The following is a 54184-nucleotide window of genomic DNA, read 5'->3' as shown; positions in this document are numbered from 1 at the left end:
CGGCCACGATGGGGTCGGCCGCGCGGTGCGGCATGGCGCCGTGGCCGCCCACGCCGGTGAGGGTGATGGTGGCGTAGTCGGACGAGGCCATGGCCGGGCCTTCGCGCATCGCCAGCCGGCCCTGCGCCATGCCGGGCATGTTGTGCATCGCGAAGATGGCATCACAGGGGTAGCGTTCGAACAGGCCGTCGTCGATCATGCGCACCGCGCCGCCGCCGCCTTCTTCGGCGGGCTGGAAGATCAGGTTCAGCGTGCCGTCGAAGCGCCCGCGTTCGGCCAGGTGCTGGGCAGCAGCCAGCAGCATCGCCGTGTGGCCGTCGTGGCCGCAGGCGTGCATCACCCCCGTGTGTTCGCTGGCGTAGGCCAGGCCCGTGGCCTCGTCGATGGGCAGGGCGTCCATGTCGGCGCGCAGGCCGAGGCGGCGCGTGCCGTTGCCGCGCACCAGCCGGCCGACCACGCCGGTGCCGCCGATGTGGCGCTCGACGGTGTAGCCCCAGGCTTCGAGCTTCTCGGCCACCAGCGCCGAGGTGCGGTGCTCGTCGAAGCCCAGTTCGGGGTGCTGGTGGATGTCGCGGCGGATGCCGATGAAGGTGTCGGCGCTGGCGTGCAGGTCGTTCAGGAGGGCGGTGGTGCTCATTGGGGTTCCAGTCGGATGGACTTGGCGATGTCGCGGTAGCGCGCGGTCTCGGCTTCGTAGAACTTCGCCGATTCGGCCAGCGTCGTCTGCGGCGAGGCCAGCTGCGTCTGGGCCGCGAGCTGCTCGCGCACGCTCGTTTCCTTCAGCGCCGCGCCGACGGCCTGGTGCAGCTTCTGCACCACGTCCTCGGGCGTGTTCTTGCGCACGAAGAAGCCGCTCCAGGTCTTGTAGTTGACGTTCTTCAGCTCCTTGCCTTCGCTGGCGGTGGGCACGTTCTTCAGCAGTTCCGAGCGCTGCCCGCCGAGCTGGCCGAGGATCTTCAGCCGGCCCTGGTCGGCCAGCGCGCCCATGGCGGCGCTGTAGACCAGCACGGCAAAGTCGACCTGGCCGCCGCCGATGTCCTGCAGCAGCGGCGCATTGCCCTTGTAGGGCGCGTGCATGAGCTTCACGCCGGTGTCCAGCTGCACCTTCTCGAGGATCAGGTGGTACAGCGAGCCGATGCCCACGCTGCCGTACGACAGCGGCTTGTCGGGCGACTTGCGCGCCAGCGCGATGAGCTCGTCGACGCTGTTGGCCGGCAGGTCCTTGCGGGCGACGAAGACCATCACCGCCTCGGCCACCGGGTGCACCATGCGGAAGTCTTCGGCCTTGAGCTTCACGGCCGCATTGGCCAGCGGCGCCAGGATGATCTCGTTGGGCGAACCCTGGAAGAGGTAGTAGCCGTCGGCCGGCGCGGCCAGCACCTTCTGCGCGGCCATGGCGCCGCTCACGCCGCCCAGGTTCTCCACGACCACCTGCTGGCCCAGCGCCTTGCCCAGCGGCACGGTGAAGATGCGCGCGGTGGCGTCCGAGGGGCCGCCGGCCGGGTAGGGAACCATCAGGTTCACGGGCTTGGCGGGAAAGCCGTCGGCACGGGCAGGGCCCGCGGCCGCCAGCATCAGCCCGCAGCCGAGCAGCAGCGCGGATCGGAAGAGCGAAGTCGTCGTCAAAGTCATGTCTCCTGGGGTGGTGCCGGCTCGTGGGGCCGGATGCAGGGGAATGCTAGGAGCGGCTCGACGCAACGTCCAATGCATTGTTGGCTGCATTAGCATGAGTCCAATGCATTCATGAAAACGAGGTTTTCGCCATGACGCTGGTTCAACTGAGGCACCTGATTTCGCTGGCCCACACGGGCTCGTTCAGCCAGTCGGCGCAGGCGCTGCACCTGACGCAGCCCGCGCTCAGCCGCAGCGTGCGCGCGCTCGAGGACGAGCTGGGCATGCCGCTGTTCGACCGCATCGGCCGGCGCAACGAGCTCACGGTCTTCGGGCGCGAGGTGCTGGAGCGCGCGCGGCTTTTGGTGTCGGAGGCCGAGGCGCTGCGCGACCGCGGCCGGCAGATGCGCGAAGGCGAGGGCGGCACGGTGCGCATCGGGCTGGGCTCGGGGCCGGGCGCGCTCCTGATGACGCCCTTCTTGCTGCACATGGCGACGCACCATCCGGCCGTGCGCACCGTGATCGCGCGCGGCAGCACCGACCTGCTGGCCCAGGCGCTGCGCGAGCGCAGCCTGGACGCGCTGGTGGTCGATGCGCGCGCGCTCAAGCCCGCGCCCGACCTGGTGCTGACCCACGTGTACGAGCTGCGCGGCGCTTTCCTGTGCCGCCGCGGCCATCCGCTCACGCGACTGCGCAAGGGCGTGAGTTTCGAGGCGGTGCAGCGCTACCCGATCGCCTCGACGCCGCTGAGCGACGAAGTGGCCCGCGGGCTGGTCGAGACCTACGGCCCGCAGGCACATCCTGCCAACTGCGTGACCCTGCAGTGCGAGGAGCTGCCCAGCATCGCCGACGTGGTGCGCCAGAGCGACACGGTGCTGCTCGCGGTGCACGAGTCGGCACCCGACCTGGTCGAGCTGCGGATGGAGCCGCCGATGCGCGGCACGGCGCGCTTCGGGCTGGTGACCTTGCGCCAGCGCACCGAGGCGCCGGCGCTGGCGATTCTTCGCCGGCTGATGAAGGAACGGATGGCGGGGGCGTAGGGCGCCGTCTGCTCAGGACGCCGCCTGCGCCGACAGCGCAAGCTGGAGTTCGTCCAGCAGGTCCGCCACGCGCATGTGATCCGAAGCGGTTTCGCCGCGAGCGATTTCTTCCAACGCATCGGCGGGCGCTGCCACGGCCGCAGCGTCGACCATCAGGGCCGCGCCCCTGATCCGGTGCGCATGGTGCGCCGCACTCGCGGTGTCGCCCGCGGCAAACGCCCGGCGCAACGCCGCAAGGTCTTCCGCCATGGCCTCGTGAAACTGCGGCGGCAAGGCCGTGCCGGGGCGTTGCGGTGACGACGGCGCTCCACCCAGCCAGAGCTGCAGCATGCTCGACAGTTCGTCCAGCCGCAGCGGCTTCTTGAGCACGCCGTCCATCCCGCTTTCCATGCATTCGTCGAGGTGCGCCGAGTCGGTCGCGGCCGAGATCGCGATCACGGGCAGATGGCCGGCGCCTGCCTCGCGCTCGCGAATACGGATGCGGCGCGTTGCTTCGTAGCCGCTCATCCCGGGCATGTGGCAGTCCATGAGCACCAGCGCAAAAGGATGCGGCGGCGCGAGCGCGGCCAGTGCCGCCGCGCCGTCGGCTTCGATCCGGGCGTCGTAGCCCAGCATGCGCAACTGCTCGGCGATGATGAACTGGTTGCCCGGATGGTCCTCCACGACCAGCACGGTGGCCGCAGGATTGGAAGGCGGCTTGCCATGCGCCGCAGCAGCATCCTTGGACAGTTCTTGTGGGGGCGATACAAGCTTCACCGGCAGGGCGAACTCGACCGAGGTGCCCGCACCAAGACGGCTGGTCAACCGGATCTCGCCACCCATCAACTCGACCAGCTCCTTGCAGATGGTCAGCCCCAGCCCGGTGCCGCCGAAGCGCCGGGTCGTGGAATTGTCGGCCTGCGAATAGGCATCGAAGAGGGTGGCCTGCTGCGAGGGCGCAATGCCGATGCCGGTGTCACTCACCGTGACCGTCAGCAGGCCGTTCATGTCGCCATCGTCCAGAAGCTCCAGCGTCACGTCGATGCGCCCGCGCTCGGTGAACTTCACGGCATTGCCCAGCAGGTTGAGCAGCACCTGCCGCAAGCGCGTGGGGTCGATCAGCACCTGCCGGCCCGACGGGTTGTGCGTGCGCACCGCGATGACCAGCGGCTTGTCCTGCGCGTTCACGCGCGCCACATGCGCCACCTTCTGCGCCAGCGCGTCGACATCGGTGGGCACCAGTTCCAGCGCGAGGCGCCTGGCATCCAGCTTCGAGAGGTCGAGCACATCGTCCAGCAGCGACAGCAGGGCTTCGGCTGCTGCCGAGGCGGTGCGCGTGAAGCGCGTCTGGCGCGCATCCAGCGGCGTGTGCGCCAGCATCTCGATGGAGGCCAACACCGCGTTCATGGGCGTGCGGATCTCGTGGCTCATCACCGCCAGGAAGTTCGACTTGGTGCGCTCGCTCTTCTGTGCGGCGCGCTGCGCCACGCGGGCGCGCCAGGCGAACCAGCCGAGCAGCACGACGCCGCCGAGCAGCAGCAACAGCTGCGGCAGGCGGTAGCGCACGATCGACAGCAGCGAGGGCTCGCCGAAGTCGGTCTGCTCCAGCCACCGGTCGTTCATCTGGCCGGTTTCCGCCGCCGAGAGGCTGGCGAGCGACTTCTCCACGATCGAATGCAGCAGCGGCAGGTCGGCGCGAACGCCCATCTGGGCCACGTACAGGAGATCGCCGATCGTGCCGGAGATGCTCAACTGGCGCGCATGCCTGCGGCGCATCATGGGCAGGAACACCGCGTCGGAGCCGATGGCGGCGTAGGCCTCGCCGGTGATCACCGCATCGAGGCTTTCCATCGGCTCGCTGGTGGGAAGCACGCGCACGCCGGGGTAGCGCTCGGCGAAGACATGGGCGTAGGTGCCTCCGCCGCGCACGGCCGCCACCTTGCCGTCCAGGTCCTTCATGTGCAGGACGAAGGGGGCGTCGGTGCGCGTGACGATGCGCGACTGAGCGAGTCGCTCGTCGACTACGGACGGATGACCCGCGCACAGCTGCTGGAGCGCCAGCCCGACCCCGCCCGGGCCTCGCTGGGCAAGCGCCTCGTGACGCTCACGGCGGTGTGCGCCGAACGCACGGCGGTGGCGCTGTCGTTCCAGGGCGCGACGGCGGACGACTCGGGCTTCCGGTTTGCCGGGAACGGCCGCTTCACCCTGCGGATCGTGCAGGCGCAGCTCGACGGCAAGCCGGTTCGCCTGGCCGGATCGCACGCGGACGCCACGAACTCGGCCCCTTCATCGCTCCTTCGGCCCGGCGACCGGATGTCGCCCATGGACGGCGCGGGCCTGGCCCAGGGCCAGCGCCTGACGGTCCAGCTCGAGATCGAACCCTTCGTGGGAGCCGCCGCCACGCGCGTCGCGGCCGAAAGCACCTGGGAAGGCGCGGGGCGTTTCGAAGTTCTGAGCCGTTAGCCCGTCATCCGGCGCACAGGCCACCCATTCGGTTCGCCCACAAGGCGATTCGACATCCGATCCATCTACCTCTGGAGCGACCCTTGAAGCAGAGCCATTGCACAGCCCCCACCGCCATCCCCTCCACGCTGCGGCTGCCCATCCTGTGGGATGAGCCCGTGTGCGCCACCATTGCAGTGGTCGACCCCGAACTCCGGCCCCGACAGCAGATGGGGCGGGCCATCCGCAGGCTCGGCCATTGGCCGCTGGTCTTCACCAGCGCATTGGAGTTGATGCAGGCGTGCCGTTACCTCCACCTTCGCTTCGACGCCGTGGTCGTGGCCTGCCCGGTGGACGCCGGCGCCGCGGGCGCGCTGATCACCCAGGTGCGGGAGCAAGTGGGCCCAGAGTGCCCCCTGGTCCTGAGCGGCAGCAAGCGCGGTCTGCGCGAGCTGGCGGTCCTGCATGCGCGCGAATCCGACCACGTGGAGGTGACGCCATCTTCGTTCGAAGAGGCGTACCTGCTGATGCGGTGCTTCCTGCAGTGGCACCGGGCACGGGTGGCGGGCCAGTTCGTCGAATGGGGTGCGTTCCGCTTCGACCTGTCCGCGGACAGCGCGCAGGTGGCCGGCGTCCGGGTCGAATTGACGCCCAATGAGTTCGATCTGGCCATCGTGCTGTTCAGGAACGTCGATCAGGTCCTGACCCACCACGCACTGCGCGCGCTGGTCTGGGACAGCGGCCATCGCTGCGGCTCCGGGGTGCTGTCCACGAACGTGTGCGGCCTGCGCCGCAAGCTCGGCCTGGGCGCCGGACGCCATGGGCTGGAGCTGCAGGCCGTTCCGGGGCAGGGCTACCGGCTGAGCACCACGGCCAGCGCGCCGGAAGGGAACAGGCGCCGGCAGCGGGAACCCGTCCGAAGGGCAGGGGAACGCGCGTGGGGGAGCGCAGCCGCTGCGCCGGGTTCGGCCGCCTAGGCGCTTGCCGATGCGGCTTCTGCCGCCGCATCGGCAAGCGCCAGCCCCGATGCCACCGCCGCCAGGATGCCGCGCAGCCAGCGGTGCGCCGGCTCGTGCTGCGAGCGGTCGTGCCACAGCTGGTAGAAGCGCATGCGCGGAAAGCCCTGCGGCGCGGGCACCGCCACCAGCGGCAGCGTGTGCACGAACTGCATCGCGAAATGGCGCGCGGTGGTGAAGACCAGGTCGGTGCCCACCAGCAGGTGCGGCGCCACGGTGAAGTAGGGCACGGCAATGCAGGCCTCGCGCGTCTGGCGCAAGGTGGCCAGGTGCGTCTCGACCACGCCGCGCTGCGAGGCCGCATACGGCGTGGGCACCACGTGGCGCGCCGCGATGTAGCGCTCCATCGTCATGGCGCCCTTGGCGGCCAGCGGGTTGTTCTTGCCCATGAGGCACATCAGGTCGTCCTCGAGCAGCAGCGACAGGTGCAGCCGGTCGGGCGGCTGCGGCCAGTTGCCGATGACGATGTCGAGCTCGCCCTGGGCCAGCGCGCGCTCGTAGTCGTAAGTGACGCTCAGCGGGTGCACCACCAGCCGCGCATGCGGCGCCTCGGCGCGGAACCGCGTGGTCACGTCGGCCAGGAAGCTCATCGCCAGGTAGTCGGGCAGCGCGAGGTGGAAGGTCATCGCGCTGGAGGCGGGCTCGAACTGCTCCGGGCCCGAGAGCATGCGGTCGATCTCGAGCAGCGCGCCGCGTGCGCGGTCGCGCAGCTGCAGCGCCCGCTCGGTGGGCACCATGCCGCTGCGCTCGCGCACCAGGATGGGGTCGGCGAACACCTCGCGCAGCCGGCGCAGGGCGGTGCTGATGGCGGGCTGGGTCTGGTTCATCCGCACTGCCACCCGGGAGACGCTGCGTTCGGCCACCAGGGCGACCAGCACGCGCAGCAGGTAGGTGTCGACGGGGGCGTGGGAGCGTGACATGGCGGCAGGGCGGAGAAAAGAGGCGTTGCCGGCGGCAGCACCATCATGGCAAACCGTTATGTCGCACATTCTAGAGAGCGTGATCCGGGGCCGCGATATCTGCCTACAGTTCGCCACCAGCGGGAACGGCAGCCGCAAGCGGACCCACAGAAGGTCCCAGGCGGTGCGTCCCGTCCACACCTAGAAATGGAGACAACCATGAGCATGGACGCCACGATGGCGCCGGTCCGGGAACACACCGCCACGGCGGAACTGGACGGCATCTACCGCAAGATCATCTTCCGCCTGATTCCCTTCCTGATGCTGCTGTGGGTGCTGGCCTGGATCGACCGGGTCAACATCGGCTTCATCAAGCTGACGATGCTGGACGACCTGAAGTGGAGCGAGGCGGCCTACGGGCTGGGCGCGGGGATCTTCTTCCTGGGCTACTTCTTCTTCGAGGTGCCCAGCAACCTGCTGCTGCAGAAGATCGGCGCCAAGAAGACCATCATGCGCATCACGATCGGCTGGGGCCTGACCTCGATCGCCACGATGTTCGTGAAGAGCACCGAGATGTTCTACCTGCTGCGCTTCCTGCTGGGCGTGTTCGAGGCGGGCTTTTACCCCGGCATCATCCTGTACCTGACCTACTGGTTCCCCGACAGCCGGCGCGCCAAGGCCTTCGGCATGTTCATGTCGGCCTCGGCCTTCGCGGGCGTGATCGGCGGGCCGCTGGCCGGCACCATCATGAACAACATGCATGGCGTGAACGGCTGGGCCGGCTGGCAATGGGTGCTGCTGCTCGAGGGCATTCCCTCGGTGCTGGCCGGCATCGCCACCTACTTCTACCTGACCGACCGGCCCGAGCAGGCCCACTGGCTCACGGCGCGTGAACGCCAGCTGGTGCACGACGACCTGGAACGCGACCGCAAGACCCTGGGCCACCGCGAGCACAGCATGCTGGCCTCGCTGAAGAACGGCAAGTTCTGGCTGCTGATCCTGATCTTCTTCTGCATCATCGCGGCGAACTCGTCGCTCACCTTCTACGGCCCGACGCTGGTGAAAGAGATCGGCTTCACCAACCCGCTGACCGTGGGCTGGATCATGGCCGGCGCCTACCTGTGCGGCGCGGCCGGGATGATCTGGAACGGCTTCCACTCCGACCGCCACCAGGAGTCGCGCTACCACTGCGCGCTGGCCGCGGCGCTGGGTTCGGGGGCCTTGCTGGTGGTGGCGCTGTTCCTGCGCCAGAGTCCGGCTCTGGTGCTGGCCGGCCTCACGCTGGCCATCGTCGGCACCATGAGCGCCATCCCCGTGTTCTGGCAGATGCCCAACCGCTTCCTGGCCGGCACCGCGGCCGCCGGCGGTGTGGCGCTGATCAACTCGATCGCCAACCTCGCGGGCTTCGGCGCGCCGTGGATGCTGGGCCTCATCAAGACCGCCACCGGCAGCCTCGCGCCGGGCCTGTATGTGGTCGCGGCGGTCGAAATCTGCGCCACCGTGCTGATCCTGCTGTTCGTGCCGCGCCTGCACAAGACGCCCGCGCGCTGATTCCTTCCACCCCTTCGTCCGACTGTCTGAATACAAAGGAGATGCTCTCCATGCCTTCCCACGCCCATCGTTTCGATCTCCAGGCGCTCAACGCCATGGACTGCGACGCGTTCGTCGCCGCACTCGGGCCGACTTTCGAGAACTCGCCCTGGGTCGCGCGCTCGGCCTGGTCGCTGCGGCCCTTCGCCACCATCGACGCGCTGCACGAAGCCATGCTCGACGTGGTGCGCCGTGCACCCGACGCCCAGCAGCTGGCCTTCCTGTGCGGCCACCCCGAGCTGGCGGGCCGCGAAGCCCAGGCCGGCACGATGACTGCCGAGTCGGTCGGCGAGCAGGGCAGTGCAGGGCTGAACGCCCTCAGCCGCGAAGAGATGGCCGAGATCCAGCGGCTGAACCGCGTGTACCGCGAGCGGCACGGTTTTCCTTTCATCATCGCGGTGCGGCGCAGCACCAAGGGCCAGATCTTCGAGGCGCTGCGTAGCCGTGCCGCCGAGTCCACCGAAGCCGAGCGCCGCGCGGCGCTGACGCAGATCGGTCTCATCACCCGCGGTCGCATCGACACGCTGCTGGGTGCGTCCACCTTCCAAGGAGCGGTCCATGCCTGAGAAAGAAATTTCCCTGCCCGCACGCCGTCGCTTCGCGCTGTCGGGCCTCGCGCTCGGCGCCGCGGCCCTGGCGCCCCACGGTGCTGTTGCACAAACAACGGCCGCACCCGCCGGCCCGGCCCAGGCCAGCGGCCCGATCGTGCTGCACGGCGTGAGCCCGCGCCTGACCGTGCATGCGCTCGACACCTTCCACGGCGCCGCGGCGACCGGCCTGCGCATCGATTTTTCGGTGCGCGAGGGCGACGGCTTCAAGCTGCTGCGCACCATGACCATGAACGGAAACGGCCGCTCCGACGAGCCGCTCTTGATCGGCGACAGCTACCGCGCCGGCGACTACGAGCTGCTGCTGCACGTGGACGAGTACTTTGCGCGCAAGCAGTCGCGCCTGCCCACGCCGCCGTTCCTGTCGAAGCTGCCGGTGCGCATCCGCGTGGCCAACGTGGCCGAGCGCATCCACCTGCCGATCCAGTTCGGCCCGTGGAGCTACACCTACTCGCGCGGCAGCTGACCCGACGAAGCCCGTTCGTTCCCATCGTCTGCAAGGAGTCTTGTTCTCATGACCGGCATCACCACCCACGTGCTCGACATCACCACCGGCCGCCCGCTCGTCGGGCTGAAGGTCGACCTCTACGACGTGGCGACCACGCCGCCGACGCGCCTGAACAGCACGCGCACCAACGCCGACGGCCGAACCGACGCGCCCATGCTGGCCGCCGCCTCCGCGCGCACCGGACAGTTCGAGCTGCAGTTCCACGTCGGGGACCACTTCAAGGCGGCCGATGCGCTGTCCGACGTGGTGCCCGTGCGCTTCGCCATCGCCGACGCCGCGCAGCACTACCACGTGCCGATGCTGTGCGCCCCCTGGTTTTTTTCCACCTATCGCGGCAGCTGACCGCGGGAGCTTTTGCTGAATGACAACATCCCATGACCCCCACGCAGGCGCGTACCTGCTCGACTCCATCCGCCTCGCCATGGGCAACATCCGCGAGCGCAAGACCTGGCCCTTCGGCGCCGTGATCGCGCGCGACGGCAAGGTCATTGCCACCGCCGTCAACGAGGTGGACGCCCTGTGCGACCCCTCGGCCCACGCCGAGATGCAGGCCGTGCGCGCCGCCGCCAAGGCCCTGAAGAGCACCGACCTGTCGGGCTGCACCGTGTACGCCAGCGGCTACCCGTGCTCGATGTGCCTGACGGCGATGTACCTGTCGGGCGTGAAGGAGGTGTTCTACGCCTACTCGAACGAAGACGGCGAGCCCTTCGACCTGTCGGCCGCACGCGGCTACGTCGAGATCGCCCGGCCGCTGGAGCAGCGCGAGATGAAGCTGCATTCGCTGCCGGTGCGCGATGAGGCCGATGAGGACTTGTACGAGGCGTGGCGCAAGGTGGCGCAGCCGGCGGGTTGACCCACAAGAAAGCCCCGCACCGCCCCCGACGCTAGGGGCGGGCGGGCAGCTTCCCGGCCGGAATCCGCAGCTCGTCGAGGAAGCGGCGCGCGGCAATCGACAGCGTCGACTTCTGCCGCCGGATCACGTGGATGCGGTGCACCGTGGCGCCGATGTCGGCGATAGCGCAGGCCTTGAGCCCCCATTCCTGCGCGATGCGGGCCGCGTAGCCGGGCAGCACGACCACCCCCGCACCCGCACGCACCAGCCCGAGCGCGGCGGTGAGCGTGCCGACCTCGATGGCGCTGGGCAGCGCGATGCCCTGGCGCGCCACGATGTCGTCGATGGTGCGCCGCACCGTGTACACGTTGCGCAGGCTGATGTGCTCCCAGCGCGCCAGCTCCTTCCACGGGACCTTCTTCTTCGTGGCCATCGGGTGGTCCGCGCGCACCACGGCGAACATCGAATCCTCGAACGCGACCTCGGTGTCGGCGCCGGCAATCTCGTGGTCGATCGCGCCCAGGCCGAAGTCGACCCGGCCGGCCAGGACGCTCGCGACGGTCTCGTCGGTCGAGAGTTCGTGCAGGTCGAACTGCACGCCGGGGTAGCGCCTGCGGTAGTCGGCGATCAGCGGGGCCAGCAGGCCGTAGACCATCATCGGTGAGGCAGCGATGCCGACGCGCCCGCGCTGCAGGTCGGCAAGCTCGGCCACGCTGCGCGCCGCCGAGCGCATGGTCGCGATGATCTCCACCGCGAAGGGATGGAACTCCACGGCCTGCGCATTGGGCTGCACGCGCCGCGTGGTGCGGTCGAACAGCGCGAACCCCAGCTGCGTCTCGAGTTCGGCGACCACCTTGCTCACGGCCGACTGCGTCATGTGGCGCTGGGTGGCGGCCGCGGTGAAGCTGCGCGTGTCGAACAGCGCCAGGAAAACCTCGAGCTGCCGGATGGTGATATTCATTCCAAAGAGGACTTGGTTTATTCGAATAATTCCATTGTTGCATCAATGAGGGCTGCCTACGATCAGGCGCAATCCCATCACCGACCCGCCTGCACCATGGAAACCTCCACCGAATCCCGCCCTTGCTGCCATGTCGATGTCGATGCCGAAGGCGTCGCCAGCGTGCAGTTCGACAACGGCCGCCTCAACCTGCTGACCGCCGAGGCCGCCGCCATCTATACCGAGACGCTGCACGAGTTGCAGTGGCGCGACGACATCCGCCTCATGATCCTGCGCGGGCGCCCCACGGCCTTCGTGGGCGGGGCCGACATCAAGTTCCTCAAGGACGCGAAGCACCGCGATATCGATGCCTACATCAAGGGCGTGTTCGCGCTGTGCGAGCAGCTGCGCGCCTTGCCGTTTCCCACCATGTCGGTCGTGTCGGGCTACTGCCTGGGTGCCGGCATGGAGGTCGCGACCGTGTGCGACCTGAAGATCGCCGCGAAGGACGCGCGCTTCGGCATGCCCGAGGTCAAGCTCGGCGTGCCCTCGGTCATTCATGGTGCGCTGCTGCCCGGCCTGATCGGTTGGGGCCGCACGCGCGACCTGCTGCTGTCGGGCCGCATGATCGACGCCGACACGGCCTGCAGCTGGGGCCTCATCACCGCGACGGCGCCCGCCGAATCGCTCGAAGACGAAGTGTCCACCTGGCGCCATGAATTGCTGTCGGGCGCGCCGCAGGCCCTGCGCAACCAGAAGGCGCTGATCCGCAGCTGGGAACGCATGCCCACGCAGGACGCCATCGCCGTCGGTGTCGAAGCGCTGGTGCGCGCCTACGACACGAGCGAACCCAAGGACTACATCGAGGCCTTCCTGCGCGCGAGAAAGCGCGGCTGAAGCAGCCTCTCAAGGAGACACAGACACATGACAACGATCTCGAAATTCGTGCGCGCCGCCTCCCTCGGGCTGGCGCTGGCCTCGGGGCTGTCCGCGGCCGTGGCGTCCACGTACCCCGACCGCCCCGTGACGCTGGTCGTGCCCTTCACGGCCGGCGGCATGACCGACGTGCTGGCCCGCCAGCTGTCGCGCAGGATGCAGGACGAGCTCAAGCAGCCCGCGGTGGTCGAGAACCGCGTAGGCGCGGGCGGCATCATCGGCGCCGAGCGCGTCGCCAAGTCGCGCCCGGACGGCCACACGCTGCTCATCACGACGACGGCGCATGTCGTCAACCCGGCCATCACCAAGCAGCTGCCGTATGACACCGAGAAGGACTTCGTGCCCGTGGCCCTGCTGGCGCGCACGCCGAACGTGCTGGTGGTCCATCCCTCGGTGCCCGCGAAGAACCTGCAGGAGCTGATCGCGTTCGCGAAGAAGAGCGGCGGCGTGTCCTACGGCTCGTCGGGCACCGGCGGCACGACGCACCTGTCGGGCGAACTCCTGGCGGCCCGCACGGGCGCGCCGTTCCTGCATGTTCCGTACAAGGGCACGGCGCTGGCGGTGAACGACGTGCTGGGCGGCCAGATCCACGCGGCCTTCGTCGATGCGCTCACGGCGGTGAAGTACGTCGAGAGCCAGAAGCTGCGCGCGATCGCCGTGTCGACCGCGCAGCGCAACCCCTCGCTGCCCGATGTGCCCACCATCGCCGAGCAGGGCGTGCCCGGCTACGAGACCGAGATCTGGATCGGCTTGTATGCGCCGCGCGGCACGCCACCCGCGATCGTGCAGCAGCTCAACCGCATCGCCATCGGCGCGATGAGCGAGCCGGCATTCAAGGAAACGCTGGCAAGTCAGGGCACGGCGCCAGGCACGATGGATGCCGTGGCCTTCGCGGCCTACGTGAAGCGCGAGATCGCCAAGTGGCAGGCCATCGTGCGCGACGCGCGCATCGAGCCGCAATGAAGGAGGGCGGCGTGACGACGATGGCACTGCCTCTCTCGGGTGTCCGCATCCTCGATCTGACGAGCGTCATCATGGGGCCGTACGCCACGCAGATGCTCGCGGAGTACGGCGCCGACGTCATCAAGGTCGAGCCGCCCGAGGGCGACATCATGCGCGGCATGGGGCCCGTGCGCGAAGAGGGCATGGGGCCGGTCTTTCTCAATCTGAACCGCGGCAAGCGCAGCCTGTGCCTCGACCTGAAGGCGCCCGAAGCGGCCGACACGCTGCTGCGCGCGGTGGCCACGGCCGACGTGTTCATCACCAACATGCGCCAGGGCGCGCTCGCACGCCTCGGGCTGGGCTGGGAGGATCTGAAGCGACACCACCCGAAGCTGATCTACGTCTTCCTGTCGGGCTTCGCGCAGGACGGCCCGTACGCGGGTCGCCCCGCGTACGACGATCTGATCCAGGGCATGGTGGGCCTGCCCGCACTCGTGGCCGCCGCCGGCGACGGCGAGCCGCAGTACCTGCCGCTGAACATCGCCGACAAGACCATGGGCCTCTTCGCCGCGCAGACCGTGCTGGCCGCGCTGCTGCAGCGCAGCCGGGACGAAGCGCACGCGCAGGGACAGTTCATCGAAGTGCCGATGTTCGAGACCATGGCGAACTTCGTGCTGCTCGATCACATGGCCGGCGCGAGCTTCGAGCCGGCGCTGGGCCAGCCCGGCAACCCGAGGCTGCTGTCGCGCTACCGCAAGCCCTACCGCACACAGGACGGATGGCTGAGCACGCTGCTGTACACCGACAAGCACTGGAAAAGCTTCCTGCGGCTGGTGGGGCAGGAGGCGCTGTGGCATGGCGACGCGCGCTTTCGCACCATGGCCAGCCGCACGCAGCACATCGATGCGGTGTATGCCTTCGTGGAGCAGCACATCGCGCAGCATCCGACGGCGCACTGGCTGGACGTCCTGTTGGCGGCCGACATTCCGGTGGCGCGCATTCCCAGCGTCGAGGCCCTCATCCGCGAACTGCGCGACAGCGAAAGCGGCCCGGTGCGGGACTATGCCGACGCGCGCGGCCACACCTACGTCGGCCTGGAGCCGGCAGCGCGCTGGCTGCATGCGCAGCCAGTGGCGGGGAGGGCGGCGCCCCGGCTCGGCGAGCACACGGAGGAGCTGCTGCGGGAGCTGTCGGCAGCGCAGACGGGCTGACACTGCGTGCCATACTGCCCGCGTGTTCACGTGGCGCAGCAGCCATCGAGGAGAAAGACGCACATGGTCCAGCAGGCCAAGCGCAGCGCAACCACCGTCGGGGCCATCCTCGCCTCGGCGCGACAGCTGTTCATCGAGCGGGGGTTCGCGGCCGTCAGCATCGACGACATCGCGGCCGGTGCAGGGATCGCCAAGGGCGGTCTGTATCACCACTTTCGCGCCAAGCACGATGTCTTCGAGGCCGTGCTCGATGCGGTGCAGGCTGAGCTCGCAGCGGAGCTCGGCACGCGCATCCAGCGCATCGAAGGGCACCGCTCGCCCCACACCATCGCGACCAACCTGCGCATCTACCTCGAAGCGGCCACGCAGGAAGGCCTGCGCCAGCTGATCCTGGTCGACGGGCCCGTGGTGCTCGGCTGGGAGCGCTGGCGCGGCATCGACGACCGCCACTTCATGGACTCGATCCGCACCGGGCTGGTGGCCATCATGCCGGCGGGCACGCCGCCCGAAGAGATCGAAGCCGCGACGCGGCTCATCGCCGGCGCGGTGGCCGAAGCGGCGCTGGCCTGCGGGGCGGCGCCAGACCCGTTAGCCGCCGTGCAGCTGCACTGCCGGTTGCTCGAAACCATGCTGTGCGGGCTGCAGCAACACGGGTCGGGTTCGCACCCGGATTGACAAACCGACTGTGAGTCGGTAAATTTTCTCCATCGCATCCGATGGAGACAGACATGGCGTTTCCTGGCAAGACCGATCCCGCCGACCCCGCCCAGGGCACCGAAGCGTTGTTCGCGCGGTACCACGTCGGATGGGAAACACGCGACCCCGACCGCATCGCGTCGCTGCACTCCGAAGACACGACCTACTGGCTGCACGACGGCTCCGCGCCGGTGTGCGGGCGCGAGGCACTGCGCCAGTACTGCGTCGGCGTGTTCGCCCGCTATCCCTTCAGTTTCGAGCTGCGGCGCAGCCTGTTCGGCGCGCGGCACTGGGTGCTGGAGTGGGTGATGGTGCTGCCGCTGAACGACACGGCCGGGCAGCCGTTCACCGCGCGCGTCGAGATGCTCGACGTGGTCGACGTCAACGACGCCGGCGAGGTGACGCGCAAGGACGTCTACATGAACGGCGCCCAGTCGCAGGCCGCCTTTGCACGCGCGGGCATCGCGCCCGGCCAGCCGTAGCCGTCTCGTTCTTGAAGCATCGCTCCCGCCTCCGGCACGCCGGAAGCGGGCAGGGCGCTGCCGCGCCCGATCGACCGACGGTTACCACCTACCAGGAGCACGCCATGCACACTCGCCCGCATCACACGTTCTGGCCTCGGCGCCTGCCGCGCGCCTTGCACGCGGCGCGCACGCCGCTGTGGGACAACCTCGCGGTCAATGCCCGCCGCTTTCCCGACAAGGCGGCGCTCATCTTCATGGGCCGCACGATGAGCTACGCGCAGCTGTGGGCCGCCGTCGAGCGCCTGTCGGCCGGCCTGCATGCGCTGGGCGTGCGCCCCGGCGACCGCGTGCTGCTGGCGGTGCAGAACTGCCCGCAGCTGGTGATCGCGCATTTCGCGATCCTGCGCGCCGATGCCGTGGTGGTGCCGGTCAACCCGATGAACCGCGCCGAGGAGCTCAAGCATTTCATCGTCGATCCCGACGCGCAGGTGGCGATCGCGACGGCAGACCTAGCGGTCGAGCTCGCGAAAGCCAGCGATGCCTTGCCGCAGGCGCAGCAGCTGCGCCACCTCGTCGTGACCCAGTTCACCGATGCCTTCGACCCGGCCGCGCTGTCGGAACAGGACATGCCGGCGGCCTGGACACCATGGCTGCTGCCGCGGCGCGAACTGCCGACGCTGGCCGGTGGCGCGGTGCATGCGTGGTCCGACTGCCTGGCCTGCGAACAAGCGCCGCCCGTGGCCAGCGCCGATGCGGACGCACTGGCCCTGTTGCCCTACACCAGCGGCACGACCGGCCAGCCCAAGGGCTGCATGCTCAGCCACGCGAACGCGATGCACAACGCGATGGCCATCAACGCCTGGGGCAACGTGACGCCGCAGAGCATCCACCTCGTGGCCGTGCCGATGTTCCACATCACCGGCATGGTCGGCGTCATGCACGCGGCGATGCAGGTGGGCGCCACGGCCGTGCTGATGCCGCGCTGGGACCGCGAGCTGGCGGGGCGGCTGATCGCCACGCACCAGGTCACGCACTGGGCCAACATCCCGACCATGGTCATCGACCTCTTGGCCAGCCCGAACGTGGCGCGCTTCGACCTGTCGAGCCTGGTCGCCATCGGCGGCGGCGGGGCGGCGATGCCGCAGGCGGTGGCGCAGCGGCTGTTCGAGCAGTACGGCCTGCGGTATGTCGAGGCCTACGGCCTCACCGAAACCGCGGCACCCTCGCACTACAACCCGCCCGACGCGCCTAAGCTGCAGTGCCTGGGCATCCCGTTCATGAGCACCGACGCGCGCGTGATCGACCCCGACACGGGCCGCGAGGTTACGCCGGGAGCGCAGGGAGAGATCGTGATCCACGGGCCGCAGGTCTTCGCGGGCTACTGGAAGCGGCCGGCGGACACCGAGGCCGCCTTCGTCGAGATCGACGGCAAGCGGTTCTTCCGCTCCGGCGACATGGGGCATGTGGACGGGGAGGGCTACTTCTTCGTCACCGACCGGCTCAAGCGGATGATCAACGCGAGCGGCTTCAAGGTCTGGCCGGCCGAGGTGGAAGCGCTGATGTTCCGCCACCCGGCCATCCAGGAGGCCTGCGTGATCGCGACCCGGGACGCCTACCGCGGCGAATCGGTCAAGGCGCTGGTGGTGCTCAAGCCTGCGCAAGCGCCTGTGAGCGCGCAGGACATCATCGACTGGTGCGCCGCGAACATGGCGGCGTACAAGGCGCCGCGCGTGGTGCAGTTCGTCGACGCGCTGCCCAAGAGCGGCAGCGGCAAGGTGATGTGGCGCGCGTTGCAGGAAGCAGAGGCCACGTCAACGTGAACCCGACGGGCCCGGGCGAACGACGACCGGCGCATGCTGCGCCATGAGCCCGGCGACCCACTCGATGAACGCGCGCAGCTTGGCGCTCACATGCCGGTTTGGCGCGAACGCCACGTACAGCGGCATCGGATCGAGCTGCCAGTCTTCGAACAGCGGCACCAGTTCGCCGCGCGCCCGGTGCGGCGCGGCCATGTAGTCCGGCAGCCAGAGGATGCCCAGGCCCGCCAGCCCCGCTGCGAGGTAGGCATTGCCGTCGTCGACCGAGAGCACGTAGCGGCCCTGCACGTCGACGCGCTCGCCGCCCCGGCGCACGGCGTACGGAAAGGTCTTGCCGTGGCGCGACCACAGGAAGCCGACGATGCGGTGGTGCGTCTCTTCCAGCTCGCGCGGATGTGTTGGCGCGCCGGCCAGCTCGAGATAGCTCGGTGCTGCATAAACCCCGAGCTGCAGGTCGCCCACGCGACGGGCCATGAGCGAGGGGTCGGTGAGCTCGCCGCCGCGCACGACGCAATCGACGTTCTCGCCGATCACATCGACCATGCGGTCGCTCACGCCCATGTCGAGCTGGATGTCGGGGTAGCGCGCATGGAAGGCCGGCAGCGCGGGCACCAGGATCATGCGGGCCAGCGGGCTGGGCACGTCGACCCGCAGACGGCCGCGGGGCAGGGCGGCGGCGCCCGACAGGCTGGTCTCGGCATCGTCCAGGTCGGCCAGCAGCCGCACCGCACGCTCGTAGTACGCCGCGCCATCGGCCGTGACGTTCACCTTGCGCGTCGTGCGATTGAGCAGCTTCACGCGCAGCCGCGCCTCCAACTGCTGCACGAGCTGGGTCACGCTGGTCTTGCTCATGTGCAGCGTGTCGGCGGCTTTGGTGAAGCTGCCGGCTTCCACCACGCGGGTGAAGGCCTGCATTGCATCGAAACGGTCCATGGGAGGGCTCCTGCGCGGCGATTGTTTGGGATCTGCAAACAGTGATTGTTGGCATTGCCCGTTTATCGATGGCGCGTGGCTTTCTAAAGTCCCTGCATCGTCCTCACTCACCGCAGAAAGAAAGCATCCCATGGCCTCACGCGACGTGGTTTTTCCACCCGGGCGCCAAGCGCTCTATGAACGCAACCGCTATTCACCAGCCGTCCGCTCCAACGGCTTCCTGTTCGTGTCGGGGCAGGTCGGCAGCCGCGAAGACGGCTCGCCTGAACCTGAACTGGAGGCGCAGGTGCGGCGCGCGTTCGACAACCTGAACGCCATCCTGAAAGCCGCGGGCTGCACCTTCGACGACGTGGTCGACGTGACGGTCTTCATCGTCGATCCGGAGTCGAACTTCGAAACGATCTGGAAGCTGGTGCCCGAATACTGGGGCGAAGCGCCGCACCCGACGCTGACCGGGATCGGCGTGACGTGGCTCTATGGCTTCCAGTTCGAGATCAAGGTGATTGCGAAGCTGCCGGATGGGAGCATGCTGAGCTGATCCGACTCTGGGCTACTTCGCTCTGGCCTGAAATGAGGGGCTGGGCGAAGTGCGAAGGCCGGAAGGGCATTGGGCTCGGGTCGAGGACTGCCAAGGCTCTCTGGTTCACAGCGGCAAACGGTCCGCACCCAAACAAGTCATTTAACATAATGCACATTGTGTTCAAAATGAGCCACTGCTTCTGCTGGCGATCGAGCAAGGAAGGATCGACCGCTCGTTCTTCCTTTCTGTTGGCAGCCGCGGCCTCTTTGGTGGTACTCGCGTTGGTCGCACCCGTCTATCTTCTCGGGCTTAGTCTGGCGAGCCTTGCCTCGCTCGCGAACGGCGTGAACCCGTTTTCATCCGGTGTGTTCGCAGATCCAGCAATTTGGATCCCGCTGTTCGGAACGAGCGGCCTCGCGGGTCTCATGCTGCTGGTCGCGACCTCCAGAAAAACGGTGATCGCCTTCAGCTTCGATTCGGAAACCAGGCAGCTCAGCTATGTCGAGACGGCGCCACTGCGAAAGCCGCGCACCACCGTGGTCCCGTTTGAGTCCATTCGCTCAGTGACCCCCACGGCGCTCACCAGCTATGCCACGGCGGGCTATCTGAGCGTGATCACGCGCGTGCCAGGACAGGATGAGAAGTCCCTATGGCTGGGCAACGATATTCCGGTGGAGAGCCTTCAGGCGCACTGCGCATGGTTGTCCAGATACCTGGGCGACCGTGTTCAACCTCTGCTGCGTCAGGATTGCTGAGGCCCGCGGGCTCTCACCATTTCCCATCCTTCGGCACCGCCTTCACCCCATTCGCCTTCGCATCCCCAGCCGCCTTGATCAGCTCCGCAGACTCGGCCCGGTTCGCCTTCACCGCGAAATCGACAGCGGTCATGCCAAGCTGGTTCTTCATCGCCGTGTCCGCGCCTTCGGCCAATAGCAGCTTCACGGCATCGTTCGATCCGTACATCGCGGCCATCATCAGCGGCGTCGTGCCGTTGGGCGACTGGGCGTCGATGAAGGCGTGGTTCTCGAGCAGCAGCTTCATGATCGACAGTTGCCCGCTGCTGGCGGCGTAATGCAGCGGTGCCCAGCCGGTCTTGTTGACGGCGGCGTCGCGTTTGAGCAGTTGTACGACCAGGTCTTGCTGGCCCTTGATCGACGCGAGCATCAGCGGCGTCTCGTCCTTGGCGTTGGCCAGGTCGACGTTGAGTTGCGGCGACTCCATCAGCACCTGGATGACCTTCGGCGACGGCTCGCGCAGCGCGAGCATCAAGCCGGTCTGGCCGTGTTCGTCGCGCGTGTTCGGGTCGAAACCGCGGTTCAGCAGGGTGCGCACACCGCTGGCGTTGTCGCCGCGCACGGCACGGAAAAAGTCTTCGAACGAACCGGCATGCGTTGCAAAAGATGCAGCCATGACAACAAGATATATCGACTTCTTAAAGTAATTTTTCATAATTTGACTTCCCTGAACAATGTTTCGAAGTTGTCGCTTGTCGCCTTGGCGATGTCCTCTACGGGCATTTGTCGCAGTTCGGCGATCTGTTGTGCCACGAAGGGCACGTACGACGGGTTGTTGGTCTTACCTCGGTACGGCACGGGCGCCAGGTAGGGGCTGTCGGTCTCGATCAGCATGCGGTCCAGCGGCACGAAGGCCGCCACGTCGCGCAGGTCCTGGGCTTTCTTGAAGGTCAGGATGCCCGAAAAGGAGATGTAGAAACCCAGGTCGAGCGCGGCGCGCGCCACCTCGGCGGTTTCGGTGAAGCAATGGAACACGCCGCCGGCCGCCCTGCCCGTGCCGTCTTCGCCCTCCTCCTTGAGGATGGCCAGCGTGTCGGCCGAGGCGTCACGCGTGTGGATGATCAGCGGCTTGCGGGTCTGCTGCGCGGCGCGGATGTGCACGCGGAAGCGGTCGCGCTGCCACTCCATGTCGGCGATGCTGCGACCGCCCTTGCGTTCTTCCATCTGGTAGTAGTCGAGGCCCGTCTCGCCGATGGCCACGACACGCGGACGCGCCGACAGGCGCACCAGGTCTTCCACGGTGGGCTCGGCGATGTCCTCGTTGTCGGGGTGCACGCCCACGCTGGCCCAGAAGTTGTCGTAGCTGGCGGCCAGGGCCTGCACGTCGTCGAATTCCTCGAGCTTGGTGCAGATGCACAGCGCCCGGTCGACCTTGGCGGCGGCCATGGCGGCGCGGATCTGGGGCATCTGGTCCGCGAATTCGGGGAAGGTCAGGTGGCAGTGGGAGTCGGTGAACATCGGAAAGGATGAAGTGCGGCGCGCCTGTGGGAGATCGCGCCGTGTCCGGAGTTCCGCGTCACGGGGACGGCGGCGGAGAAAGAACTCAGATGGTCTGGGTCGGGCGGTCGGAGGCCATGGAACCACCGAGCGCGGCTTCGATGCGCGCCTTCAGCTGGCGCGACTTCTCATCCGAGGGAAAGCGCACGCCGACGCCCGGCGCCCGGTTGCCGGCAGCGCGGGCCGGCGTGATCCAGGCGACCTTGCCGGCGACTGGGTAGCGCTGCGGATCTTCGGGCAGCGTGAGCAGCACGTAGACGTCGTCGCCCAGCCGGTACTCGCGCGTGGTCGGAATGAAGATGCCGCCCTCGGCAAACAGCGGGATGTAGGCCGCGTAGAGCGCGCCCTTTTCCTTGATGGCGAGCTGGATGACGCTCGGCCGGGCGGGCGTGGCAGACGAAGCGGCGGGAGCGACAGGTTGGTTCATGGGCGGCGAGCGGCAGAGTTTAGGGTGCTTCGCGCCTCGCTCACAAGCGCTTCGAGCATGAGGCCGGCGTTGAACGGGTGCTCGGCGGTCCGCGCGGCGGCGGCGAGCGACTTCGACCAGCGCGCCAGCGCCAGCTTGTGCGGGGCCGGCGGCAGGTCGGCCGCGTCGAAGAATCGGGGTTCGGCGCCGTGGCCCACGGCCATCAGGTCGTGGCAGAGCTTTTGCAGCGAGACGACGGCCTGGGCCGGCGCCTGGTCGGCCAGCGCGCCCACGTCGCCACGCGACACGGCCTTGGGCAGCAGCGACCACGCCTTGGGCGACTGGCCCGAGCGCGCCAGCCGCAGCGCATCGCTGGGCCGTCCGCCCGCGGCACGCAGCAGTTGCGCGGCGTCGGCGGCCGGCACGTCCTGCGCCACCAGCCAGGCCTCGGCCTCGGCGGTTTCGGGCCACGGCAGCGTGAAGCCCAGGCAGCGGCTGCGGATGGTCGGCAGCAGCTGCCACGCAGCTTCGCTGGCAAGCACGAAGCGCACGTCGCCGACGGGTTCCTCGAGCGTCTTGAGCAGCGCGTTGGCGGTGATGGTGTTCATGCGCTCGGCCGGATACACGAGCACGACCTTGCCGCGACCGCGCGCGCTGGTGCGCTGCGCAAAGCCGACCGCATCGCGCATGGCTTCGACGCGGATCTCGCGGCTGGCCTTGCGCTTCTTGTCGTCGATGTCGGACTGCGCCTTTTCGTCAAGCGGCCAGCCCAGTTCCTGCATCGCGACCTCGGGCATCAGCACGCACAGATCGGCGTGGGTGCGGACCTCGATGGCGTGGCAGCTCGCGCAGTGGCCGCAGGCGGCACCGCCCTCCTCCACCGGCTGTTCGCACAACCAGGCGGCGGCGAGCGCCAGCGCGAGTTCGTACTGGCCGATGCCCGACGGGCCTTGCAGCAGCCAGGCATGGCCGCGCTGGCGCAGTAGCTCGGCCAAGGGCTGGCGCAGCCACGGGGTCAGCGTGTTCACCGGCTCGCTCATTGGGCCGCTCCCTGCACCGGCGACAGCACGCCACGCGCCACCAGCGCCGTGTCGATCTGTTGCCAGACCTGGTCGCGGGCCTGGCTCGCGTCGATGCGCACGAAGCGCGACGCATCGGCGGCGGCGCGGTCTGCATAGCCCTGCGCCACGCGGCGGAAGAACTCGACGGGCTGGGCCTCGAACTTGTCGGGCACGCGCGCACCGGCCAGACGCTGGGCGGCGATCTCGGGGGCCAGGTCGAACCACACGGTCACTTGGGGCTGCAGCAGTTGCGACGCCGGCACACCGGCCCGGCCCGCCTGCACCCACTGTTCGAGGGTCGACAGCACGGCGGTGTCGAAGCCGCGTCCCGCGCCCTGGTAGGCAAAGGTGGCGTCGGTGAAACGGTCGCACAGCACGACCTCGCCACGCGCCAGCGCCGGTTCGATGACCTGGGCGATGTGGTCGCAGCGCGCCGCAAACACCAGCAGCGATTCGGTCAGCGGGTTCATCGGCTGTTCGAGCACCAGCCCGCGCAGCGTCTCGGCCAGCGGCGTGCCGCCGGGTTCGCGCGTGCGCACCACGGTGCGGCCCTGTGCCTTGAAGCGGGCTTCCAGCGCGTCGAGGTGGCTCGACTTGCCCGCGCCGTCGATGCCTTCCAGCGTCAGAAACAGACCGGTGTCACTCATTGGGTCGCCTTGGGTTGGGGGCTGCCACCGCCTCGCTGGTAGCGGTTGACCGCGCGGTTGTGGTCGTCGAGCGAGCTGCTGAACTGGCTCGTGCCGTCGCCGCGCGAGACGAAGTACAGCGACTTGCTCTGCGCCGGCTGAACGGCCGCCAGCAGCGCGGCCTTGCCGGGCATGGCGATCGGCGTGGGCGGCAGGCCGCCTCGGGTGTAGGTGTTCCAGGGCGTGTCGGTCTGCAGGTCGCGCTTGCGCAGGTTGCCGTCGAAGGCGGTGCCCATGCCGTAGATCACGGTCGGGTCGGTCTGCAGCGGCATGCCGATGCGCAGCCGGTTGGTGAAGACGGCGGCAATCTCCGCACGGTCGTTGGCCTTGCCTGTCTCCTTTTCGACAATGCTGGCCAGAATAAGCGCCTCATCGGCCGATTTGAGCGGCAAATCGGCCGCGCGCGCTGCCCAGGCAGCCTCGAGCTTCTTGTCCATGGCCCGCATGGCGCGCTGCAGCAGCGCGATGTCGGTCGAGCCCTTCGAATAGGTGTAGGTGTCCGGGAAGAAGCGGCCTTCGGGGTGCAGGCCCGGCTTGCCCAGCGCAGCCATCAGCGCGTCTTCGCTCATGCCCACGCTGTCGGGCTTGAGCTGCTCGGCCTTGGCGAGCGCGGCGCGCACCTGGCGGATGTTCCAGCCTTCGACCAGCACCACGCTGCGCGTGGCTTCCTCGCCGCGCACCAGGATGTTGAGCAGCAGCTTGGGCGTGATACCGCGTTCCAGTTCGTAACTGCCGGCGCGCATCTGGCGGTCTTGCCCCGAGACGCGGAACCACAGGTACAACAGCTGCGGCTGCACGTCGACGCCGGTGTCGGCCACGGCCTGCGCAATGCCGCGCGGCGTGGTGCCGGGCTCCACGGACAGGTCGACGCTGGGCGTCGGCAACTTGAGCGGCTGGTGCACCCACCAGAGACCGGCGCCGCCGAGCGCCAGGACGGCCAGGGCCACGAGCAGGAAGAGCGTGAGGAAGAAGCTGCGCACGAATCCGAGGAAAAGACGGAGGAAGAAAAAGGGCTGGCAAGCAGATGGACACCGACCCGCGGGAACGGCCGGCCCCGTCGCTGCGACGGGGAATCCCTGCCGCCCCGAAGGAACAGGCACGGCCATGATAATTCAGCGATGACCACAGTCGTTCTCAACGGGGTGAGCACCCTGCCCCACCTCGGCGTGATCCGCGCCGAAGGCCCCGATGCCGCCAGCTTTCTGCACGGCCAGCTCACGCAGGATTTTTCTCTGCTCGGCGCCACCGAAGCCCGCCTGGCGGCGCTCTGCACGGCCAAGGGCCGCGTGATCGCCAGCTTCATCGGCATCCGTCCGCAACCCGAACTCATCCTGCTGGTGTGCAGCCGCGACATCCTGGCGGCCACGCTCAAGCGCCTGTCGATGTACGTGCTGCGCGCCAAGGTCAAGCTGACCGACGCCACCGAGCAGTTCGCGCTGCACGGCGTGGCCGGCACGGCCCTGACCGCCAACGGCCTCGACGCGGCCCTGCCGCCCGGTCGCCGCACGGCCATCGGCGAAGACATCAGCGTGGTGTCGCTGTACCCGGCCGACGGCGTGCCGCGCGCGCTGTGGATCGCGCCGGCCGACCAGAAGGCGCCCGTGGGCCCGACGCTCGACGCCGCGCTGTGGCCCTGGAGCGAGGTGCGCAGCGGCATCGTCACGCTGACCACGCCGGTGATCGAGGCCTTCGTGCCGCAGATGATCAACTACGAGTCGGTGGGCGGCGTGAACTTCAAGAAGGGCTGCTACCCCGGCCAGGAAATCGTGGCGCGCAGCCAGTTCCGCGGCACGCTCAAGCGCCGCACCTACCTCGCGCAGACCGACGCCCCGCTGGCCGCGGGCCAGGAGGTGTTCGCCGCCAACGACGCCGAACAGCCCGTGGGCACCGTGGCGCAGGCCGCGCCCGCGCCCGATGGCGGCTGGTCGGCGCTCATCTCGATCCAGATCGCCGCGCTCGAGGCCGGCGGCCTGCACGCGGGGGCGCCCGGTGGACCGGCGCTGTCGGTCGAGCCGCTGCCCTATCCGCTGCTCGAAGACATCTGATTTCCCCTGCGTCCCTGCCTTCTTTCCGGGGGCGCTTGGCGCTGTCTCACCGACAGCGCCATTTTTTTGCGCGACGCTTAACCCCGTTCGCGAGGCCTCGCCGTAGAAGCCTGCATCGATCCACTCCTGGCAAGGAAGCCACCATGATGCAGCGCAGACTTCTCCTCACCACCGTCCTGGCCCTGACCGCGCTGTCGGCGGGGGCGGAAAGCCCGATGCGGCCGTACCCCTCCGGTGCCAGCCGCATCGGCGGCCTGATGAACATCAGCATCGTCGACCGCACGAGCGGCGCCGAGCTGCCGATCTACCGCCACCGCGGCGAGTACTGGGTGGCTGGCCGTCCCGGCGCGCGCTATGCGATCCGCGCACGCAACGCGATGGGCGAACGCATCATGGCCGTGATGTCGGTGGACGGCGTCAACGTCGTCACCGGCGAAACCGCCGGCGTCGGCCAGAACGGCTATGTGTTCGGCCCGCGCGAGCGCAGCGACATCGCGGGCTGGCGCAAGAGCGATTCGCAGATCGCAGCCTTCGAATTCGCCGCCGCAGGCAATTCCTACGCGAGCCGCACGGGCCGCCCCGACGACGTGGGCGTGATCGGCGTCGCGATGTTCCGCGAACGCCGGCCGGAACCGCCGCCGCCGGTCGTGACGCCCTATCCGTCGCGCGACGAGTACAGCGGCGGCAACAGCAGCCGCGAACGGCGCAGCGAGGCACCGCCGGCACCGTCGTCGATGGGCGATGCGCGCGCCAAGGCGGCCCCACCCGCAGGCAGCGCCGGCAACGCCGACATGGCCGCCGAGTCGTCCGCCAGCGCCATGGCCCGCCAGTCGGCGCCCAGCCCGAGCCTGGGCACGGCCCACGGACGGCGCGAGACCTCGTACGTCGGCAAGACGACCTTCGAGCGCGCCAGTTCGCAGCCCGACGAGGTGATCCGCATCCGCTACGACAGCCGCGAGAACCTGGTCGCCGCGGGCGTCATTCCGGTGCCGCAGCGCTGGCCGCGCCCGTCGGGCCCGTCGCCTTTCCCGGGCTCGGACCCCGGCTACGTGCCGGACCCGCCGGCCCGCTATTGATTGAAGGCGCTGCGCTCAGCGCAGCGCGCGCCGCATCTCGATGTGCGCAATGCCGGCTTCCTCGAAAGGCTGGCCGTGCACTGCGTAGCCCAGCCGCGCATAGAAGCGCTCGGCGCTGCGCTGCGCGTTGAGTGCCACCTCGCGGTCGCCGCGCGCGCGGGCCGCCTCTTCGAGCGCCTGCACCACGGCCGCGCCGTGGCCGCCGCTGCGCAAGGTGCGATGCACCGCCATGCGGCCGATGTGCGAGATGCCGTCCTCGGCGGGCAGCAACCGGCCGGTGCCGATGACCTGGCCGAGCCGGTTGCGCGCCACCGCATGCAGCACGACGGCGTCGTGCGCGTCCCACTCCAGCTCCTTGGGAATGTTCTGTTCCTCGATGAACACGGCGCGGCGCAGCGCGCTCGCGCCTTCGCCGAGCGTGGCCCAGTCGCCGGTCTCGACGGTGCGCATCGGCTCGCCGGCCTCGAAGGCCGTCAGCGTCTCGCGCAGGGCCGCGGGCACCGGCTTCGAGGTCTGCGTGGCCGGGTCGGCGAACACGTAGACGAGCTCGCAGCCCACCAGGAACTCGTCCTGGCGGAACAGGCCGCCCTGGAAAATGATCGACGAGTTGCCGATGCGCGCGCACTTCATGCCCACGTCGATCACGTCGTCCATGCGGGCCGAGGCGCGGAAGTCGATGGTCGCCTTGCGCACATACAGGTCGCCGCCCAGCGAATGCATCGCCTCTTCGTAGGGCAGCGCCATCGCGCGCCAGTAGTCGGCGATGGCGGTGTCGAAGTACATCAGGTAGTGGGCGTTGAAGACGATCTTCTGCATGTCCACCTCGGCCCAGCGCACGCGCAGGCGGTGGAAGTAGTGGAAGTCCTCGCGGCGGACCGGGGTGTTGTTGTTCTCGCTCATGGGTTCAATGCCTCTTTCAGTGCGCGGGCCGCGTCGTTCTGCGCCTGCAGCGCTTCGGGAATCGCGCGGCCCATCTTGATGAATTCGTGGATCACGCCACGGTAGATTTCCAGGTCGACCGCCACGCCCGCGGCGCGCAGCTTGTCGGCGTAGGCGATGCCTTCGTCCACCACGGGGTCGGCCTCGGCCAGCCCGATCCAGGCCGGCGCCACGTCGTCGACGTCGTCGGCCAGCAGGGGCGCAAAACGCCAGTCGTCGCGGTCGGCGGGCGTGTTCACGTACTGGCCGAAGAAGAAGTCGATCATGGCCTTGGTCAGCAGCGGGCCATCGACATGGCGTCGGTGCGACTCGGTGTCCTGGTGCGCGGCCATGCCGGGATAGATGAGCAGCTGCAGCGCCACCGGCAGGCCGGCATCCCGCGCCAGGATGGCGCACACGGCCGCCAGCGTGCCGCCCGCGCTGTCGCCGCCCACCGCCAGGCGCGTGCCGTCCAGGCCCAGGCTCGCGCCCTGCGTGGCGATGAACTGGAAGGCGTCCCAGGCGTCGTTCGACGCGGTCGGAAACTTGTGCGCGGGCGCGAGCCGGTAGTCGACCGACACCACCGCGCAACCGCTTTTCTGGCTCAGCACGCGGCACAGCGTGTCGTGCGTGCGGATGTTGCCGACCGTGAAGCCGCCGCCGTGAAAGTACACGAGCACCGGCAGCACCTCGGCCGACGGCGCATACAGCCGCGCGGGAATTGCGTGGCCGTCGCGCGCGGCGATGTGGAAGTCTTCGATGCGCGCCAGTTCGGGCTTGGGCACTTCGAGCACGCCCGCGCCCTTTTCGTACGAGGCCTTGGCTTCGTCGGGCGTGAGCTGGTCGAGCGGCGGATGGCCCGCGCGCGCCATGCGTTCGACCACGCCGGCCATCTTCGGGGTGAGTGCGGGTTGCGCGAGGCGGTTCGCTGTCGTGGTCGTGCTCACTTGAAAGACACCACCACCGGTTGCATGCGCGACAGCCCTTCGTAGCTCACCACCACCGTCTGCCCGGCCTTGGGCGGCAGCAGCGGCGAGAACGAGCCCAGGCTGATCAGGTCGCCCGGCTTCAGCGCGATGCCTTCCTTGGCCAGCGCGCCGGCCAGCCACACCACGGCATTGAGCGGGTGTTCGAGGATGTCCGATCCCTTGCCGGTCGCCAGCTCCTTGCCCTGCCCGTCCTTCATGACCACGCGCATGTCGCGCAGGCTTTCGAGCATCCAGGACTGGCCGTCGGCCGTGGTTGGCACATCGACCGGCAGCCCGCGCACGCCGAGTCGCGCGCCGACGTTGATGGCCGCCACACCCGGGCCGTTGAGCTTCGAGGGGGTCTGCACCGCGAGGTCGGGCAGCTCGATGAAGGGAATGAGCTGGTCGATGTTGGCCAGCACCTCGGCCGGCGTCTTCGCCTTGTGGATGTCGGCGCTCTTCACGCGCACCAGCATGTCGGCTTCGAACAGCGGCCGCGCGCCGAAGGCCGCATCGACCACCGCGCCGCTGTCCAGCAGCATGCGCTGGTAGAGCATGCCCCACACCGGCTGGTCGTAGTTGAAGCGCTTCTGCACCGCGGGGTTGGTCAGGCCCGCCTTGTAGCCGACCACGTCACCGAGGTTGCGCGCATGCAGCACGTTGAGCTTGGCGCGCGTGCAGGCGGCGTCGGCCTCGCTGAGGTTCTCGATGTCGGCGGCGGGCGTGCGTGCCGCCTGCGCGGCGGCGAAGTCGGCCACCTGGGTGTCGCTGAGGCAGGCGGCGTGGACCGAGGCGGCCAGCAGCGCTGAGCCCAGTGCGACAGACGCAAGGGTTTTGTTGGTGGGCAAGAATGTCCCCTCTTGTTAGATTCGAACGGTCAGCAATCGTACTGCCCTCGGGCGTTCCCCCTCATGGCCCTCATCCAATACCTCACCCAGATCCAGTTCGAATTCGGCGCCATCCAGCTCCTGTCGAGCGAGTGCGCGCGCATCGGCATCAACCGCCCCCTGATCGTCACCGACGCCGGCGTGCGCGCGGCCGGCGTGCTGCAGAAGGCGCTCGACGCCATCGCCGATCTCGAGGTCTCGGTGTTCGACCAGACGCCCTCCAACCCGACCGAGGCCGCGGTGCGTGCCGCCGTCGAGCTGTACCGCAGCGGCCGCTGCGACGGCCTCATCGCCGTGGGCGGCGGCTCGGCCATCGACTGCGCCAAGGGCGTGGCCATCGCCGCCACGCACGAGGGCCCGCTCAAGACCTACGCCACCATCGAAGGCGGCTCGCCCAAGATCACCGAGCGCGCGGTGCCGCTCATTGCCGTGCCCACCACCAGCGGCACCGGCAGCGAGGTGGCGCGCGGCGCCATCGTCATCGTCGACGACCACCGCAAGCTGGGCTTCCACAGCTGGTTCCTGATGCCCAAGGCCGCCATCTGCGACCCCGAGCTCACGCGCGGCCTGCCGCCCCGGCTCACGGCCGCCACCGGCATGGACGCCATCGCGCACTGCATGGAAACCTTCATGTCGGCCGCCTTCAACCCGCCGGCCGACGGCATCGGCCTCGACGGCCTGGAGCGCGCCTGGGGCCACATCGAACGCGCCACCAAAGACGGCAGCGACCGCGAGGCGCGCCTGAACCTCATGAGCGCGTCGATGCAGGGCGCCATGGCCTTCCAGAAGGGCCTGGGCTGCGTGCACTCGCTGAGCCACAGCCTGGGCGGCGTCGATCCGCGCCTGCACCACGGCACGCTCAACGCCCTCTTCCTGCCGGCGGTGATCCACTTCAATTCGGGCGCCGAATCGGTGCAGAAGGAACAGCGCCTGCAGCGCATGGCGCAGGCCATGCACCTGGACTCGGCCGGCGACCTCGGCCACGCGATCCGCGACATGAACGCGCGCCTGGGCCTGCCCGCTGGCTTGGCCGAAGTGGGCGTGACGCCCGCGATGTTCGAACAGATCATCGACGGCGCCATGGCCGACCATTGCCACAAGACCAACCCGCGGCTGGCCACGCGCGACGACTACAAGGCGATGCTCGAAGCGTCGATGTAAAACCTTTGCGTCACTCCTGCTGCGCAGGCGTGCATTCGCTTTCACAAAAGGCCGTTTCGACGGCCTTTTGCATGGGACGCGTCATGGATGTGACACGCGGCGTTTTCATACTGGCTTGGCCCCATCTGCAGAGGCTTCGCATCCGTGAAAGCCCGAGGGGTCAGGGAAGTGTCGAATGCCGCGTACCGTCCAAGTCCATACCGTCCTGAGCGCCGAGCAGCTCAAGTTCCGCGCGATGCGGGGGCACGAAGGACTCTCGCAACTCTTCGAGTTCGAGGTCGACATGGTCAGCACCAGCTTCAACCTCGACCTGAAGCGCCTGCTCGGCACCTCGCTCACGCTGGCCATTGCCGACGACGGCACAACGCGCTACCTCAACGGCACCGTCGTGCGCTTCGAGCTGGTTGGCCGCGCCAACGAGACCGGCCGCCACTACATCTACCGCGCGCTCGTGCAGCCCTGGCTGTGGTACCTCACGCGCACCACCGACTGCCGCATCTTCCAGAACCAGAGCGTGCCCGAGGTGCTCGACGCGGTGCTGGGCAAGTACGGTTTCCAGTTCGAGAAGCGCCTCACGGGCAGCTACCGCCCCTGGGAATACTGCGTGCAGTACCAGGAGAGCGACTTCGCCTTCGTGAGCCGCCTCATGGAGCACGAAGGCATCGCCTACCACTTCGAGCACAGCAACGGCTCGCACCTGCTGGTGCTGGCCGATGACGCAGGCGGCTACCGCAAGCTGCCGGGCCATGCCCGCATTCCGTACCGCCCGCGCGACCGCGTGGTGAATGCGCTGGAGCCCTGCATCGACCGCTGGCGCGTGGCCGAGCAGATCACCTCGGGCCGCGTGATGCTCGACGACTTCGACTTCAAGAAGTCGCGCGCCTCGCTGCAGAGCGTGCAGCAGGACCCCAAGGGCCACGACCACGCGACCTACGAAGTCTATGAATGGCTCGGCGGCTACAGCGAGCACCAGCAAGGCGACGCCTACGCGAAGATCCGCCTGCAGGAGTTGCAATGCGCGCACGAGCTGGCCTCGGGCCACACCAACGTGGTGGGCATGGCGCCAGGCCATCTGTTCGAGATGACGCATTGCCCGCGCGAGGCCGACAACCGCGAGTACCTCGTCACCGGAACGCGCTACGACCTGCGCGAGCCCGAATACTCGACCGGCGGCAGCAGCGAATCGGTGTGCGAGTTCGACTTCACCGTGCTGCCCTCGGCCGTGCCTTACCGCCCCGCGCGCACCACGCCGCGCCCGCGCACCAACGGCCCGCAGACCGCCACCGTGGTCGGCCCCGAAGAGATCTGGACCGACCGCTTCGGCCGCGTGAAGCTGCAGTTCCGCTGGGACCGCTACGGCCAGTCGGACGAGAACAGCTCGTGCTGGGTGCGCGTATCGAGCAACTGGGCCGGCGCCAACTACGGCACCATGCACATGCCGCGCGTGGGCCAGGAAGTGATCGTCGATTTCATCGGCGGCCAGCCCGACCGCCCCATCATCACCGGCCGCGTCTACAACAGCGACCAGATGCCGCCGTGGGAACTGCCCGCCAACGCCACGGCCAGCGGCATCCTCACGCGCTCCAGCACCGGCGGCGCAGCCAACCAGGCCAACATGCTGCGCTTCGAGGACCGCACGGGCGCCGAGCAGATCCTGCTGCACGCCGAGCGCAACCTCGACGTGGAAGTGGAAGCCGACGAGACCCACACCACCGACGGCACCCGCACCACCCTCATCAAGGGCCACGAGTCGGCCACCTACCAGGACGGCGAGACGCGCGACATCACCGCGGGCGCGACGGAAACCATCACCGGCGGCGACACGCGCGACGTGACGGGCGGCTTCAGCGAAACCGTGAGCGGCGGCGTGACGCAGCGCATCACGGGCGGCAAGACGCGCACGCTCAGCGGCGGGCTCAACGACACCATCTCCGGCGGCGTGACCCTCGCCATCAGCGGCGGCTTCAACGGCACCATCGACGGCCAGGAAATCCGCTTCGTGAGCGCGGGCCGCAACGACACCATCAACACGTCGAACACCGTGCATGTGAACGGTCCGTCCAACACCACGGTGACCGGCCCCACGGTCCACACCTCGCCGGACGTGACCTTCAACACCACGAACCACATCCACAACACGACGCAGCACGTGATCAACACCAACGTCTACAACACGACGTCCAAGGTCTACAAGAACATCACGAACGACTACACGAACAACTCGAAGACCTACATCAACAACTACGCCAAGAGCAACGACTGGCGCTGGTACCGCGCGGGCGGCGTGGGGGCGCGTTTCTCGGCGGTCGGGCTGGCGCTCGACCTGTGGGGGCTGCGCCAGCAGAACTACATCCTCAACTCGCAGTTCTCGGGCATCCGGCTCGACGTGGCGGTGTTCCGCTCGCAGAACTCGGCCACCGAGATCGAGGGAAAGATGCTCAAGGTCGCGAACATCGGCATGAAGATCGCCAGTGGCGGCCTGGCCTTTGCCGCCAAGGCGATGACCGTCAAGGTCTGAGCCGATCGCCCCATCGATGGCCATCTGGGAACAGGTCCTCTGGAGCGTCTTCGCCGTGATGATGGGCGGGGCGCTGTTGGCCGGCGTCGCGGTGGTCGTCACGGCCACGCGCGAGCAGCGCAAGTACACACAGGAGCGGCGCATCGCCGAACGCCTGGGCGGGGCCGGCGTGGCCACGCATGGCGTGGTGGCGCAGGTGCGGCGCTCTGAACATCAGCTCACCAGCCCGGGCAGCCACGGCCAGTGCATGGTGGCGCTCGAATTCACGCTGCAGATGCCGCCGTCGTCCCCGGTGCCGAGCGTGGTGCTGCGCACGCTGGTCGACGAACTGCTGCTACCCCGCCTCGCGGTGCCGGGCGCGACCCTGCACCTGGTCCAGGACCCGGCGCACCCCGACGTGGTGGCGGTCGACCGGCAGCGCACGCCGCTCGAAGTGGCGCCCGCACGGAGCTGACCCCCTTGAAAACCGTCAAGCCGCTGCGGCTGAGTGTCATCACGCGCCCCTTCCTGCGAGGCCGCCAGCAACGCCTGGGCGTCACGCTGATGGGCATGGTGTCGATGGACGCTGCGCCCGTGCTGCTGCCCGAGCCGGAGTTCTGGAAGATCGCCGCCGAAGAGCTCGGCCCCACGGGCGCCATCGACCTGGGCATTCCCAAACCCCACGCCGAGTTCCTGGCCACCGGCCACGCTTACACGCACCATCAGGCCGACAAGACCGCCTGCGCCGTCGCGATGCGCGTGGGTGAGCTTTCGCGCCAGCTGCTGGTGTTCGGCGATCGCTTCTGGCTCGACGGCCGCGCCACCGCGCCGCAGCCCTTCGAATCGATGCGGCTCGATGCCACGCGCGCCTACGGTGGCCCCGGCTTTGCCGAGAACCCGCAGGGCATCGGCCACGCGCACGAGACGGTCAACGGCCTGCAGGTGCAGCGCCTGCCGAACATTGAAGACCCGCAGCAGCGCATCGACCGCCCCGAGCGCGAGACCGAGCCGGCCGGCTTCGGCCCGATCGACCTGACCCGACCCAGCCGCATGCGCCTGATCGGCCGTCAGTACGACGGCCACTGGCGCGAGCACCTGTTTCCCGGTTTTTCGGAGGACATGGACTGGCGCTTCTTCAACGCCGCACCGCCGCAGCAGCGCTGGCCCGCGCGCAACCACATCCCCGGCGGCACGCCCTACGAGATCTGGCACATGCACCCCACGCAGTCGGTGCAGCGCGGGTGCCTGCCCGACTGGCGTGCGCGCGCCTTCATCGCGCGGCGCAACGGCCCCGGCCGCGAACCCGAGCAGTTCGACGAGGTGCCCATGCGCCTCACCACGGCGTGGTTCTTTCCGCACCGCGGGCAGGTCGCGCTGATCCACCATGGCGAGATCGACATCGTGGAAGACGACGCCGACGACGTGACCCATGTGATGCCGGCCATCGAAGCCGCGGGCGATGCACCGCGCCCGCTGGCGCACTACTTCGCCCTCCTCCAGCGCCGCTGCGATCCCGAGACGGGCGCGCTGCATGCCGCCCGCGACGACGAGCTGCTGCCCGCGCAGGCCATCGGCCCGTGGCTCGACACGCTGGACGACGGCGAGGAGTCCGCGTTGGTCCGCAACATGCGCGAGCGCGGCGACCGGCTGCGCGCGGACCTGATGCAGCAGGCGCGCGAGGCCGGCCACGATCCGCGTCTGCTGCGCGAACGGCCGCTGCCCGAGCCTTTTCGTAAGGCACCGACGCTCGCCGAGCTGCCCGAGTTCGTCGAGCGCACGCGGCGCTTCACGCAGGACCAGCGCAAGGCGCTCGACGACGGGCGGCGCGAGCTGGAACGCGCGGGGCAACTCAATGCGGCCGAGTCACGCCAGGTCGGCTTCGACTCCGCAGAGTTGGTCTCGGGCATCGACCGCACCACGACCAAGGGCCCGCCCGCCTTCGACGCGCAGACCGTGCTGCAGGGCATGTTCGGCATCGCCGCCGCAACGGGCGCGTCCGCACTGCCGCCCGCGCAGCAGCAGGCCTTCGCGGAGGTGGTCGAGAAAGGCCAGCGCGGGCTGATCGACATGTACCGAATGGGCGCGCAGCACCAGTCGCCGGCCGACGTGCTCGAAGGCGAACGCGCCACCGAGGCGCGCCAGCGCGTGCAGGACGCGATGACCACCACGCGCGACCTCTCGGAGATGGACCTCACCGGCGCCGACCTGTCGGGCATGGACCTGCGCGGCGCGCGCCTGCACCGCACGCTGCTCGAACACGCGAACCTCGAAGGCGCCCGGCTCGACGGCGCGGATGCCACCGAAGCCGTGCTCGTGCGTGCGCGCCTTTCGCGGGCCTCGCTCGCGGGCTGCGTGCTGCACCGCGCGAACCTCAGCCTGGCCCGATGTGTCCACACCGTGTTCACCGGCGCGCAGCTGCACCACACCACGCTCGAGCAGACGCACTTCGATCACTGCGACTTCTCGCAAGCCTCGCTGGAGCACCTGACCGTGCTCGGCCTGCAGGTCGACCACTGCCGCTTCGATGCAGCGCATCTTTCCTACGTGACCTTCCTCGAACAGACCCGCCTGCAGGACTGCAGCTTTCGCAGCGCCGTGCTCCACAAGGTCGGGCTGATCTCGTGCATCGCCGAGCGGCTCGACTTCAGCGGCGCCCGGCTCGAAGCTTGCGCCTGGGCCCACACGCCGGGCGACACCGGCATCGTCTTTCGCGGCGCCACCCTGCACACCACCTGCTTCGTTGGCACCAGCAGCCTGCGCACCATGGACTTCGAAGACGCGACATTGGTGCAATGCGGCCTGCGCGAGATGCCGCTGGACGGCGCGCGCTTCGTGCGCGCCGCGCTCGACACCTGCGACCTGTCGGCCTGCAGCCTCACGGGCGCGGACCTCAGCGGCTGCGATGCGCCCGAAAGCCTCTTCATCCGCGCCGACTTCACGCAGGCCTCGCTGCGCGGCGCCAACCTCATGCATGCCAGCCTGCAGAAAGCCCGCTTGGTCCGCACCGACCTGCGCGAGGCCAACCTGTTCCGCGCCGACGTCTCGCAGACGCTGATCGACAGCGTGACCGACACGCACGGCGCGCACCTCGAACAGGCCAAGACCCTCCCGCGCCGCGCCGCGGACCCGGCCCGATGACGCCGGCCGAGCTGGCAGCGAAGATCCGCGGCGGCGACCACCTCCAGGACCAGGACTTCCAGGGCATGAACTTCGACGGCATGGACCTGCGCGGCGGCAGCTTCGGCGCCTGCGATTTCCGCCGCGCGAACCTGCACGGCGCGCAGCTGGGCGAGTCGGTGTTCGACAGCTGCCGCTTCGACGACGCGCTGCTCGACACCGCCGACCTGCAGCACGCCGCCTTCCACCGCTGCGCCCTGCCCCGTGCGCAGTTGCGGTCTGCGGCGATGGCCCACGCCGTCTTCTCCGAGGCCGACCTGAGCGGCGTCGACATGAGCGCGGCGCAGGCGGGCCAGGCCACCTTTCACCAGAGCACGCTCGACGGCGCGGGCTTCGAGCGCGCGGACCTCACGAAGGCGGTGTTCGGCGAATGCCGCCTCGACGGCACGCGCTTCGACGACACGGCGCTGAACACCACCGTCTTCTACCGCGCGGCGTTGCGCGGCACGCACTTCAAGGGCGCAAGCTTCCACAACGTGATCTTCGGCGAGGCCGACCTCGCGGGGCAGGACTTCTCGGCGCAGTCGTTTCATCTGTGCCAGTTCATCGATGCCGATCTCACGGGTTGCAACTTTGCCGGCGCGCGCCTGAGCCAATGCAATTTCAAGGGCGCGAAGCTCGAAGGCGCGGTGCTGTCGGGCGCGCAGGCGGCGCAGTGCCTGTTTCCCGAAGCCGATCTGCGCCGGGTGGATGCGCGCGGCGGGCACTTCGACCAGAGCCTGTGGGTCGGCGCACGGCTCGACGACGCCGACCTCTCGGACGCGCGGCTCGAACAGTGCGTGTTCCACCGCGCGAGCTGCCGCCGCACCACGTTCGCCCGCAGCCACCTCGTGTACGCGGATTTCTCCTACGCCGACCTCGCCGATGCCGACCTGCGCGGCGCCAACTTCCACCGCACCCAGATGCACCGGGCAATCGAGACCGGCGTGCGCTGGAGCGACCGCCTCGGCGTGCTCGACAGCGACCCGGCGCTGTTCGAGGCCGAGCGCTTTTCCGCCGCCCGTGCGAGCCGCCCGCAACGCGCCGGCCGCGACACCTTCGGCCGGCCACTGCCGCCCGATCCACAGGACACCCTGCCATGAACCACCGAGCCCTTCGCGAAGCTGCTTCGCCGCCGTCAGAGACGCCCGAGACCGAGATGCACGCGCTGCTGCGCAAGCCGCTGCCTGCGGTCGCCGCGCCGGCCTGGACCGGCAGTGCGCTCGGCACCGTCGTGCAATCGCTGCCCGACGGCCGCTTCGTCGTCGAACCACAGCCGGGCGGTGCGCCCTGGCACTGCCCGCGCGCCGCGAGCTGCCTGCTGCAGCCCGCCGTGGGCGACGTCGTGCTCGTGGCCGGGCCGCAGCGCGACCAGCTGTTCCTGATCGCCGTCGTCACGCAGGCCGACCCCAGCCAGTCGCAACTCGTGGCCGAGGGCGACCTCACGATCCGCTCGCGGCGCGGCGGCATCGCGCTGCAGGCCTCCGCATTCGCACTTCAGGCCGACAAGGCGACCGTCGACATCACCGACATGGCCTACCGCGGCGCCGAAGTGCGCGTGACCACACTGGTCGCCCGCTTCGTGGGCCGCACGCTCGAGACCGTGCTCGACCGCCTGAGCCTGCTCACGCGCTCGAGCTTTCGCCTCACCGAAGAGGTCGAGCAGGTGCGCGCGGGCCAGATCGACATGCAGGCGGCGCAAAGCCTGCGCCTGCACGCCAGGAACACTTTCGTCACCAGCCAGGCGCTGGTGAAGGTCGACGCCGAACAGATCCACATGGGTTGATACCGACAAGGAGCCAGAACCATGTTCGCCAACGCACAGATGATGGGAATGGACCTCGCGTTTCCCGATGTCTGCAAGACACCGCCCGCGCTGCCCGTGCCCTACCCCAACATCGCGCTCGGGCCCACGGCCCTGCCCAACGCCTGGAACATCCTGTACGGCGGCACGCCCGTGCACAACATGGCGACCACCACGCCGATCACCAACGGCGACAACGCCGGCGTGCTGATGGGCGTGGTGTCGCAGACGGTGATGGGGCCGTCGCGCCACATCACCGGCGCCTTCACGGTGCTGCTCAAAGGAACGCCCTGCACGCGCATGACCAGCCTGGCGGTGCAGAACCGCTGCAACATCGTGGGCATGCGCATCGTGCCCAGCCAGTTCAAGGTGCTGGTGCTGGCGCCCTGAACTTCGGCGCTGCGGCTCAGTTGCCGACGTCGAACCTCGCGATCGACGCCGTGGTGCCGGTCGCGGTTCGCACGCCATCCACCGTGTAGGTCTGCTCGCGGTCGTATTCACCGGGTTTGCGCACCCAGAACGCTGCGCTCAGCCCGCCCTTGGACGAATAGGCACCGAACCAGTCGACCACCCGCCCGATGCGGCACTCCTGCCCGACCCACACCGGAACGTCACCCACGATCTCGAAGGTGTAGTGGCCGGGACCGTAGCTGGTGTAGTTGCCGCGCTCGTCGTCGCTGGTGCCCGCGGGGACCGGGCACAGCGGCGTGTCCACGGGACCGATGTCGCGGGCCTGCCGGGTGTCGATCTTGCGCAGCGCCTGGCTCAGCGCTCGATGCAGGGCGCTGTCCAGCGTAGTCTTGGTTCCCTTCTCGTCGCTCTGCACCTTGGGGACCGAGAGTCGGTAGCGGTAGCGCACGCTGAGCTTGGGCGCCTCGCCGACGATCGTCAGCGGGCGCAGCAGGTAGACGTCGTCCACGCCGTAGAGGCTGTTCTGGTAGGCCGTATAGACGCGCCCGCGCAGGCGAATCCACTCGCCCGACTGGTTCGCGCCGCGCCCGCCGGTCGTGTAGAGGCTCGACGCGCCGCTGTCGTCGTCCGGCGTGGCCTGGCCGGGTGTAGTGAGGCCTTCGAACCGGCCGCCCTTTCGGCGAAGGACGTTGGTTTCGCCGAACAGGCCGGTGCCGCCGACATAGGTGTCGATCACGAGGTCGCGCTGGCCGTCGCCATCGACGTCCAGCAAGGTGTAGGCCCCGGCGCCGTTTTCGCCGCCGCCTTCGATGTCCGATGCCCGAAGGGCGCGCCACTCGTCGGCGGTCACGCCCTTGGGGCGGGTGGTGGGGAACTGCACAACCGAGCCGGCCGAGTGGTCGTCGTTCCTGTTGGCGAACGCAGTGATTCCGGTCTTGATGCGCAACGCGTCGATGACCTTCTCGAGCGGAAACTCCGCATCGGTCTTGCGCATCGTCTCGACGGCTTGGCGCAGTTCCTCGAGGGCCTGCCGGTCCACGTCGTCGGGCCGGTAGGCATGGACGTCGCGCAGCTGAAGCCGGAGTGCCGCCAGCCGTTCTTCATACCGCCCGGCGATGCAGCCCGTGTCGGCAGCACACCGGTCGCGAACCTTCAGCCAGTCGAGTTGCGCGCGCCGCAGCGTGGCGCGCTGCGGTCCTTGGGCGGCGGCCAGCTTGCCGTAGACCGAGGACAGCTGGAAGTCCAGCTTGCGCAGGTTCTCGCTGGCGCAGATGGCTCTCTCGACATCGGCGGCGGCGCGGCTGCAATCGAGCCCCGCCGCAAAAGCTGGCGTGGCGACAGCGCCGAGGACCAAGAGGGTTGCGAGGGACAGGCGGTACGTCATGCTGCGGTGGAGTTTGCCACCGCTGCCCGGTCTCAATTCGCCGCCAGGCACCTCCACGCACCCAGTGTCGAGGCTGCAGGAATTTCACCGGAGGAGTTCCTCACAAGCGATGGCGTGCTGGCGACGGCGTTATCGTCGTGCACCCATTGGTCGAGGTCCGACACGGCATTCCAATTCAATTGCATGGTGCTCAAGCCGATTCTCTTGAGCAGTGAGTTGGTGTTGTAGAAACCGTGGCTGTAATCTTCGACGAAATAGGTGCGCACCGAATTCCTGATATCGCTCGCCGTTTGCCTGCGGGCCAACTCCTTGACGAATTCACCGGCCTGGCTGCAGGGCACGAGGAAGTCCGAAGTCCCCTGGTAGATGATGATTTTTTTGCCCTTCTTGCCGGCCCTCTTCTGACTCGCCGCAGCGTCGAAGAAATTCGAGAGATCGCGCGGCGTGACATTCCAGACCGGCGCCAGCGCATCCAGCAGCCGGTGGTAACCGTCGTAATGGGCGCCCGACTGGATAGCGACATCCGCCAGGCGCCGGGACGTCGCGCCCAGCGCATCGCTCAATGTTTGATCGGACACATCCCGGCCGAACAGGCTGGTCAATATGGCCGCGCTGCTGTTCCAGTTGACCACCCAGTCATTGACCACCGACGGGACTTCCAGCGTCTTCAGTAAATTGGTTTCATCGACCGGAGGCGCACCCGCGACGATGCCGTCATACGCATCGGGCCAATTCGCCACGGCTTTCAATGCCTGCCGGCCACCGGTGGAAATGCCGACGAAATAGGTGTCGGTGGGCGCCGCGCCCGTGAGCTTTCGTGAGAGGTACAGCCCGACGTCGAGCGTCTTCTTGATGGCGTCCTGTCCGAAATTCCTGACCGCCTCCTGCCTGGGCACGTCGCCGAGTTGCCTGCCTGGCTGCACGAACGCCGGATCGAATGCCTTCGACGATTCACCTGCGCCCGCGTCGCCGAGAACGACAGCGTAATTCGACAGCGCCGGTCCTTGCCACGACGGCGAGAACTGCTGGTTGCTTTGCTGGCCTGCTGCAACGACGTCGGTATCCCAGGCAAATCCACCGCCGCCGAGCTGGACGAATTTTCCATTCCATTGCGCCGGGATATAGACCTGGTAATTGATGTCGGGCACCCGGTAATCGGGCGCCTTGACAGCAGGGTCGATGCCACCGGGAGACGTGGGCTGGATGGTCCCTTTGATCAGACAGTAGGCGGGAAATGCAAGCCAGACCTGCTCGACCGACGTGATCTTGAATCCCCCGGTTCGGGGCGAAGGAAACCGGGTGCTGCGGAAATCGTTCAGCACGGCGTCGCCGTACGCCGTGCCGTTCAATTGATTGGAGCAGGTGCGCACGAGGGTGGCGGAAATATCGTTGGCTGCATGCGCCACCGAGAAAACCCCACCGAAAACCATCGCCACGAGAAACGATCGGGGCCGCCGCAAGGACGGCCCGGCTCCCAAAGACCTGCAGTTTTTTGTCTCGGTCAAGATGTGTCTCCAATGGATTGAATTGAATATTCACGAGCGCTCTCTTGCCTGAGGGCGCTGTACCTTCTGATGAGGCTGTGAAATTCTCAATCTCCTGGCGACGGGCCGCAGTATCCCTGCGGCGCCAATCGAATGACCTTCAGCGCGTGCGGACGCTCTATTCCAGCTTGACGCCCGCCGTGCGGATCACCTTGCCCCACTTGGTGGTCTCGGAGGCAATGAAGGCGTCGAACTCCTCGGGCGTGCTGCCCGCCGGGAAGGTGCCCATGGCATCGAGCTTGGCGCGCGTCTCGTCGCTCTTGATGATGCGCGCCACCTCCTCCGACATGCGCTTGACGATCTCGCGCGGCGTGCCCGCCGGCGCCAGCATGCCGGCCCAGGTGCTGCCGGTGAAGCCCGCGAAGCCCTGCTCGATGAAGGTGGGCACGTCGGGCACGGCCGGCAGGCGCTTGTCGCCGGCAACGCCGATCAGCCGCACCTTGCCGGCCTTGCCCTGGTTGATGAGGCCCGTGGGCGCATCGAAGAACAGCTGGATCTGCCCGCCCATCAGGTCGGTCAGCGCAGGCACCGCGCCGCGGTACGGGATGTGGATCATGTAGGTCTGCGTGAGCGACTTCCACAGCTCGCTCGTGAGGTGCGCAGCCGAGCCGTTGCCCGACGAGCCGAAGCTCACCTTGCCGGGATGCTTGCGTGCGTAGTCGATGAGCTCGCGCGCGGTCTTGAACGGTGCGTCGTTGTTGACCGCCGCCAGCAGCGGCGACACGCCCATCAGCGACACGCCCACGAGGTCCTTGCGCGGGTCGTAGGGCAGCTTGGGGTACAGCGTGGTGTTGGCCGTGTAGGCCGCGATGACGACGCCGAAGGTGCTGCCGTCGGGCGCGGCCTTGGCCACGGCATCGACGCCGATCAGGCTGTTGGCGCCGGGCTTGTTGTCGATCACCACCGGCTGGCCCAGGCGCATCTGCAGGCCTGCCTGCACCAGCCGCGCCATCTGGTCGGTGAAGCCGCCCGGCGTGTAGGGCACGACGATGCGGATCGGCTTGCTCGGCCAGGCGCTCTGCGCGAAAGACGGTGCGGCCAGGCTGGCTGCGGCGGCGGCCGTGGCAAGAGAAAAACGGCGGCGGGAGAGCGTGGCGTGCGGCATGGTCGGGAACCCTTCGGATGGCATGGATCGGACCATTCTCGAAGCGCGCTCCTGCGCCGGCGCTCAGGGTTTGTCCCCGACGGGACAAGGTGGGCTCAGAGCGGCAGGATGTCGCGCGAACGCCCGTCGTCGCCGAGCCAGGCCTCGAACTCGTCCGACAGCCGCGTCGCCTCGCGCGTGGCCTGGCCCCAGGCCGCGATGCGGGCCTGCGCGTCGTTCGCGAAGCGGATGAAGTCCTTGCGGTCGGGCAGCTTGCCGTGCGGCAGCGTCTTCACCCATTCGGGATTCGGCGCGAGCACCACCATGCGGTCGAGAAAGCGCGTCGACTTGTGGCGCCAGCGCAGCCCCTTGTCGAGCCAGCCCGGCACCACCGCCTGCTGGAAGTGCGGGTACAGCACGATGCCTTCGTCTGCGGGCTGGTAGTCCAGGTGCAGGTGGTAGTCGGTGATGCCACCGTCCCAGTAGGCGCCGCGCGGCGCGCCCGGAATGTCGTGCACCGCCGCCAGCAGGAACGGAATGGAGCACGAGGCCTGCAGCACGCGATTGAAGTTGGCCTCGCTCAGCGCGTGCTGGCGCGTGCGGAAGTCTTTGGTGCCGAAGGGCAAGGCCGCGCCGGGCGTGGAAAACACGCAGCGCTCCAGCCAGGCGCCCAGGCTCTTGCGGTGCAGGCTGTTGCTCGCAAAGGCGCCCAGGTAGCCGACCGGCGTGCGCGCCCTGCCCTCGCGCCCGAGGATGTGGCGCCCACGCGAGGTCACCACGTGCAGCCGGTAGCGCGCATGGCCCAGCACCTCGCCGATGCGCCCGCCATAGAAGGTGTCGAGGCTTTCCGCGAAGCGTTCGCTGAGCTGGTGCGGGCTGAGCCGCTTCTGGCCCGGCGGCACTTCGAACTGCTGGCGCACGTAGTCGTGCTCGAAGCGCCCGAAGGCCGTCTCCGGGTCCGACAGGCAGGCCGTCGCCAGCCGCCACGCACCGATCGACGCGCCCACCAGGTCCACCGGCTGGCTCGACTGCGTGAGCCAGCGCCCGAAGATGAAGCGATCGAGCGGCCCGAGGATCAGCCCCTTGGGCCCGCCCGCCGCGCCGGGGATGGTGCGCACGTCCTGCGGACGCAGGCCGTGCTGCTCGATGTGCTGGCGGGCCGCGGGGCCGGCGTAGATGCGCAGGGCTTTCATGCCGGCGGTGTTTGCAAGAAGCGTGCAGCAAGGCGTGGATGCGCTGCATCTCTCGCAGGAACGAGAGATTCGGTACGCGCATCGGCTGAGAGCAGCAGATCCTTGAGCGACGGTTTCGCCATCGCCCGCAACTGCTGCCATTCCGTCGCTTTCACCAGCACGGCGACTGCATCGCCACGCCTCGTAAGCACTTGCGGTCCGTCGGCCAAGCTGGCTTCAAGGATTCGCTCGAAGTTCGCTTTCGCGTCTTGCACAGGCCAGGATGTCATTTCGATCGCTCCCTCAGACTGTTTTCGGGCTGGTTAGCGACCGTGCGCCGGCTCGCAGCATCAACCTCCGATGCTGCGAACTGCCGGCTTACTTGCGCAACCCCTGCAACTTGGCAAACGCACTCGCCATCTGCCCCGCCGGCTGCGGCGAGTTGTCGCGCCGGCCTTGTTGCTGCTGGCCGCGTCCTGCCCCTTCGAAGCGGTTGTCGCGCGGGCCGTCGCGGCGTGCGGGCGCTGCGTCGAGCTTCATCGACAGGCCGATGCGCTTGCGGGCCACGTCGACCTCCATCACCTTGACCTTGACGATGTCGCCGGTCTTGACGACTTCGCGGGCGTCGTTGACGAACTTGTGGCTCAGCTGGCTCACGTGGACGAGGCCGTCCTGGTGCACGCCGAGGTCGACAAAGGCGCCGAACTGGGCGACGTTGCTCACGGTGCCCTCGAGGATCATGCCCTCGGTGAGGTCGGAGATGTCGTCCACGCCGTCGTTGAAGCGCGCCACCTTGAAGTCGGGACGCGGGTCGCGGCCGGGCTTCTCGAGTTCGCCCAGGATGTCCTTGACCGTGATGACGCCGAACTTCTCGTTGGCGAACAGCTCGGGCTTCAGCGTCTTGAGCATGTCGGCGCGGCCCATCAGCTCGGCGATCGGCTTGCCGGTCTTGACGATGATCTGCTCGACCAACGGGTACGTTTCGGGGTGCACGCCGGTGATGTCCAGCGGGTCGGCGCCGTCGCGGATGCGCAGGAAGCCGGCGCTCTGCTCGAAGGCCTTGGGGCCGAAGCCGGTCACGTCGAGCAACTGCTTGCGGGTGGAGAACGCACCGTTGGCCTCGCGCCAGCGCACCACGGCCTTGGCCACGCTGGCCGACAGGCCGGACACGCGGCTGAGCAGCGGCACGCTGGCGGTGTTCAGGTCGACGCCCACCGAGTTCACGCAGTCCTCGACCACGGCCTGCAGGGTGCGCGCGAGTTCGCTCTGGTTCACGTCGTGCTGGTACTGGCCCACGCCGATGCTCTTGGGGTCGATCTTCACGAGTTCGGCCAGCGGGTCCTGCAGGCGGCGCGCAATGGAGGCGGCGCCGCGCAGGCTCACGTCGACATCGGGCATTTCCTGCGAGGCGAATTCGCTGGCGGAATACACGGAGGCGCCGGCTTCGCTGACGACGACCTTGTCGACCGTCATTTCGGGCGCACCGGCTTGCGCGGCCATCTTGGCCAGCAGCTTGATGAGGTCGCCGGCCAGCTTGTCGGTTTCGCGGCTGGCGGTGCCGTTGCCGATGGCGATCAGGTTCACGCCGTGCTTGGCGCACAGCTTGCCCAGGGTGTGCAGCGAGCCTTCCCAATCCTTGCGCGGCTCGTGCGGGAACACGGTGGCGGTTTCGACCAGCTTGCCGGTCGAATCGACCACGGCCACCTTCACGCCGGTGCGGATGCCGGGGTCCAGGCCCATCACGACGCGCCGGCCGGCGGGAGCGGCCAGCAGCAGGTCGCGCAGGTTGTCGGCGAACACCTTGATGGCGACCTTTTCGGCGTCTTCGCGCAGGCGGGTGAACAGGTCGCGCTCGGTCGACAGCGCCAGCTTGACGCGCCAGGTCCAGGCCACGCACTTGCGCAGCAGGTCGTCGGCCGGGCGGGCCGCGTGGCTCCAGCCCAGGTGCAGCGCGATCTTGCCTTCGGCGATGCTGGGCTTGCCCGGCTCGGGCTCGACGGGCAGCACGAGCTTGGCGTCGAGCACCTCGAGCGCGCGGCCGCGGAACACGGCCAGGGCGCGGTGCGAAGGCACGCGGCCGATGGGTTCGTCGTAGTCGAAGTAGTCGCGAAACTTGGCGATGTCGGCGTTGTTCTCGTCCTTGCCGGCCATCAGGGTGGACTTGAGCAGGCCTTCGTTCCAGAGCCATTCGCGCAGGCGCTGCACCAGCACGGCGTCTTCGGCCCAGCGCTCGGACAGGATGTCGCGCACGCCGTCGAGCACGAGGGGCACGGTGGAGAAATCGGGGCCCGGTTTGCCGTCGTCCAGCGTGGTGGCGGGCTGCAGAAAGGCCTGGGCTTCCACGGCCGGGTCGAGCGTCGGGTCGGCCAAGAGCTTGTCGGCCAGCGGCTCGATGCCGAATTCGCGGGCGATCTGGCCCTTGGTGCGGCGCTTCTGCTTGAACGGCAGGTACAGGTCTTCGAGCTCCTGCTTGGTGGGCGCGAATTCGATCGCGGCGCGCAGCTCGGGGGTCAGCTTGCCCTGCTCGTCGATGGCCTTGAGCACCGCCACGCGGCGGTCTTCGAGTTCGCGCAGGTAAGACAGCCGGGCCTCCAGTTCGCGCAGCTGGATGTCGTCGAGGCCGCCCGTGACTTCCTTGCGATAGCGGGCAATGAACGGAACCGTGGCGCCTTCGTCGAGCAGTTCGACGGCGGCCTTCACCTGGTGCTCGCCGACCTTGATTTCAACGGCGAGTTGGCGAATGATTTTCTGCATGTCTTGAGCGCGTCCCTGGCAAAGCGCGGAAGTTTGCCATAGGCGACGAGGCCCCCCGCCGGACACCGGCGCGGGATGGTTACAACGTGCTCTCGGTCGGTGCCGCGACCGCGGACTGCGGCAGCACTTCGCCGGGCATCACGAGGCGGATGCGCAGCCCGTGCGGCGCTGCATCCATGACGGCCAGCTCGCCATGCAGCGCGTCGGCGCGCTCGCGCATGCTGCGCAGGCCCTTGCCGCCCGGTTCGCCGGCCGACGCATCCAGGCCGCGCCCGTCGTCGAGCACTTCGAGCACCAGCCCGTGCGAGCGTTCGCGCGGGCCGAAGCGCACCTCCACGCGGGTCGCCTGCGAATGGCGCAGCACGTTGGACAAGGCCTCCTGCGCGATGCGGCACAGCTGCATCGCGGCCTCGGGCGACAGCGGCGGTGCCAGCACCACGTCCTGCACGTTCCACACGAGCGTGATGCCGAGCCGGTCGAACGCCGGTTGCAGCCGGTAACGCAAGTGGCCCAGGCGCTCACCGATGCTGGTGTCGGCCTGGTCGTCGAGGGAGTCGACCGTCATCTGCAGCTCCAGCAGGCAGGCCTGCAGGGCCATCGACAGCTCGCGGGCGTCGGCGGAGCGCGGGTCGTAGCTGGCCATGAGCGCCACCAGCCGCGAGCCGACGCCGTCATGCAGGTCGCTGGCGATGCGGCGGCGCTCGGCGAGCACGGCCTGCGCCTGGCGGTAGCGCACGAGACGGCGCCGCGTGAAATACCAGGTGGCCACGATCATGCAGAGCACGGCGACGTTCACCCCCTGCAGGGCCCAGAAGGCGGCCGGCACCTCGGTACCCAGCGTGGTGATCGCCGAGGTCGCGCGAATCACCTGCCCTACCACCGGCGTCAGGTGCAGCGCGAATGCGAGCCCCACCCACAGCAGCATCCGCTGGCGCGAGGCACGCGGCCACAGCCAGATCAGGAGCACACACCAGGCGGCGATCGAAAGCCACACGAACTGGTCCTCCAGGAAATACGGCGGGAGCGGGGGCGCGGGCGCGCGCATGGGTGGCTCCGCTGCGAACGCGGCGCGCCCGAAGCGCGCCCTAGAGCAGCCCCCGGTGCGAGGCGAAACTCACGGCCTGCGCGCGGGTATGGGCGTGCAGCTTGCGGTAGATGTTCTTGACGTGCGCGTTAACCGTCTGGGCACTGATGGTGAGCTGCAGGGCGATCTCTTCCGTCACATATCCCGTGGCTACAAGTCGCAACACTTCGCGCTCCCGTGCCGACAGGGTCGCCTTGCTGTCCGGCGGGCGCACCGGGCTCGGATTGGCGCGCTGGTGGTCCAGGTGAACGAGCAGCCGGCGCGCCAGCCGGGGGGTGATGGCAGCCCCGCCATTCACCACCTGCAACACGGCCTGGGCATAGCTCTGGAACCAGGCGTTCTTCACCAGGTAACCCGAGGCGCCGAGCTCGAAGGCGTGCAGCACCTGGGGCTCGTCTTCCAGCGCGGAAATGACGATGATCTCGGCCGCGCTGCGGTGCTTCTTGGCCTCTTCGATGAGCTCGAATCCGCTGCCGTCTCCGAGGCGGATGTCGACCATGAGCACATCGAATTCATGCTGCATCAGGAGGCGCCTTCCCTCGCGCAGGGAACCGGCCTGGCCTTCGAGCTGGATGCGCAGATCGCCCAGCAGTTCCTGGGCGATGACACGGCGGACAAAGGGGTCGTCGTCGACGAGCAGGACACGAACGGGCTTGGTTTCCTGGCCCGTGAGGTAGTCCGGCCACGGCAGGGTATCCGCCGAGGGAGCCAGCAGCCCACCGAACTGGCCGGGATTGGAGAATTTCCTAGCGCCACCACCGACATCGGTCAATGAAATGTCGAGATCGTTTTCCATTTAAGCCCCCTTGTCACAGATAAAAGTCGCGACTTCGTGAACAAAAGTTAATCGATTTCTACTCTTTTTCCGGCTATCGGCTTTTTTGATTACCTTGGTTTCTTTCGGTTGCAATATTGCCAGATTGTGAACCAAAGTGATAGTTCCCACGAGGGGAACAGGGCCTAGAACCGGCTCTCTGCCAACGCCCAAAACGCCCTCGGACATTGCTTTCGCCATAGCCTTGCACTACCCAGCCTGAGGCATTTTTCGATCCCTTCCCCCCGCTGAAACTGCATCCCGGTCGCAACGGAATCCATTCAATCCGTGCTCGCTGACCGTCGCTGATGGCCGGATTCCCCGGCGATCGGGTTCGTTTCAACACTATCGAGGAAGCATCATGAAGAAGACTCTTATCGCCATGGCAGTGGTTCTCGTGGCTGGCATCGGGACCGCAACCGGCAGCAGCGTGGCGCTCGCCGTCACCAACACCACGACCGGCTCCTCCAGCTCGGCAGGCTCGGTCGCCGCCAGCTCCGGAACGGGCAGCGCACTGAGCTACAACGCAGCCAGCTCCACCTCGTCGGCCACGGCCAACGCGGCGGGCGGCGCAGCAGGCAACGCCTTCCTGCGCGTCGGCGGCGCCACCGCCAGCGGCTCGGCCACCACGCAAGGCCGCGTGACCAGCGTGGCAGCAACGACCGGCAACGGCGTGGCTGCAGGCGGTGCGAATGCACAGGCCAATGCGACCTCGAGCGCCAATGCGAACTACGCCGGCGGCGGCGCCAACCCCGTGAGCGGCTCTGCAGGCGGCGCAGCCGGCTCCACCACCAACAACACCGCAGCCACCGCTGCAGGTCCTGGCGGCGGCCTGGCCGTGGTGACGCGCACCTCGGGCACGACGGCCGGCTTCAGCGCCAATTCGGGCGCGGTCAACGGCATCGTCAACGGCACGACGACCTCGGCCACGTCGGGTTCGACCGGCGGTTCCACGGGCGTCATCAACTTCGCCGTGGGCAACGCAGCGGGCTTCAGCAACGGTGGCGGCACCGCCGGTGGCGCGATCTCCGGCGCAACGGCCAACGCTCCCTGAGCGATCCGGACCATCGGTTGTTGGACCAGAAACGGGGAGGGGCACGCCCCTCCCCTGCTTCCCAAAGGAGTCGAAAAAATGAAAACATTGATTGCCCTGACCTTGCTGGGCCTGTCCGCCGGCGCCTTGGCGCAGACCACGGCGGGTGGCGCCAACAACCAGTCGCAGAGTTCAGCCACCACCAACGCCCAGGGCAACACCCAGGCGGTGAACTTCAACAGCTCCGCCCCCTCGGAAGTCACCTCCCGGGCCACGGTGGACAGCAACAGCACACAGAACATCAACAACACGGGCGCGACGACCAGCACCGTCGACTACCGTGGCAGCTACACCGTCAAGAACGTGCCCTCCGTGAGCGGCCCGAACCTGACGACCAGCAACGACACCTGCATGGGCAGCACCAGCGCCAGCGCCAACGGCGCCGGGGTCGGGTTGAGCTTCGGCACCACCTGGACGGACGAGCACTGCAAGCGCCTGAAGATGAGCCGCGAGCTCTGGAACAAGGGCATGAAGGCAGCGTCGCTGGCCATGGACTGCATGGACCCGGCGGCCCAGGCGGCCCTGGAGATGACCGGCTCGAAGTGCCCGCAGTCGATGACCGCCGAAGAGCGCGTGAGCGCGTTCGGACCGCAGGCCTCCTCGGCCGGCGCGCCCGTGGCGGCACGTCCGGCGGCACCGGTGGCACCCGTGGCCGCGGCTCCAGCACCTGCGCCGGCCCCCGTGGCGGTGGCCGTGCCCCAGCCGGTGGCGCCCGTGGCGCCTGCGGCACCTGTCGCGTTGGCGCCCGCGCCGGTCGCGGCGGTGCAGCAGCCCGCCCCACCGGCCACGCTGGTCGAGGCGATGCCCATGGCAGCCCCGGCGCAGGAACAGCCGGCGCCGCAACCCGCACCGGCCGCGACCGCCGTCCCGGTGTCTGCGCCGGAAGTGGCACCGGCCCCCGTGGCCGCAGCGCCCGCCGAGGAAGCCGCGGCACCTGCGACGGAGCCGGCACCGGTCATGGCGAGCGCCGTGGCCCCGCAGCCGGACATCCTGGAAGCGCGCATCACGCGCCGCCTGCCGGCTGACCCGGCCGACGAGGTGGCTTCGGCACCGGCCGACGCGCAATGAGGTCGGCTCTGGAGTCCATCACCATGAACACCAGGACCGTTCCTCTCTGGCTGGCCGTCTGTTGCGTGGCGACGGCGTCGGTCGCCGCCACGCCGATCATCCGCATCGAGCGGATGCCCATGGGCAGCGGCCTGCAGAACGCCAGCGGCACGGAAAACGCCGAGCCGGTGGGCGACTACGGCGTCTGGCACGTGCCGCAGTACATGCCGGGGTTTCCGACCTCGGCCACCATCTGGCCGCGCGTCGTGATCATCCAGTGCAACGTCACGCGGTGCAGCGGCTACGAGGTCACGCCCGAACTGGGCCGGGGCGAATACCTGTTCTTCCGGCCCGCGGAAGACAGCAGCGTCGGCCGCAAATAGACAGGCGCGCGGACACTGCTTTTTCGAACGATGCGCCGTCGGGTCCGCAAGGTCCCGGCGGCGCGCGGCCGTGTGCGGATACCCTTCGCGCATGCACAACCCCCTCGTGCGCGCCTTGCGCGCCCTGTTTCGCGCCGTTGCCACCACGATCCTCGTGCCGGTGCTGCTGTTCGAGGAATGGGGCTGGGCCCCGCTCGCGGCGCTGGTCGCGCGGCTGGCGCGCCTGCCCTTCTGGGCGCGGCTCGAGAACCTGCTGCGCGCACTGCCACCCTGGGGCGCGCTGCTGGCGTTCTTCGTGCCGATGCTGCTGCTCTTTCCGGTGAAGCTGCTGGCGCTGTTCCTGTTCGGCCGTGGCCACGCGTTCAGCGGCATGGCCGTGCTGCTGCTGGCCAAGCTCGCCGGCACGGCGGTGGTCGCGCGGATCTTCCAGCTGGTCGAAGGCTCTCTGATGCGGCTGGCCTGGTTCGCGCGCTGGTACCCGCGCTGGAAAGCATGGAAAGACAGCGTGCTGACGCGGGTCCGCGAAAGCCGCCCCTGGCGCATCGTGCGGGCAGTGCACCGGCGGGTGCTGCGCGGCTGGCACCGGCTGCGCGCCGAGTGAACCTATTTTTACCCGGGTGTATTGTATTTTATATTTTGCCCGGGTAATATTTGGAGATGAATCCATCTCCCCACACCAGGCGTACCCTGGTCAAGCAATACAAGGACAGCGTGCGCCCCGCCGGCGTCTTCGTCATCCGCAACCTGATGGACGGCCGCGTCTACGTGGCCGGCAGCCTCGACGTCGAAGGCGCCATGAACCGCGCCCGCTTCGAGCTGAACCTGCGCTCGCACCGCAACAAGGCATTGCAGCGCGACTGGGTCGCGCAGGGCGCGACGCACTTCGGCTTCGAGGTGATCGACCGGGTGAAGGAGCGCGACGACCCCGCCTTCGACCGCGCGGCGGAGCTGGAAAAGCTGCTGGAGCTCTGGCGCGAGGAACTCCAGTGCACCACTGACAAGGGCTACAACACGCCATGAGCACCGACGCACTGGGTTTTTGCCTCGACCTCGGCCGCGCCCACGCCAGCCTGAGCCTGAAACTCAACGAGGACCTGGGCGCCTTCCACGGGCTGGACTACGACGACTTCACCCTGCTCCACCTGTTGCTGCGTGCCGGCAACGGCGCCATGCCGATGACCGAGCTCGCGCACACGCTGGGGTTGCCAATGTCGGCGCTCATCCGCAAGATGGTGCTGCTCGAAAAGACCGGCCTGGCCGAGCGCACGACGGGACCCGATGACGACCCCCAGCGCCATGCGAATATTCGCAGCGGCGGGAAGAAGTTGATGCAAGCCGCCATCACCACCGTCGAAGCGATCTGCGTCGATGCCGTGAAATCGCTGGACCCGCAACGCCTGCCAGACCTCCATGCCGCGCTGCGGGTGCTGTGCGATCACGACACGCCGCACGCCTGAACCGTCCTGCGGGTAGATTACGAACCTCGTTTCGTTCCGCCCGGATCGACAACCCAAAAAGAATTTGCATGTCACCCGACGAACTACCGACCACATTCACTGCGTTTGCCGGCTTCCAGCGCGTCGCCGCCGGCACCAAGGCCCAGGTGCTCACGCAACTGCGCGAGCGCGGCGACGCCGCCACCTGCCTCGTGTTCGACGACCAGACCGGCGAGCAGCTCGATGTCGACCTGCGCGACCCGAAGGCCATCGAGACCTCCGCGCTCGAGGCCGAGAAACACGAAGACGCGCCGCGCGGCGTCGGCCGTCCGCGCCTGGGCGTGGTGGCGCGCGAAGTCACGCTGCTGCCGCGCCACTGGGACTGGCTCGGCCGCCAGCCGGGCGGGGCCTCGGTGGCGCTGCGCAAGCTGGTGGACGACGCACGCCACGTGCACGCCGACCGCGACACGGTGCGCGCCGCGCGTGAAGCCACCTACCGCTTCATGACCGCCATCGCGGGCAACCTGCCCGGCTTCGAGGAAGCCACGCGCGCGTTGTTCGCGGGCGAGCATCAGCGCTTCAGCGACCTCGTGGAACCCTGGCCCACCGACCTGCGCGTGCACCTGCACAAGCTGTCGGCCGGTGGCTGGGGTGCTGCATGAGCGCGGCGCCCGACAGCAGCAGCACCACCTCCACCAGCCCCGGCAACCCGAGCGGACTGCGCGGCGTGCCCGTGGCGCCGGTGGGTGCGCCGCGTCCGCTGTGGAAGGTGTTCCTGTTCTTCCTGGCGCCGATGTTGCTCAGCAACATCCTGCAGTCGCTCTCCGGCACCATCAACAACGTCTACGTCGGGCAGATGCTCGGCGTGAGCGCGCTGGCGGCGGTGTCGAGCTTCTTCCCGGTGATGTTCTTCTTCATCGCCTTCATCATCGGCCTGGGCGCGGGTGCCTCGGTGCTCATCGGGCAGGCCTGGGGCGCGCGCGACGCGGCCAAGGCCAAGGCGGTGGCGGGCACCACGCTCACGGTGGGCCTGCTGCTGGGCCTGGCGATCGCGGTGTTCGGCGGCCTGTTCACCACGCCGATGCTGGCCATGCTGGGCACGCCGCCCGACGTGCTGGCCGACTCCACGCGCTACGCCCGCATCATGCTGATCGCGATGCCCGGCGTGTTCCTGTTCCTGCTGGCCACCGCCATGCTGCGCGGCGTGGGCGACACCATCACGCCGCTGCTGACGCTCTTGATTTCCACGGCCATCGGCCTGGTGGTCACGCCCGCGCTCATCCGCGGCTGGGGTGGGTTGCCGCAGCTGGGCGTGGCGGCCGGCGCGTGGGCCTCGGTGCTGTCGTTCGCGGTCGCGACCACGTGGCTGGGCTTCCGGCTGCGCCAGAAAAAGAGCCCGCTCGCCCCCGACGCGGAGTTCGTGCGCTGCCTGCGCATCCAGCCGCAGCTGCTGAAGGCGGTGCTGAAGATCGGCGTGCCCACCGGCGTGCAGATGATCGTGGTGGCGCTGGCCGAAGTGGTGCTGCTGTCGATGGTGAACAGCTACGGCTCCAACGCCACGGCCGCCTACGGCGCGGTGAACCAGGTGGTGGCCTACGTGCAGTTCCCGGCGATCTCGATCGCGATCACCACGTCGATCCTCGGCGCGCAGGCGATCGGCGCGGGCCGCGCCAACCGGCTGGGCGCGATCGTGCAGACCGCGCTGGGCATGAACCTCGTGCTGACGGGCGGGCTGGTGCTGCTGGGCTACCTGTTCTCGCGTCCGCTGATGGGCTTCTTCATCACCAGCGCGCCGGTGATCGAGATCGCGCAGAACCTGCTGCACATCATGCTGTGGAGCCTGGTGCTGTTCGGCATGGCCTCGGCGATCTCGGGGATCATGCGCGCCAGCGGCTCGGTGCTGGTGCCGACACTGATCTCGATCGTCTGCATCCTGGGCGTCGAAGTGCCGGTGGCCTGGCTCATGAGCCGCCATTTCGGCATGGGCCTGGACGGGATCTGGGTCGCCTACCCGGTGACCTTCGGCGCGATGCTGCTG

56 protein-coding genes (2 of these 56 only partly in view) are annotated in these 54184 nt (G+C 68.5%); 33 read left to right on the top strand and 23 right to left on the bottom strand.

Annotated features, from left to right (window positions below):
• Both AC07YS_RS00525 and AC07YS_RS00520 read right to left on the bottom strand, forming a co-directional pair.
• Positions 1-637: the 5' portion of a M20 aminoacylase family protein gene (locus AC07YS_RS00525; RefSeq protein ID WP_495267176.1), read on the bottom strand. The gene continues 551 nt to the left of window position 1, outside the view; 637 of the gene's 1188 nt are visible here — the first part of the coding sequence; the start codon lies at positions 635-637; the stop codon falls past the left edge of the window.
• The gene (locus tag AC07YS_RS00520) at positions 634-1632 is read right to left on the bottom strand and encodes a tripartite tricarboxylate transporter substrate binding protein (RefSeq protein ID WP_062472854.1); all 999 of its coding nucleotides are present in this window, start codon (positions 1630-1632) and stop codon (positions 634-636) included. The genes AC07YS_RS00525 and AC07YS_RS00520 overlap by 4 nt, the downstream gene beginning before the upstream one ends.
• A 131-nt stretch (positions 1633-1763) precedes the next feature.
• Between AC07YS_RS00520 and AC07YS_RS00515 the strand changes: the two genes are divergently transcribed.
• The gene (locus AC07YS_RS00515) at positions 1764-2651 is read left to right on the top strand and encodes a LysR family transcriptional regulator (protein ID WP_095745258.1); all 888 of its coding nucleotides are present in this window, start codon (positions 1764-1766) and stop codon (positions 2649-2651) included.
• Positions 2652-2663: 12 nt separating this feature from the next.
• On the opposite strand, the gene AC07YS_RS00510 is transcribed toward AC07YS_RS00515, so the two are convergent.
• Entirely contained in the window at positions 2664-4589 is a 1926-nt protein-coding gene (locus tag AC07YS_RS00510) for an ATP-binding protein (RefSeq protein ID WP_495267175.1), read from the bottom strand.
• Here AC07YS_RS00510 and AC07YS_RS00505 point away from each other — a divergent pair, their 5' ends adjacent.
• Complete coding sequence (locus tag AC07YS_RS00505; protein WP_495267174.1) at positions 4590-5093, top strand: DUF1120 domain-containing protein; 504 nt, start codon at positions 4590-4592, stop codon at positions 5091-5093.
• 83 nt (positions 5094-5176) lie between these two features.
• Positions 5177-6049: a winged helix-turn-helix transcriptional regulator gene (locus AC07YS_RS00500; protein WP_495267173.1), complete on the top strand. Its 873-nt coding sequence runs from the start codon at positions 5177-5179 to the stop codon at positions 6047-6049.
• Here AC07YS_RS00500 and AC07YS_RS00495 read toward each other — a convergent pair.
• Positions 6046-7008: a LysR family transcriptional regulator gene (locus AC07YS_RS00495; RefSeq protein WP_495267172.1), complete on the bottom strand. Its 963-nt coding sequence runs from the start codon at positions 7006-7008 to the stop codon at positions 6046-6048. The two genes, AC07YS_RS00500 and AC07YS_RS00495, sit on opposite strands and share 4 nt — an antisense overlap.
• Before the next feature lie 198 nt (positions 7009-7206).
• Here AC07YS_RS00495 and AC07YS_RS00490 point away from each other — a divergent pair, with 198 nt between their 5' ends.
• The 5 genes from AC07YS_RS00490 to AC07YS_RS00470 are packed head-to-tail and all read left to right on the top strand — an operon-like array spanning position 7207 to position 10546.
• Complete coding sequence (locus AC07YS_RS00490; RefSeq protein ID WP_070060608.1) at positions 7207-8538, top strand: MFS transporter; 1332 nt, start codon at positions 7207-7209, stop codon at positions 8536-8538.
• A 50-nt stretch (positions 8539-8588) separates the two neighbouring features.
• Entirely contained in the window at positions 8589-9143 is a 555-nt protein-coding gene (gene uraD, locus AC07YS_RS00485) for a 2-oxo-4-hydroxy-4-carboxy-5-ureidoimidazoline decarboxylase (protein WP_495267171.1), read from the top strand.
• Complete coding sequence (locus tag AC07YS_RS00480; RefSeq protein ID WP_495267170.1) at positions 9136-9651, top strand: hydroxyisourate hydrolase; 516 nt, start codon at positions 9136-9138, stop codon at positions 9649-9651. Before uraD ends, AC07YS_RS00480 begins: the two co-directional genes overlap by 8 nt.
• Positions 9652-9699: 48 nt before the next feature.
• On the top strand, positions 9700-10035 hold the full coding sequence (gene uraH / locus AC07YS_RS00475; protein ID WP_062472877.1) for a hydroxyisourate hydrolase: 336 nt from the start codon (positions 9700-9702) through the stop codon (positions 10033-10035).
• Positions 10036-10054: 19 nt separating this feature from the next.
• Positions 10055-10546: a nucleoside deaminase gene (locus AC07YS_RS00470; protein ID WP_095947648.1), complete on the top strand. Its 492-nt coding sequence runs from the start codon at positions 10055-10057 to the stop codon at positions 10544-10546.
• 31 nt (positions 10547-10577) lie between these two features.
• Here AC07YS_RS00470 and AC07YS_RS00465 read toward each other — a convergent pair whose 3' ends face one another.
• Positions 10578-11486, bottom strand: a complete 909-nt coding sequence (locus AC07YS_RS00465; RefSeq protein ID WP_495267169.1) for a LysR family transcriptional regulator — start codon at positions 11484-11486, stop codon at positions 10578-10580.
• Positions 11487-11582: 96 nt separating this feature from the next.
• Here AC07YS_RS00465 and AC07YS_RS00460 point away from each other — a divergent pair, with 96 nt between their 5' ends.
• The 6 genes from AC07YS_RS00460 to AC07YS_RS00435 all read left to right on the top strand — a co-directional run bounded on the left by AC07YS_RS00460 (position 11583) and on the right by AC07YS_RS00435 (position 17534).
• A complete protein-coding gene (locus AC07YS_RS00460) occupies positions 11583-12362 on the top strand; it encodes an enoyl-CoA hydratase-related protein (RefSeq protein WP_495267168.1) in 780 nt (259 codons plus the stop codon).
• 27 nt (positions 12363-12389) lie between these two features.
• Entirely contained in the window at positions 12390-13364 is a 975-nt protein-coding gene (locus tag AC07YS_RS00455; protein WP_495267167.1) for a Bug family tripartite tricarboxylate transporter substrate binding protein, read from the top strand.
• A 20-nt stretch (positions 13365-13384) separates the two neighbouring features.
• Entirely contained in the window at positions 13385-14554 is a 1170-nt protein-coding gene (locus AC07YS_RS00450; RefSeq protein ID WP_495267264.1) for a CaiB/BaiF CoA transferase family protein, read from the top strand.
• 63 nt (positions 14555-14617) lie between these two features.
• Positions 14618-15229 carry a TetR/AcrR family transcriptional regulator gene (locus tag AC07YS_RS00445; RefSeq protein WP_159271845.1) on the top strand — a complete coding sequence of 204 codons (612 nt, stop codon included), beginning with the start codon at positions 14618-14620 and terminating at the stop codon, positions 15227-15229.
• Positions 15230-15282: 53 nt separating this feature from the next.
• A complete protein-coding gene (locus AC07YS_RS00440; protein ID WP_159271844.1) occupies positions 15283-15732 on the top strand; it encodes a nuclear transport factor 2 family protein in 450 nt (149 codons plus the stop codon).
• Positions 15733-15836: 104 nt separating this feature from the next.
• Positions 15837-17534: a long-chain fatty acid--CoA ligase gene (locus AC07YS_RS00435; protein WP_495267166.1), complete on the top strand. Its 1698-nt coding sequence runs from the start codon at positions 15837-15839 to the stop codon at positions 17532-17534.
• Here AC07YS_RS00435 and AC07YS_RS00430 read toward each other — a convergent pair.
• Entirely contained in the window at positions 17526-18464 is a 939-nt protein-coding gene (locus tag AC07YS_RS00430) for a LysR family transcriptional regulator (RefSeq protein ID WP_495267165.1), read from the bottom strand. The genes AC07YS_RS00435 and AC07YS_RS00430 overlap by 9 nt on opposite strands.
• A 130-nt stretch (positions 18465-18594) precedes the next feature.
• On the opposite strand from AC07YS_RS00430, the gene AC07YS_RS00425 reads away from it, so the two are divergent.
• The gene (locus AC07YS_RS00425) at positions 18595-19002 is read left to right on the top strand and encodes a RidA family protein (protein WP_492726684.1); all 408 of its coding nucleotides are present in this window, start codon (positions 18595-18597) and stop codon (positions 19000-19002) included.
• 149 nt (positions 19003-19151) lie between these two features.
• Complete coding sequence (locus tag AC07YS_RS00420) at positions 19152-19739, top strand: hypothetical protein (protein WP_495267164.1); 588 nt, start codon at positions 19152-19154, stop codon at positions 19737-19739.
• A 13-nt stretch (positions 19740-19752) separates the two neighbouring features.
• Here AC07YS_RS00420 and AC07YS_RS00415 read toward each other — a convergent pair whose 3' ends face one another.
• The 6 genes from AC07YS_RS00415 to mltG all read right to left on the bottom strand — a co-directional run bounded on the left by AC07YS_RS00415 (position 19753) and on the right by mltG (position 24408).
• On the bottom strand, positions 19753-20433 hold the full coding sequence (locus tag AC07YS_RS00415) for an ankyrin repeat domain-containing protein (RefSeq protein ID WP_495267163.1): 681 nt from the start codon (positions 20431-20433) through the stop codon (positions 19753-19755).
• A complete protein-coding gene (locus AC07YS_RS00410; RefSeq protein ID WP_495267162.1) occupies positions 20430-21236 on the bottom strand; it encodes a TatD family hydrolase in 807 nt (268 codons plus the stop codon). The genes AC07YS_RS00415 and AC07YS_RS00410 overlap by 4 nt, the downstream gene beginning before the upstream one ends.
• An 85-nt stretch (positions 21237-21321) precedes the next feature.
• Positions 21322-21702: a PilZ domain-containing protein gene (locus AC07YS_RS00405; protein ID WP_495267161.1), complete on the bottom strand. Its 381-nt coding sequence runs from the start codon at positions 21700-21702 to the stop codon at positions 21322-21324.
• Positions 21699-22721, bottom strand: a complete 1023-nt coding sequence (locus tag AC07YS_RS00400) for a DNA polymerase III delta subunit-related protein (protein WP_095947640.1) — start codon at positions 22719-22721, stop codon at positions 21699-21701. Before AC07YS_RS00400 ends, AC07YS_RS00405 begins: the two co-directional genes overlap by 4 nt.
• Positions 22718-23389: a dTMP kinase gene (tmk, locus tag AC07YS_RS00395; protein WP_495267160.1), complete on the bottom strand. Its 672-nt coding sequence runs from the start codon at positions 23387-23389 to the stop codon at positions 22718-22720. Before tmk ends, AC07YS_RS00400 begins: the two co-directional genes overlap by 4 nt.
• Positions 23386-24408, bottom strand: a complete 1023-nt coding sequence (gene mltG / locus AC07YS_RS00390; RefSeq protein WP_495267159.1) for an endolytic transglycosylase MltG — start codon at positions 24406-24408, stop codon at positions 23386-23388. The genes tmk and mltG overlap by 4 nt, the downstream gene beginning before the upstream one ends.
• 138 nt (positions 24409-24546) lie before the next feature.
• On the opposite strand from mltG, the gene ygfZ reads away from it, so the two are divergent.
• Together ygfZ and AC07YS_RS00380 are read left to right on the top strand one after the other, a co-directional pair.
• A complete protein-coding gene (ygfZ, locus tag AC07YS_RS00385; RefSeq protein ID WP_070060618.1) occupies positions 24547-25473 on the top strand; it encodes a CAF17-like 4Fe-4S cluster assembly/insertion protein YgfZ in 927 nt (308 codons plus the stop codon).
• 146 nt (positions 25474-25619) lie between these two features.
• Complete coding sequence (locus AC07YS_RS00380; RefSeq protein WP_390349914.1) at positions 25620-26549, top strand: hypothetical protein; 930 nt, start codon at positions 25620-25622, stop codon at positions 26547-26549.
• A gap of 15 nt (positions 26550-26564) precedes the next feature.
• On the opposite strand, the gene AC07YS_RS00375 is transcribed toward AC07YS_RS00380, so the two are convergent.
• From AC07YS_RS00375 to AC07YS_RS00365, 3 genes are read right to left on the bottom strand one after another with little or no spacing between them, the layout of a single operon-like run.
• Positions 26565-27449 carry a YbgC/FadM family acyl-CoA thioesterase gene (locus tag AC07YS_RS00375; RefSeq protein WP_495267158.1) on the bottom strand — a complete coding sequence of 295 codons (885 nt, stop codon included), beginning with the start codon at positions 27447-27449 and terminating at the stop codon, positions 26565-26567.
• Complete coding sequence (locus AC07YS_RS00370) at positions 27446-28360, bottom strand: alpha/beta hydrolase (RefSeq protein WP_495267263.1); 915 nt, start codon at positions 28358-28360, stop codon at positions 27446-27448. Before AC07YS_RS00370 ends, AC07YS_RS00375 begins: the two co-directional genes overlap by 4 nt.
• A gap of 50 nt (positions 28361-28410) precedes the next feature.
• Positions 28411-29283: a 2-keto-4-pentenoate hydratase gene (locus tag AC07YS_RS00365; protein WP_495267157.1), complete on the bottom strand. Its 873-nt coding sequence runs from the start codon at positions 29281-29283 to the stop codon at positions 28411-28413.
• A gap of 63 nt (positions 29284-29346) precedes the next feature.
• On the opposite strand from AC07YS_RS00365, the gene gbd reads away from it, so the two are divergent.
• From gbd to AC07YS_RS00330, 7 genes are all read left to right on the top strand, one after another.
• On the top strand, positions 29347-30483 hold the full coding sequence (gene gbd / locus AC07YS_RS00360) for a 4-hydroxybutyrate dehydrogenase (protein ID WP_495267156.1): 1137 nt from the start codon (positions 29347-29349) through the stop codon (positions 30481-30483).
• A gap of 175 nt (positions 30484-30658) precedes the next feature.
• Entirely contained in the window at positions 30659-33001 is a 2343-nt protein-coding gene (locus AC07YS_RS00355) for a type VI secretion system Vgr family protein (RefSeq protein ID WP_495267155.1), read from the top strand.
• Positions 33002-33017: 16 nt separating this feature from the next.
• Positions 33018-33455, top strand: coding sequence for a hypothetical protein (locus AC07YS_RS00350; protein ID WP_495267154.1), 438 nt, complete (start codon positions 33018-33020; stop codon positions 33453-33455).
• Between the two features lie 5 nt (positions 33456-33460).
• Positions 33461-36118 carry a DUF2169 family type VI secretion system accessory protein gene (locus tag AC07YS_RS00345; RefSeq protein WP_495267153.1) on the top strand — a complete coding sequence of 886 codons (2658 nt, stop codon included), beginning with the start codon at positions 33461-33463 and terminating at the stop codon, positions 36116-36118.
• A complete protein-coding gene (locus AC07YS_RS00340; RefSeq protein ID WP_495267152.1) occupies positions 36115-37239 on the top strand; it encodes a pentapeptide repeat-containing protein in 1125 nt (374 codons plus the stop codon). Before AC07YS_RS00345 ends, AC07YS_RS00340 begins: the two co-directional genes overlap by 4 nt.
• The gene (locus tag AC07YS_RS00335) at positions 37236-37922 is read left to right on the top strand and encodes a DUF3540 domain-containing protein (RefSeq protein WP_495267150.1); all 687 of its coding nucleotides are present in this window, start codon (positions 37236-37238) and stop codon (positions 37920-37922) included. The genes AC07YS_RS00340 and AC07YS_RS00335 overlap by 4 nt, the downstream gene beginning before the upstream one ends.
• 21 nt (positions 37923-37943) lie before the next feature.
• Complete coding sequence (locus tag AC07YS_RS00330; RefSeq protein WP_056580973.1) at positions 37944-38330, top strand: DUF4150 domain-containing protein; 387 nt, start codon at positions 37944-37946, stop codon at positions 38328-38330.
• Between the two features lie 16 nt (positions 38331-38346).
• Here the strand turns inward: AC07YS_RS00330 and AC07YS_RS00325 are convergent, their stop codons facing one another.
• The 8 genes from AC07YS_RS00325 to AC07YS_RS00290 all read right to left on the bottom strand — a co-directional run bounded on the left by AC07YS_RS00325 (position 38347) and on the right by AC07YS_RS00290 (position 48169).
• On the bottom strand, positions 38347-39735 hold the full coding sequence (locus AC07YS_RS00325) for a lysozyme inhibitor LprI family protein (RefSeq protein WP_495273869.1): 1389 nt from the start codon (positions 39733-39735) through the stop codon (positions 38347-38349).
• A gap of 32 nt (positions 39736-39767) precedes the next feature.
• Positions 39768-41240 (bottom strand): tannase/feruloyl esterase family alpha/beta hydrolase, encoded by a 1473-nt coding sequence (locus tag AC07YS_RS00320; protein ID WP_495267148.1) that lies wholly within the window; start codon positions 41238-41240, stop codon positions 39768-39770.
• A 157-nt stretch (positions 41241-41397) separates the two neighbouring features.
• Entirely contained in the window at positions 41398-42384 is a 987-nt protein-coding gene (locus AC07YS_RS00315; RefSeq protein ID WP_495267147.1) for a tripartite tricarboxylate transporter substrate binding protein, read from the bottom strand.
• 95 nt (positions 42385-42479) lie between these two features.
• Positions 42480-43556: a phospholipase gene (locus tag AC07YS_RS00310; protein ID WP_495267146.1), complete on the bottom strand. Its 1077-nt coding sequence runs from the start codon at positions 43554-43556 to the stop codon at positions 42480-42482.
• Complete coding sequence (locus AC07YS_RS00305) at positions 43553-43825, bottom strand: type II toxin-antitoxin system Phd/YefM family antitoxin (protein ID WP_495267145.1); 273 nt, start codon at positions 43823-43825, stop codon at positions 43553-43555. The genes AC07YS_RS00310 and AC07YS_RS00305 overlap by 4 nt, the downstream gene beginning before the upstream one ends.
• Positions 43826-43913: 88 nt before the next feature.
• Positions 43914-46289 carry a Tex family protein gene (locus AC07YS_RS00300; RefSeq protein WP_495267144.1) on the bottom strand — a complete coding sequence of 792 codons (2376 nt, stop codon included), beginning with the start codon at positions 46287-46289 and terminating at the stop codon, positions 43914-43916.
• Positions 46290-46368: 79 nt separating this feature from the next.
• Positions 46369-47283 (bottom strand): sensor histidine kinase, encoded by a 915-nt coding sequence (locus AC07YS_RS00295; protein ID WP_495267143.1) that lies wholly within the window; start codon positions 47281-47283, stop codon positions 46369-46371.
• A gap of 91 nt (positions 47284-47374) precedes the next feature.
• Positions 47375-48169: a LuxR C-terminal-related transcriptional regulator gene (locus tag AC07YS_RS00290; RefSeq protein ID WP_062472928.1), complete on the bottom strand. Its 795-nt coding sequence runs from the start codon at positions 48167-48169 to the stop codon at positions 47375-47377.
• Between the two features lie 379 nt (positions 48170-48548).
• Between AC07YS_RS00290 and AC07YS_RS00285 the strand changes: the two genes are divergently transcribed.
• The 8 genes from AC07YS_RS00285 to AC07YS_RS00250 form a co-directional block, all read left to right on the top strand.
• Positions 48549-49241, top strand: coding sequence for a hypothetical protein (locus tag AC07YS_RS00285; RefSeq protein WP_062472930.1), 693 nt, complete (start codon positions 48549-48551; stop codon positions 49239-49241).
• A gap of 78 nt (positions 49242-49319) precedes the next feature.
• Positions 49320-50348 carry a hypothetical protein gene (locus tag AC07YS_RS00280; protein ID WP_495267142.1) on the top strand — a complete coding sequence of 343 codons (1029 nt, stop codon included), beginning with the start codon at positions 49320-49322 and terminating at the stop codon, positions 50346-50348.
• A gap of 23 nt (positions 50349-50371) precedes the next feature.
• Positions 50372-50710 carry a hypothetical protein gene (locus tag AC07YS_RS00275; protein ID WP_495267141.1) on the top strand — a complete coding sequence of 113 codons (339 nt, stop codon included), beginning with the start codon at positions 50372-50374 and terminating at the stop codon, positions 50708-50710.
• A gap of 91 nt (positions 50711-50801) precedes the next feature.
• Positions 50802-51311, top strand: coding sequence for a hypothetical protein (locus tag AC07YS_RS00270; RefSeq protein ID WP_070060632.1), 510 nt, complete (start codon positions 50802-50804; stop codon positions 51309-51311).
• A 56-nt stretch (positions 51312-51367) separates the two neighbouring features.
• Positions 51368-51730 carry a GIY-YIG nuclease family protein gene (locus AC07YS_RS00265; protein WP_492735293.1) on the top strand — a complete coding sequence of 121 codons (363 nt, stop codon included), beginning with the start codon at positions 51368-51370 and terminating at the stop codon, positions 51728-51730.
• Complete coding sequence (locus tag AC07YS_RS00260) at positions 51727-52167, top strand: MarR family winged helix-turn-helix transcriptional regulator (RefSeq protein WP_495267140.1); 441 nt, start codon at positions 51727-51729, stop codon at positions 52165-52167. The genes AC07YS_RS00265 and AC07YS_RS00260 overlap by 4 nt, the downstream gene beginning before the upstream one ends.
• Before the next feature lie 68 nt (positions 52168-52235).
• A complete protein-coding gene (locus AC07YS_RS00255) occupies positions 52236-52808 on the top strand; it encodes a DUF2239 family protein (RefSeq protein ID WP_070060635.1) in 573 nt (190 codons plus the stop codon).
• Positions 52805-54184, top strand: partial view of an MATE family efflux transporter gene (locus AC07YS_RS00250; protein WP_070060636.1) — the 5' portion only. Its footprint extends 60 nt past the window's final position; 1380 of the gene's 1440 nt are visible here — the first part of the coding sequence; its start codon is at positions 52805-52807; its stop codon lies beyond the right edge, outside the window. Before AC07YS_RS00255 ends, AC07YS_RS00250 begins: the two co-directional genes overlap by 4 nt.

The sequence above is a fragment of the Variovorax sp. GW458-11-26-14-LB1 genome, from assembly GCF_059423965.1.
Note: the sequence above shows the minus strand (reverse complement) of the source record. Positions and strands in the feature narration are given on the sequence as shown.

Excerpts from the sequence above, each read along its gene's own strand:
- AC07YS_RS00290 (WP_062472928.1), bottom strand. The coding sequence starts at position 48,169 with ATGGAAAACGATCTCGACATTTCATTGACCGATGTCGGTGGTGGCGCT.
- AC07YS_RS00375 (WP_495267158.1), bottom strand. The coding sequence starts at position 27,449 with ATGAGCGAGAACAACAACACCCCGGTCCGCCGCGAGGACTTCCACTAC.
- AC07YS_RS00280 (WP_495267142.1), top strand. The coding sequence starts at position 49,320 with ATGAAAACATTGATTGCCCTGACCTTGCTGGGCCTGTCCGCCGGCGCC.
- AC07YS_RS00315 (WP_495267147.1), bottom strand. The coding sequence starts at position 42,384 with ATGCCGCACGCCACGCTCTCCCGCCGCCGTTTTTCTCTTGCCACGGCC.
- AC07YS_RS00260 (WP_495267140.1), top strand. The coding sequence starts at position 51,727 with ATGAGCACCGACGCACTGGGTTTTTGCCTCGACCTCGGCCGCGCCCAC.
- AC07YS_RS00285 (WP_062472930.1), top strand. The coding sequence starts at position 48,549 with ATGAAGAAGACTCTTATCGCCATGGCAGTGGTTCTCGTGGCTGGCATC.
- AC07YS_RS00265 (WP_492735293.1), top strand. The coding sequence starts at position 51,368 with ATGAATCCATCTCCCCACACCAGGCGTACCCTGGTCAAGCAATACAAG.
- AC07YS_RS00425 (WP_492726684.1), top strand. The coding sequence starts at position 18,595 with ATGGCCTCACGCGACGTGGTTTTTCCACCCGGGCGCCAAGCGCTCTAT.
- AC07YS_RS00405 (WP_495267161.1), bottom strand. The coding sequence starts at position 21,702 with ATGAACCAACCTGTCGCTCCCGCCGCTTCGTCTGCCACGCCCGCCCGG.
- uraH (WP_062472877.1), top strand. The coding sequence starts at position 9,700 with ATGACCGGCATCACCACCCACGTGCTCGACATCACCACCGGCCGCCCG.
- AC07YS_RS00305 (WP_495267145.1), bottom strand. The coding sequence starts at position 43,825 with ATGACATCCTGGCCTGTGCAAGACGCGAAAGCGAACTTCGAGCGAATC.
- AC07YS_RS00455 (WP_495267167.1), top strand. The coding sequence starts at position 12,390 with ATGACAACGATCTCGAAATTCGTGCGCGCCGCCTCCCTCGGGCTGGCG.
- AC07YS_RS00420 (WP_495267164.1), top strand. The coding sequence starts at position 19,152 with ATGCACATTGTGTTCAAAATGAGCCACTGCTTCTGCTGGCGATCGAGC.
- AC07YS_RS00460 (WP_495267168.1), top strand. The coding sequence starts at position 11,583 with ATGGAAACCTCCACCGAATCCCGCCCTTGCTGCCATGTCGATGTCGAT.
- AC07YS_RS00340 (WP_495267152.1), top strand. The coding sequence starts at position 36,115 with ATGACGCCGGCCGAGCTGGCAGCGAAGATCCGCGGCGGCGACCACCTC.
- AC07YS_RS00520 (WP_062472854.1), bottom strand. The coding sequence starts at position 1,632 with ATGACTTTGACGACGACTTCGCTCTTCCGATCCGCGCTGCTGCTCGGC.
- AC07YS_RS00465 (WP_495267169.1), bottom strand. The coding sequence starts at position 11,486 with ATGAATATCACCATCCGGCAGCTCGAGGTTTTCCTGGCGCTGTTCGAC.
- AC07YS_RS00270 (WP_070060632.1), top strand. The coding sequence starts at position 50,802 with ATGCACAACCCCCTCGTGCGCGCCTTGCGCGCCCTGTTTCGCGCCGTT.
- AC07YS_RS00355 (WP_495267155.1), top strand. The coding sequence starts at position 30,659 with ATGCCGCGTACCGTCCAAGTCCATACCGTCCTGAGCGCCGAGCAGCTC.
- AC07YS_RS00380 (WP_390349914.1), top strand. The coding sequence starts at position 25,620 with ATGCAGCGCAGACTTCTCCTCACCACCGTCCTGGCCCTGACCGCGCTG.
- AC07YS_RS00510 (WP_495267175.1), bottom strand. The coding sequence starts at position 4,589 with ATGAAGGACCTGGACGGCAAGGTGGCGGCCGTGCGCGGCGGAGGCACC.
- AC07YS_RS00415 (WP_495267163.1), bottom strand. The coding sequence starts at position 20,433 with ATGAAAAATTACTTTAAGAAGTCGATATATCTTGTTGTCATGGCTGCA.
- AC07YS_RS00255 (WP_070060635.1), top strand. The coding sequence starts at position 52,236 with ATGTCACCCGACGAACTACCGACCACATTCACTGCGTTTGCCGGCTTC.
- AC07YS_RS00400 (WP_095947640.1), bottom strand. The coding sequence starts at position 22,721 with ATGAGCGAGCCGGTGAACACGCTGACCCCGTGGCTGCGCCAGCCCTTG.
- AC07YS_RS00435 (WP_495267166.1), top strand. The coding sequence starts at position 15,837 with ATGCACACTCGCCCGCATCACACGTTCTGGCCTCGGCGCCTGCCGCGC.
- AC07YS_RS00350 (WP_495267154.1), top strand. The coding sequence starts at position 33,018 with ATGGCCATCTGGGAACAGGTCCTCTGGAGCGTCTTCGCCGTGATGATG.
- gbd (WP_495267156.1), top strand. The coding sequence starts at position 29,347 with ATGGCCCTCATCCAATACCTCACCCAGATCCAGTTCGAATTCGGCGCC.
- AC07YS_RS00335 (WP_495267150.1), top strand. The coding sequence starts at position 37,236 with ATGAACCACCGAGCCCTTCGCGAAGCTGCTTCGCCGCCGTCAGAGACG.
- AC07YS_RS00325 (WP_495273869.1), bottom strand. The coding sequence starts at position 39,735 with ATGACGTACCGCCTGTCCCTCGCAACCCTCTTGGTCCTCGGCGCTGTC.
- AC07YS_RS00300 (WP_495267144.1), bottom strand. The coding sequence starts at position 46,289 with ATGCAGAAAATCATTCGCCAACTCGCCGTTGAAATCAAGGTCGGCGAG.
- tmk (WP_495267160.1), bottom strand. The coding sequence starts at position 23,389 with ATGAGTGACACCGGTCTGTTTCTGACGCTGGAAGGCATCGACGGCGCG.
- ygfZ (WP_070060618.1), top strand. The coding sequence starts at position 24,547 with ATGACCACAGTCGTTCTCAACGGGGTGAGCACCCTGCCCCACCTCGGC.
- AC07YS_RS00470 (WP_095947648.1), top strand. The coding sequence starts at position 10,055 with ATGACAACATCCCATGACCCCCACGCAGGCGCGTACCTGCTCGACTCC.
- AC07YS_RS00330 (WP_056580973.1), top strand. The coding sequence starts at position 37,944 with ATGTTCGCCAACGCACAGATGATGGGAATGGACCTCGCGTTTCCCGAT.
- AC07YS_RS00480 (WP_495267170.1), top strand. The coding sequence starts at position 9,136 with ATGCCTGAGAAAGAAATTTCCCTGCCCGCACGCCGTCGCTTCGCGCTG.
- AC07YS_RS00410 (WP_495267162.1), bottom strand. The coding sequence starts at position 21,236 with ATGTTCACCGACTCCCACTGCCACCTGACCTTCCCCGAATTCGCGGAC.
- uraD (WP_495267171.1), top strand. The coding sequence starts at position 8,589 with ATGCCTTCCCACGCCCATCGTTTCGATCTCCAGGCGCTCAACGCCATG.
- AC07YS_RS00370 (WP_495267263.1), bottom strand. The coding sequence starts at position 28,360 with ATGGCCGGCGTGGTCGAACGCATGGCGCGCGCGGGCCATCCGCCGCTC.
- AC07YS_RS00440 (WP_159271844.1), top strand. The coding sequence starts at position 15,283 with ATGGCGTTTCCTGGCAAGACCGATCCCGCCGACCCCGCCCAGGGCACC.
- AC07YS_RS00445 (WP_159271845.1), top strand. The coding sequence starts at position 14,618 with ATGGTCCAGCAGGCCAAGCGCAGCGCAACCACCGTCGGGGCCATCCTC.
- AC07YS_RS00515 (WP_095745258.1), top strand. The coding sequence starts at position 1,764 with ATGACGCTGGTTCAACTGAGGCACCTGATTTCGCTGGCCCACACGGGC.
- AC07YS_RS00490 (WP_070060608.1), top strand. The coding sequence starts at position 7,207 with ATGAGCATGGACGCCACGATGGCGCCGGTCCGGGAACACACCGCCACG.
- AC07YS_RS00495 (WP_495267172.1), bottom strand. The coding sequence starts at position 7,008 with ATGTCACGCTCCCACGCCCCCGTCGACACCTACCTGCTGCGCGTGCTG.
- AC07YS_RS00450 (WP_495267264.1), top strand. The coding sequence starts at position 13,385 with ATGGCACTGCCTCTCTCGGGTGTCCGCATCCTCGATCTGACGAGCGTC.
- AC07YS_RS00310 (WP_495267146.1), bottom strand. The coding sequence starts at position 43,556 with ATGAAAGCCCTGCGCATCTACGCCGGCCCCGCGGCCCGCCAGCACATC.
- AC07YS_RS00430 (WP_495267165.1), bottom strand. The coding sequence starts at position 18,464 with ATGGACCGTTTCGATGCAATGCAGGCCTTCACCCGCGTGGTGGAAGCC.
- AC07YS_RS00275 (WP_495267141.1), top strand. The coding sequence starts at position 50,372 with ATGAACACCAGGACCGTTCCTCTCTGGCTGGCCGTCTGTTGCGTGGCG.